At 42.6% G+C, this 44649-nt stretch carries 32 protein-coding genes, 1 tRNA gene and 1 pseudogene; 8 read left to right on the plus strand and 26 right to left on the minus strand.

The features are described 5' to 3' along the window. The first annotated feature begins 45 nt into the window (after nt 1-45). Together DWX33_RS20070 and DWX33_RS20075 are read left to right on the plus strand one after the other, a co-directional pair. On the plus strand, nt 46-792 hold the full coding sequence (locus tag DWX33_RS20070; RefSeq protein WP_122380964.1) for a HipA family kinase: 747 nt from the start codon (nt 46-48) through the stop codon (nt 790-792). After that, nucleotides 770-1153 carry a DUF3037 domain-containing protein gene (locus DWX33_RS20075; RefSeq protein ID WP_005867882.1) on the plus strand — a complete coding sequence of 128 codons (384 nt, stop codon included), beginning with the start codon at nt 770-772 and terminating at the stop codon, nt 1151-1153. Before DWX33_RS20070 ends, DWX33_RS20075 begins: the two co-directional genes overlap by 23 nt. A 93-nt stretch (nt 1154-1246) precedes the next feature. Here DWX33_RS20075 and gltA read toward each other — a convergent pair whose 3' ends face one another. From gltA to DWX33_RS20150, 15 genes and pseudogenes are all read right to left on the minus strand, one after another. Further along, complete coding sequence (gene gltA, locus DWX33_RS20080; protein WP_005867881.1) at nt 1247-2716, minus strand: NADPH-dependent glutamate synthase; 1470 nt, start codon at nt 2714-2716, stop codon at nt 1247-1249. A gap of 20 nt (nt 2717-2736) precedes the next feature. Then, nucleotides 2737-3534 (minus strand): sulfide/dihydroorotate dehydrogenase-like FAD/NAD-binding protein, encoded by a 798-nt coding sequence (locus DWX33_RS20085; protein ID WP_034531562.1) that lies wholly within the window; start codon nt 3532-3534, stop codon nt 2737-2739. Nucleotides 3535-3625: 91 nt separating this feature from the next. Then, nucleotides 3626-4012, minus strand: coding sequence for a co-chaperone GroES family protein (locus DWX33_RS20090; protein WP_005859009.1), 387 nt, complete (start codon nt 4010-4012; stop codon nt 3626-3628). Nucleotides 4013-4124: 112 nt separating this feature from the next. Then, entirely contained in the window at nt 4125-4718 is a 594-nt protein-coding gene (locus DWX33_RS20095; RefSeq protein WP_005859017.1) for a DUF4251 domain-containing protein, read from the minus strand. Between the two features lie 84 nt (nt 4719-4802). Further along, nucleotides 4803-6149: an MATE family efflux transporter gene (locus DWX33_RS20100; RefSeq protein WP_005867849.1), complete on the minus strand. Its 1347-nt coding sequence runs from the start codon at nt 6147-6149 to the stop codon at nt 4803-4805. Nucleotides 6150-6156: 7 nt separating this feature from the next. Beyond that, the gene (locus DWX33_RS20105; RefSeq protein ID WP_122380965.1) at nt 6157-7167 is read right to left on the minus strand and encodes an ABC transporter ATP-binding protein; all 1011 of its coding nucleotides are present in this window, start codon (nt 7165-7167) and stop codon (nt 6157-6159) included. Nucleotides 7168-7172: 5 nt separating this feature from the next. Then, the gene (locus DWX33_RS20110; protein ID WP_122380966.1) at nt 7173-8207 is read right to left on the minus strand and encodes an iron ABC transporter permease; all 1035 of its coding nucleotides are present in this window, start codon (nt 8205-8207) and stop codon (nt 7173-7175) included. 48 nt (nt 8208-8255) lie between these two features. Then, a pseudogene (locus DWX33_RS20115) lies at nt 8256-9503 on the minus strand (AAA family ATPase); the annotation flags it as partial. 1143 nt (nt 9504-10646) lie between these two features. Continuing rightward, on the minus strand, nt 10647-12212 hold the full coding sequence (locus DWX33_RS20120) for a RagB/SusD family nutrient uptake outer membrane protein (protein WP_057326570.1): 1566 nt from the start codon (nt 12210-12212) through the stop codon (nt 10647-10649). A 21-nt stretch (nt 12213-12233) separates the two neighbouring features. Then, on the minus strand, nt 12234-15212 hold the full coding sequence (locus DWX33_RS20125; RefSeq protein ID WP_122380968.1) for a TonB-dependent receptor: 2979 nt from the start codon (nt 15210-15212) through the stop codon (nt 12234-12236). A 410-nt stretch (nt 15213-15622) separates the two neighbouring features. Further along, a complete protein-coding gene (locus tag DWX33_RS20130) occupies nt 15623-17623 on the minus strand; it encodes a fructose-1,6-bisphosphatase (RefSeq protein WP_005859099.1) in 2001 nt (666 codons plus the stop codon). 38 nt (nt 17624-17661) lie between these two features. After that, nucleotides 17662-19170 (minus strand): PD40 domain-containing protein, encoded by a 1509-nt coding sequence (locus DWX33_RS20135; protein ID WP_034531564.1) that lies wholly within the window; start codon nt 19168-19170, stop codon nt 17662-17664. 3 nt (nt 19171-19173) lie between these two features. Continuing rightward, nucleotides 19174-20928: a DUF6057 family protein gene (locus tag DWX33_RS20140; RefSeq protein ID WP_122380969.1), complete on the minus strand. Its 1755-nt coding sequence runs from the start codon at nt 20926-20928 to the stop codon at nt 19174-19176. Between the two features lie 156 nt (nt 20929-21084). After that, complete coding sequence (locus tag DWX33_RS20145; RefSeq protein WP_122380970.1) at nt 21085-23559, minus strand: outer membrane beta-barrel family protein; 2475 nt, start codon at nt 23557-23559, stop codon at nt 21085-21087. 204 nt (nt 23560-23763) lie between these two features. After that, nucleotides 23764-26223, minus strand: a complete 2460-nt coding sequence (locus DWX33_RS20150; RefSeq protein WP_122380971.1) for an outer membrane beta-barrel family protein — start codon at nt 26221-26223, stop codon at nt 23764-23766. A 174-nt stretch (nt 26224-26397) separates the two neighbouring features. Here DWX33_RS20150 and DWX33_RS20155 point away from each other — a divergent pair, with 174 nt between their 5' ends. Then, nucleotides 26398-27039, plus strand: a complete 642-nt coding sequence (locus DWX33_RS20155) for a SagB/ThcOx family dehydrogenase (RefSeq protein WP_122380972.1) — start codon at nt 26398-26400, stop codon at nt 27037-27039. 205 nt (nt 27040-27244) lie between these two features. Here the strand turns inward: DWX33_RS20155 and DWX33_RS20160 are convergent, their stop codons facing one another. The 9 genes from DWX33_RS20160 to DWX33_RS22640 all read right to left on the minus strand — a co-directional run bounded on the left by DWX33_RS20160 (nt 27245) and on the right by DWX33_RS22640 (nt 36856). Continuing rightward, nucleotides 27245-27415, minus strand: a complete 171-nt coding sequence (locus DWX33_RS20160) for a hypothetical protein (RefSeq protein WP_233570214.1) — start codon at nt 27413-27415, stop codon at nt 27245-27247. A gap of 22 nt (nt 27416-27437) precedes the next feature. Then, the gene (locus DWX33_RS20165) at nt 27438-29645 is read right to left on the minus strand and encodes a peptidase domain-containing ABC transporter (protein ID WP_122144028.1); all 2208 of its coding nucleotides are present in this window, start codon (nt 29643-29645) and stop codon (nt 27438-27440) included. 35 nt (nt 29646-29680) lie between these two features. After that, nucleotides 29681-30349 (minus strand): glycosyltransferase family 32 protein, encoded by a 669-nt coding sequence (locus tag DWX33_RS20170; RefSeq protein ID WP_122144029.1) that lies wholly within the window; start codon nt 30347-30349, stop codon nt 29681-29683. Between the two features lie 10 nt (nt 30350-30359). Then, entirely contained in the window at nt 30360-30950 is a 591-nt protein-coding gene (locus tag DWX33_RS20175; protein ID WP_158593838.1) for a lanthionine synthetase LanC family protein, read from the minus strand. After that, a complete protein-coding gene (locus DWX33_RS20180) occupies nt 30928-31671 on the minus strand; it encodes a glycosyltransferase family 32 protein (protein ID WP_122144031.1) in 744 nt (247 codons plus the stop codon). Before DWX33_RS20180 ends, DWX33_RS20175 begins: the two co-directional genes overlap by 23 nt. Before the next feature lie 2 nt (nt 31672-31673). Next, complete coding sequence (locus DWX33_RS20185) at nt 31674-32618, minus strand: glycosyltransferase family 2 protein (RefSeq protein WP_122144032.1); 945 nt, start codon at nt 32616-32618, stop codon at nt 31674-31676. A gap of 45 nt (nt 32619-32663) precedes the next feature. Further along, nucleotides 32664-34973, minus strand: coding sequence for an outer membrane beta-barrel protein (locus DWX33_RS20190; protein WP_122144033.1), 2310 nt, complete (start codon nt 34971-34973; stop codon nt 32664-32666). A 31-nt stretch (nt 34974-35004) separates the two neighbouring features. Next, entirely contained in the window at nt 35005-36339 is a 1335-nt protein-coding gene (locus DWX33_RS20195; RefSeq protein ID WP_122144034.1) for a radical SAM/SPASM domain-containing protein, read from the minus strand. Nucleotides 36340-36718: 379 nt separating this feature from the next. Further along, entirely contained in the window at nt 36719-36856 is a 138-nt protein-coding gene (locus tag DWX33_RS22640) for a hypothetical protein (RefSeq protein WP_181987512.1), read from the minus strand. Nucleotides 36857-37015: 159 nt separating this feature from the next. On the opposite strand from DWX33_RS22640, the gene DWX33_RS20200 reads away from it, so the two are divergent. The 4 genes from DWX33_RS20200 (at nt 37016) to DWX33_RS20215 (ending at nt 41654) form a co-directional block, all read left to right on the plus strand. Continuing rightward, nucleotides 37016-38392 carry a sensor histidine kinase KdpD gene (locus DWX33_RS20200; RefSeq protein ID WP_122144064.1) on the plus strand — a complete coding sequence of 459 codons (1377 nt, stop codon included), beginning with the start codon at nt 37016-37018 and terminating at the stop codon, nt 38390-38392. 6 nt (nt 38393-38398) lie between these two features. Beyond that, nucleotides 38399-39091, plus strand: coding sequence for a response regulator transcription factor (locus tag DWX33_RS20205; RefSeq protein WP_122144036.1), 693 nt, complete (start codon nt 38399-38401; stop codon nt 39089-39091). 287 nt (nt 39092-39378) lie between these two features. Further along, nucleotides 39379-40473, plus strand: coding sequence for a metallophosphoesterase (locus DWX33_RS20210; RefSeq protein ID WP_122144037.1), 1095 nt, complete (start codon nt 39379-39381; stop codon nt 40471-40473). 2 nt (nt 40474-40475) lie between these two features. Further along, nucleotides 40476-41654, plus strand: a complete 1179-nt coding sequence (locus DWX33_RS20215; protein WP_122380973.1) for a metallophosphoesterase — start codon at nt 40476-40478, stop codon at nt 41652-41654. 70 nt (nt 41655-41724) lie between these two features. Here DWX33_RS20215 and DWX33_RS20220 read toward each other — a convergent pair whose 3' ends face one another. Next, nucleotides 41725-43431: a S41 family peptidase gene (locus DWX33_RS20220; RefSeq protein ID WP_044546013.1), complete on the minus strand. Its 1707-nt coding sequence runs from the start codon at nt 43429-43431 to the stop codon at nt 41725-41727. 48 nt (nt 43432-43479) lie between these two features. Then, entirely contained in the window at nt 43480-44457 is a 978-nt protein-coding gene (locus DWX33_RS20225; protein ID WP_122380974.1) for an adenosine kinase, read from the minus strand. A 110-nt stretch (nt 44458-44567) separates the two neighbouring features. On the opposite strand from DWX33_RS20225, the gene DWX33_RS20230 reads away from it, so the two are divergent. Next, nucleotides 44568-44641: transfer RNA gene (locus tag DWX33_RS20230), tRNA-Asn, on the plus strand. Nucleotides 44642-44649: the final 8 nt, after the last annotated feature.

Raw genomic sequence — 44649 nt, forward strand, 5'->3', positions numbered from 1 at the left:
AAGCTGTATGCTTAATCCCCCAGGTTTATCGGGTGAGCCTATATCATGCCTCTGCGGGAAGGCGGATCATTGCCTGCTTTAGCGGAGGCAGACGATGAGTTTAAATATGTCGTTAAGTTCCGGGGGGCCGGACATGGGACAAAAGCCTTGATAGCCGAGTTGATCGGAGGTGAGATCGCTCGTTGCTTGGGTTTCCATGTACCGGAATTGGTCTTCCTGAATCTTGACGAGGCTTTCGGGCGGTCGGAAGGTGACGAGGAGATACAAGACTTACTACAAGCAAGTCAAGGGCTCAATCTGGGATTACATTTTTTATCGGGAGCCTTGACTTTCGATCCGGTAGTCAATCGTGTAGATCCCAAACTCGCCTCACAAGTCGTATGGCTCGATGCTCTTTTGACAAATATAGACCGCACGGTCCGGAATACGAATATGTTGATATGGAATAAGGAACTTTGGCTCATCGATCATGGAGCTTCCTTATTTTTCCATTTCTCATGGGTAAATTGGCAAAAACATGCGATCGGCCCTTTCATCCATATCAAGGATCATGTATTATTGCCACAAGCGACGCTGCTGGAGGAAGTAAACAAAGATTTCAAACGTATCTTAACGGAAGAGAAAATTCGTGAGATCGTAGGTCTAGTACCCGACGATTGGTTGCATTGGAACGATAGTCCCGGTACGCCTCAAGAGATACGTGATGTATATATCCGGTTCTTAATTGACCGAATCGCCCATTCTGACACGTTTATAAATGAAGCTCGACATGCAAGACAAACACTTATATGAATATGCCGTAATCCGTATCGTACCGAAAATCGAACGGGAGGAGTTTATCAATGTAGGCCTTATCATGTTCTGTAAACGGCCTAAATTCATCAAGGCTCGCTATCATGTAAACGAGGAGAAACTTCGTCTGTTCACATCAGATATAGATAAGGAATCTTTGTGTACGAATCTCCACGTTTTCGATAAGATATGTTCCGGCGCAAAGGATGGAGGTCCTATAGCCAGCCTAGATATTCCGGAGCGCTTTCGTTGGCTTACCGCCATAAGAAGTGCCTCTATCCAAACCTCGCGTCCACATCCCGGTTTTTCCAACGATCTAGAACAGACATTTGAGAGATTATTTCAAGAATTAGTCTTATAGATAATAAACATAAATCTCCGTATCACGATAAAAGAAAAAAGACGGATCGTCCAAACAACCCGTCTTTCCTTATAGAACTAATAGATATTATACTTATCCTCTTAAGTCCGCATCCATAGCGGCGGCAGCCTTACGACCGTCTCCCATCGCCAGAATCACGGTAGCTCCACCACGAACGATGTCACCACCGGCATACACATCGCCTAAAGCAGAACGCATACTGTCTTCCTCCACTACGATCGTACCCTTCTTGCTCACCTCCAAGCCTCCAAAGGCACGGGGTATTAATGGATTCGGAGATACACCGACGCTGACGATCACCTCATCCACATCGATTGTTTCGATAGCTCCCTCGATAGGTACCGGACGACGGCGACCAGAGGCATCCGCCTCACCTAGCTCCATCTTCTGCAAGCGCATCTGCTTAACACGACCTCTTTCATCTCCTATATATTCAATCGGATTATGAAGCGTCAAGAACTCTACACCTTCTTCCTTCGCATGTTTCACCTCTTCCAAACGAGCGGGCATCTCCTCCTCGCTACGACGGTAGACAATCATAGCACGCTCAGCGCCCAGACGGCGAGCAGTACGGACAGAGTCCATAGCTGTATTGCCACCTCCGATCACGGCCACCTTCTTCCCTTGTAGCACCGGCGTATCACTTTCCGGATTCGCCGCATCCATTAAGTTTACACGGGTCAAATACTCGTTGGACGACATCACGCCCACAAAGTTCTCACCCGGAATGTTCATAAAGTTAGGCAGACCGGCGCCACTTGCCACGAACACGCCCTTAAAGCCATCCGCATGCAAATCATCATAACTGATCGTCTTACCCACGATACAATCTTTCTCAAACTGTACGCCCATCTTACGAAGGCCATCAATCTCCACGTCCACGATCTTATTCGGTAGGCGGAACTCCGGGATACCATATTTCAATACACCACCGATCTCATGCAATGCCTCGAACACAGTCACATCATATCCACGCTTCGCCATATCTCCGGCAAAAGACAATCCGGCAGGACCGGAACCTACCACGGCAATCTTGATACCGTTCTTCTCCGCAATCTCCGGAACCGAGATATTACCGCTCTCACGTTCGTAATCAGCGGCGAAACGTTCCAAGTAGCCAATGGCAACCGCTTCCTTACCCATTTTCAAATGGATACACTTGCTCTCACATTGTTTCTCCTGCGGACAGACACGACCGCAAACAGCGGGCAGGGCACTTGTCTCTTTCAAGGTCTTAGCGGCCTCCAAGAATTCCCCACGCTCGATATTCTTGATAAAAGTAGGTATATTGATATTTACCGGACATCCCTGCATACAAGTAGGATTCGGACAATCCAGACAGCGCTCGGCCTCTTGCATAGCCTGTTCTTTTGTCAAGCCTAAGTTAACTTCCTCCAAACGGGTACGACTCCGGTATTCCGGGTCCAACTCGTTCATCTTCACACGGGGGATATCCGCACGTTCTTTATTTTTCTTGCTTTTGCGAAGCGCCTCCCGCCAAGGTTCGGCACGACGAGCAGCGATTAATTCTTCTGTTGTCATGATTCAATTACGTGGTTTCGTTATTTCTTCTCTATATCCTTATAAGCGCCGAGGCGCATGATCATCTCATCAAAATCCACTTGATGAGCATCGAACTCCGGTCCGTCCACACAAACGAACTTGGTCTTCCCGCCTACCGTGATACGGCAAGCACCACACATACCCGTTCCGTCCACCATGATCGTATTCAAGGAAGCTACGGTAGGAATCTCGTATTTCTTTGTAAGAGCGGAAACGAATTTCATCATAATAGCCGGACCGATCGTAACGCATAAATCCACCCTCTCCCGGTTGATCACGCTCTCCACACCATTCGTCACCAAGCCTTTCGTACCCAGAGAGCCATCATCCGTCATGATAATTACCTCATCCGAGTTTTGGCGCATCTGCTCCTCAAGGATCACCAAGTCCTTGGTACGGGCCGCCAATACGACGATCACACGATTTCCTGCCTTATGGAAAGCCTCCACGATCGGCAACAACGGAGCGACACCTACGCCACCACCGGCACAAACAACCGTTCCAACCTTCTCGATATGGGTAGCCTGCCCTAACGGACCCACCACATCCGTGATATAGTCACCCTCGTTCAATTCACAGATTTTACGGGATGAGCCGCCTACCGCTTGGATCACCAAGGTGATGGTACCTTTCTCGGTATCCGCCCCGGCAATGGTAAGAGGTATACGTTCGCCTTTTTCGCCAACCTTCACGATCACGAAGTGACCGGCCTTGCGGGAGCGGGCAATCAAAGGAGCCTCGACTTCCAGCTTCACCACGTTGGCTGAGAAATGTTCTTTACTTACAATCTTATTCATTATAATCGCTACTGTTGATAGTTTGTCTTGTTTTGCTGGCAAAAATAAGATAAAAAAGTGAATATAGCCCTATTTTCCTTAACAAAAGGCTTTATTCAAACAAACCTTCATCACGCACTAACATCAAAATAGCGGAATGAGGAACAATCAAGAACTTCTCGTCATTAAAATTGATCTCGTAAGCGGCATTCTGCAAATAGACAGCCAAATCACCTTCACGGGCTTGAAGCGGCAAGTATTGCACCTCCTCCCCTTTCTTTTTCTCCCAGACCTCATGCTCCTCAGATTGAGAAGGCAACGGATATCCGGGCCCCGTCTTTATGATATAACCCGCTTGTATCTTCTCCCCTTGTTGAACCGAGGGAGGCAGATACAATCCGGTCTTCGTCTGGCTCTGTGGATTCTTAGGCTTAATCAATACTTTATCGCCTATCATCAGGAATTTATCGATGTCTTTTTGATCTATGGATAGTTGCATGATTATAAGATGTTAAATTTTTATTTCGCGAACTTACGGAAAGTTTACCGAAAATAAAAGCGAGCCTTCTTGATGAAAGCCCGCTCTTATTTATAATGAACATTTATCTACATTAAATAGAACGTCCCTTGAACACATTCGACTCGCTCGAAGGATAGAGATTTCCCGTAAAGGATATACGGTTGCTATTAAAGTTAGGTGATACCGTGGCAGTACATTTATTCGTACCTTTCGCCATACGGAACGTAACCCTAGCGGATACCGCTACACCCTGCACATTCATCTCGTACATAACGTTTCCTTTTTTGTCAGTCTTCATCTGTACACCAGAAGTTGTTCCATCAACCGTTATACCTCCTATTCCGTTAGGACCGGCCGCCGGAGTATTAAACGCTAACTGAATGGTAGCCTTCTCACCCTTCACCGAAACAAAGTTCGTGTTCGGAGTAACATAAACAAAACTACCGCGCTTAAACTCTATACGATCCGCTTCCAATACGAAATCCTTATTCTTCAAAGCTTGCACCGCTTGTTCAAACAATGCGTTAGCCTCGGCTTCCTCCGCAGCTTTCTTCGCTGCCTTCTCTGCTTTCTTTGCTTCTTTCTCGGCCTGCTTCGCAGCTTTCTCCGCTGACTTGTCCTGCTGTGCCATCATCGACCCTGCACCAAATAATAAAACGGCGAGCAATAATACAATCTTCTTCATATTAACTCATTTTTAAAGGTTTGTCTATAAAAGTACTTTTATACATACAATAAAAATACAATTAACATCGACATAAGTTCATCTTTAACCCTTATTTTTCACGTTTTTAACATGATACCATAAAAAGCCCCATGCGGTTACCGCTGCGATGAAATCGGAGAAAGGTTGCGCTAGCCAAACGCCATCCAATCCCCAGATCGGAGGAAATAGCAGGATAGCCGGTATCAGGAATAAAACCTGCCGACTTAGACTCAGAAACATCGCTTTCCATGCGACACCGATACTTTGAAAAAACTGGCTGATCGTAATCTGGGAACCGACAACGAAAAAGACCAGCATCGTCAGACGTAATCCATTGTCCGTAATCGACACCAATTCGGCATCCGTCGAGAATACGCTAACGATCAGTCTCGGGAATAATAAACTGACGATACATCCTACCCCTGTAATCAAGGTCGATACTATAATAGACAACCGCAAGGTAGCCAATACCCGGTCATGATGCCCAGCGCCATGATTAAACCCGACAATCGGTTGCATCCCTTGGGCGATACCGATAATCAACATAACCAGCAGCATGGCGATACTGGAAATAATACCGCTGGCACCAATCGCCAAATCGCCTCCATTCTCTTTCAACGCATGGTTCATGATCACCACAACCACACTGCCCGCCAGCTGCATGGAAAATGGAGACATGCCGATCGTAAATATATTCCAAATAATGGAACCTTTCAACCGGAAATATTTCGTATGGAAACGTACGATACTATCCTTGCTGATAAAATGACTCATCACGAAAGCGGCACCGGCGGCCATGGAGATCACCGTAGCGATAGCGGCACCCTGTATCCCCATATCCAGCCAGAAGATAAAGATCGGGTCTAGGATCACGTTCAATACGGCACCGATCATCATCGTGAACATCGCCTTTTTCGGATATCCGGAAGCACGCATCACGGCATTAAAGCTAAAGCTTAATGTAGCCAGCAAATTACCCGGGATAGCGATATATAAATAGTCTTTCGCATAAGGTATCGTCTGCTCGCTTCCTCCGAACCACGTTAACAAATCATCCAAGAAAATCATACTGGGGATAATCGTCAAGGCTCCGATAATGAATGTCAAAGTGAAAGCGTTTCCTAATACGTTATCTGCCAGATCATTCGCCTTACGGCCTAGATGAATGGAGACCCTTGTAGCGGCTCCCGCACCGATCAACATTCCAAATGCCTGCATAAAGAGTAGTATCGGGAAAGTCAAAGTCAATCCGGAGATAGCTAGCGCACCCACTCCTTGTCCGATAAATATACGATCTACGATATTATAAAGAGCATTAACCATGGTCCCGATAACGGCGGGAATCGCGTAATGTACCAACAAACGGCCTATATTCTCATTTTCCAGCCGCCATGTAATCTCATTTGACATATATAACTTATGATTTATGAATTATGATTGAGATCATCTCCGCCACACTTCCTACGATTCTCGTGCCCTCTTCCGCAGGGAACTGAATACGCAGGCTATCCGGAGCATTACAATAAACACTTATATAATCCTCGCTAACCGACGAGGGCTTAAAGCCATTCCGGATCAAGGCATTCCCAACCCAATAAGAAGTCATAAAATCCCCCTCAACCCCAATAAGCTTTGTTGGAGCTGCCGTATTCAATTTCCCGGTATTCGGATCAAACACGATTCCTTCCTTGCTAAAGAAAGTCTCGAAAGCTCCTCCCATAATCAAGTCCTCCGGCGTTCCACATGCCATTGGGCGACTTTTCTCCTGCAACCATAGACAGTCTCCCAGCTGGATCGCCAAATCAAGATCATGCGTCGATAGCAGAATCGCTTTTTGTTGCTCTACCGCTAAAGTATGTAACAAGACCATAGTCTCTATCCGACTTGTCACATCTAAAAAGGCCGTCGGCTCATCCAACAATATGATGGGGCATTGCTGTGCCAGCGCTTTGGCGATCATGGCTTTCTGACGCTCGCCATCACTAAGTTCCGACACATAATTATAAGCCTTATGAGCGATACCGGCGGCAGCAAGCGATTCCTCGATAATCCTACGATCTTCCTGCCTTAATTGTCCGAAAAAGCCGGTATAGGGATGTCTTCCTAAAGAGACCAACTCGTAAACCGTTATTCCACCGGCATTTGTCTTCTCTGTCAAGACAACTCCCACCAGCCGTGAGAAATTACCTTGTGAATAAGAATTCAGCGGCTTCCCCATTAGCTCGATTTCTCCTCCCAGAGGAGGTTGAAAACCACATAATGTCCTCAATAAGGTAGACTTTCCCGCTCCATTTAATCCGAGAAGACAGGTCACTTCACCCGGATATAGATTCAGATCCAACGCATCATGCACGCGCTTTTTCTGTCCGCCTTTCAATATATACCCAATACTTAAATCACTTGTCTTTATCACAGGGATCCGTTCCATAGCCACTAATTAAAATATTGAATATTTTTCCGGTTCACGATTACGTAAATAATAACAGGCGCCCCAAGCATAGGGGTAACGGCATTCAATGGCAGGATCGTATTACTGCCCGGTACCACCATCAGCATATTACATAGAAGAGCAACGCAGGAACCTGTCAGCATTGTAACTGGCACCAACATCTTATGATTGGAAGAGCCTAACATTAACCGGGCGATATGTGGAACTGCTAATCCGACAAAGGAAATGGGGCCGCAAAAAGCAGTAGTTGTAGCCGTTAATACTCCCGTACACAAAAGAATCACGATCCGTGTTCGTTTGATCCGGATACCTAAATTAGCGGCATACATTTCTCCCAATAATAAGGCATTCAAAGGCTTGATCAGCAAGATCGCTAATAACAGCCCGATTAACGCACAAGTTCCAAAGAATGGTAATTGTTCCAAGGATACACCGGAAAAATTACCAAGCCCCCACATCACGAACGCATGTACCCGGTCTGTAGATGAATAATAATTCAAGATAGAAATAACCGAAGAAGCTAGATAGCCAATCATGATTCCGATAATCAGAAGCATGACATTATTCTTCACTTTTGCCGAAAAATAGATAATCAGTCCCAGTATCACGCAAGCCCCCACAAAGGCCGCGAGGATTACCGCCATATATCCGCTGATCGGCCAATCTGTGAACTGCCCCAACGTACCACCGAAATAGAGCATGATAGCGGCTACTCCAAGATTAGCGCCATCACTAATGCCCAATATGGAAGGTCCCGCCAACGGATTCCGGAACAATGTCTGTAATAGCAACCCGCTGGTAGCCAAGGAAGCCCCCGCCAATAATGCGGTTATAGCCTGAGGCAAACGAGATTGCAACACGATATTCTGCCATGCGATCTTATCAGATCCCTTCCCCAGCAAAATATCCATCACGTGATCCAAAGGAATCGGTACGGCCCCATACGCCAGCCCTCCCACAAAGAGCACCAAAAGAACCACCCCCAACAACGGATAAAAAAGCAGTGCTTGTTTGTTCATGGCGCGAAGGTATACAAAAAAGCGGAGTTATGTTATACTTCTCCCTACCTCACGAAGAAAACCAAAATATTGCTCACGTACGCAATTATTAGGAATACACATTCTTAAACGATCGCCTCGAGTACCACACATCGTAAGCAAACCGTAATAATAAAGTAGACTACGGAAATTATCTATATCCGTTACCCGTTCGGCAGGAAAGGATGTATGTAAGTCCACCAAGATCTCTCCTTTTGCCGCGATTTCCTCGATGGTACCCATACGATTTTCCTCCTGTACAGAGTCACGATCAATACGTGCCAGCATCTTCAGCTTACTATAGTCCGTTCGGATATTCTTATCGGCCATTTCTCCCGGGGAACAATGAAAATCAACTTGCCAACGTAAATAATACAAAGTCATATCACAGTTAAAAATCCGATCGTCACCCAAGCTCTCTCTTGCGAAACAGTAATTATCATACCAAGGCTTCATTTCCGTAATCATAGCCTCAGCATCCCCTTTGAGCATATCGTTTTGCTGATAATAACGGAACATCTCACGAACATCCGTTTCATCAAAACCCATCATGGCATTAAAACGAGGATCTACCGAGATATTCCAGTCTATATTATATCCACTCGACAAATCATCCAGCGTCACAGGGCTTACCCCCATCATGAATATACGGTCAAACATTCCCTTGAATTGTTTGAAATACTCCCGGTAGAAACCACTGGCGTGAGTCAAGTCATGAAACATTCGCTGCCCATGCTCACTCAATATCACATTGGTAAAGTTGTCGTACTCATCTATAATGAGATACAGGGGATATCCCTTTTCCTTCGCTTTTACCTCTATGTAAGCCAGCTTAGACTTCGCGCTTTCTATATGCTCGACGGTCTCCTTAAAATCAGCGTCATAATAAGCTGCGTACACATGCGCGAACTGATTAATGATTAAGCCGCAATAATCATTGAAACTTGTCATCAGGTCCGCTCCCGGCATCGAACAGCCCGCTTTAGAGAAATCGAAATAAAGTACCTGATACTTATTCCTTTCACCGGTTGGATGCGTACCAATCCAGAGATCTCCAAAATATGCATCAAAATCATCCTGACGCAATATATCATAATACGTACGCATCATGCTTAGGAATACGCTCTTGCCAAACCGTCTCGGACGGATCAAGAAAAGATAGCTAGGCATCTTCTCGATAAGCGGAAGGTACATCGTTTTATCCACGAAATAGAAATTACCATTCCTTATTCGATTGAAATCTGATATTCCGTAAGGAATTCCTTTCACTTGACTCATATACTGGATAACTTTTATACTTGTTGTAGGCAAAGTTAGTCTATTCCTTGCAATAAGCACTAATATTTAGAAAAAAGAGCAACCACAATGTTTGCAAATGTATTTATTCAAGTTTAGTTCACAAACGAATGCGTCTGTCTGTTGTTTTGGTTCGATAAAACTCGATCAAGTCATTCATTTCAATATTTTGCTTACAGTTCCATTCTCTCAAAAGGAGATGCTTTGGTCGTTGAGAAGCACACTATTTTTGGCTGTTGAAGTGAATAACTAACGGCTTGTCGAGTGAATAACTAACGGCTATACCTAGCCGTTAGCTTACGGCTTGGGAAGTGAATAACTAATCACTTGGAAAGCCTTTTACGAGTGACTTAATCAACTGTATACCAGACATATTTCACAAACACATTTTACGACTCAACTAGCTCTTCTACTAAATTAAAGAAGAACCAGAAAATTTAGGTATAGTCAGTCAAAATAAAGCTAGCTTCTTTAAAAGAGCATAACAAATCGCAACACAGACACAAGAACTTGAAGAAATATATCAACTGGTATAAAAATGAGCCCGATAGAATACCGAGCCCATTAAAAATGTAGAATGTTTAATTTAACCCCCAATCTATCGGGTTCACTTTTATGAGACAACCTCTTATTTATGCATCTAATTTACTAATATCAAAAAGAGGGCAAAAAGGCTATATGAAAAGTCTCATTCTGCCCTGTTGCCGGACAACAGCCACTTACATCAATACTCGTTCCAATTATACTACTAAATCCTGTACCTGCGCAATTCAAGGTTACATGATTATTTGAAGAACCTATAATCAAGTCCTTAATAGTTGATGTATAATGTATAGGAGGTAAGTACTGGAGAAGTAATATAAACAGAAATCGCCGTTGTTCCTGCAGGAATATGCAAATTACTTCCAATTGAGAAAGTAGAAGATCCGGTAGACGCCTCATACCAACCTTCCACATTGTAAATCACACGAGCCTCATCTACTATATTAACAACAGGAAACTGGTTTTACTGCAAACGCAACTAACGTACAAGCGAAGGAAGCTAACGCAAAATAAATTACCTTTTTCATAATATTTAATTTTAAAGATCTTAGATGAAGCTTACGCCTCATCTAAGATTCCTGTTTAGAAACTTGCATAACCCGGATTCTGAACCAAGTTTGGATTGGTTTGCCATGCGTCTTGAGAAACAGGGAATATTTTTAAATAATCATCTGTTTTTCTTTCACAATTGGATTCAGTCCACATTCCTTTAGTAAAACAGCCAAAACGAATATCATCCTGACGAGAAAAACCTTCCCAAGCCAACTCTAAACGGCGCTCCAATTGGACCTCCTTCAACGTTATGGTTGAATAATTATGGGTGTTATTTCCATAAGCGCGTTCACGAATAGCATTGACTAAATTTGTCGCTTCAGCAACACTACCTCCACTACGAAGCAAAGCTTCTGCTTTCATTAAATAAATATCCGCTAAACGAAATAGATGGAAATCGTTCTCCATTGCCGTAGATAAAGATTTCTCATACGTCCATTTTTGACAACGAGCTCCTTGGTCTTGATAAACAGCTCCCCACTTAGTTCCATCCAATTCAGAACCCGGAATAATACTAATATCTACAGTATAATCCAGCGGGCGATTCTCGTCTGTAATAATTTTTTCCCCGGTTGAGATATCATACTGTTGGCCGATTAAATAAGTACCTTCATAACGAGGATCATCCTCATTGAATAATTTAACATAGTCTGGCTGAGCACAAATGCCATTCCAAACACTAATACTAGCTCCTAGAGCCAAACCTTGCTTATAATGCAACGTACGTCTATAAAGAACATTTTGATCCTCTGTATCTGTACTTGAATAAGACGCCGCAAAGATAGCTTCTTTAGAAGTATTATTATTGGGATCAAAGTTTGTTTTCCAATTAGGCTCCAATATGTATGGCATTGCCATTACCTTATCGCAGTATTCTATAACTTTACTGTTAGCATTCTCGGAGATATTAACACCCCAAGCCTCCGCATTTTGGTACATCTTAGCTAAAATCGTATAAGCTGTCCCTTTAGTAAAAGTTCCATATTTTTTTGTATCGTAATCAGGAGCTTCTGTAGCTAGAGCATTCAACTCTGTTATCAGCCAATCAAATACCTCTTGACGAGATTTGCAAGTTGGTAATTCCTTATCATTATAATCAACAACCAATGGAATATTTCCAAAGAAATCCATCATTGAATAAATCCAGAAAGCCCGGACCCCACGAATTTCCGCAACTTTAGATGTTTTCTCCGCATCACTCAATAAAGTTGAATTTTTCAAAACCTCGATTGTCGCATTACACGTACCAATACATTCCGAACCTATACTCCAACAACTTTTTACACAACTAGTATTCGCAGTCCATGTATGCATATAAACTTCACGGTACTGTCCCCCATCATACCAGTCACCTCCATTACGAGTTACGTTCACTGTTGACGAACCAGAATTTTCTGCGAGGATCATATAGTCTCCGGAATATTTTTTTAACGTATTATAAACCGTACCAACCAAGGCGTTAATTTCAGTAGTTGTATTGCCAAAATTTTCAGCAGGTAGTTTATCGTATACTTCCTCGTCCAAATTCATACAGGACGGCATAGAACATAGTAAAGCCGCACCAGTAAGAAATGATAATATAGTTTTTCGTTTCATAATATATTTTCCTTATTTTTATTAGAATGTTAAGTTAACACCAAATGTAAATGAGCGAGATTTCGGCATGTAATCACGAGGTTCAATACCCGGAGACAAGCCAGCATCATCATCACTTGCCTGACCACGGAACAGTTCTACCTCAGGATCCAATCCTTTGTAACCTGTAATCACGAATAAATTCTGGGCGGCAACATAAATACGTGCTTTGTCTAACCAGTCAATCTTTTTAGTATTAAATGTGTATCCGATAGACATATTATCCAAACGAGCGAATGAGCCATTTTCTACATAATAAGAACATACACGAGAGTTCTCACGCAATTTATAAGTAAGTTCATCATTCATCGCATTTGCACCGCTCAAATAAGTATTATTCGCATAGGCTGCACGTGGATTATCCAAAACCTTATTACCGATTGTTCCACGTATAAAGAAACTAGCATCCCAATTTTTCCATGAGAACGAGTTATTCCATCCGAATGTCAAATCAGGTTGAGCGTCACCTACATATGTACGGTCATCATCCGTTATCTGTCCATCACCATTGATATCTTCGATGATATACTTACCATTCTCATCAATACCATCACATTTCAGCATAAAGAACTGACCTACCGGGCGACCTTCTTCAATTACATGCGAAGTCACACCCGAAGCACCTCTGATCCAAGGATCTCCTGTATAAATACGGCTTGTTGAATACAAGTCATTAGACAGCTTCGTGATCTTGTTCTTGTTATGAGATAGATTAATAGAAGTATTCCAATTGAAAGTCTTATTACGAATAACATCCAAATTCAACATAACTTCAATACCCTTATTGCTCATGTCACCCACATTCGCTTGAATTGTACTATATACGTACGTTGGAGTAGGTACTTTATAACGATACAACATATCAGAAGTTTTCTTGTCATAGTATTCTATCGTACCACCAAGACGTCCATTAAATAATTGAAAATCGATACCAACATTAAACATCGCAGTAGACTCCCATTTCAAGTCAGGATTAGCGTTCTGTGAAACCCTAAATGCGGTCAATTGAGAGCCATCACTATAGTATGTACCTTTTGCCTCGTAAAGCTCAATTGATTTATAAGGTTGTAAGCCATCTTGATTTCCTGTTATACCATAACCTGCACGTAATTTCAAATCCGTAAGCCAATTAACATCTTGCATAAAAGCTTCCTCTGAAATACCCCAAGCTGCGGAAACTGAAGGGAATGTACCCCATTTGTTATTAGCTCCAAACTTAGAGGAGCCATCTCGGCGAACTGTCGCTGTAATCATATAACGCTCTTTATAACTATAATGGGCACGAGCAAACATAGAGATCAATTTATAATCATTTTTATCAGACTTTACATTACCTACATCCAATTTATTGCCTGTTTGCAAATTATTAGCACCCATTGAACTAACAGCGAAGTCTAAGACCTTTGCCTCATGACTAGAGTACTGATTATCCTCCCATGAATAACCTATAATCGCATCAATTTTATGTTGTTCTTCCGAACCAAAAGCTTTATTATAATTCAAAGTCCACTCCATTAATTCGCGGTTCCATGCTCTTGAACGCCGAATAGCCAAACCATTACCAGCATCAACACCAATACGGTTAGCAGGATCCTGCCATTCACTATAATCATTAGAGAAACGACTTTTATATAAATTAGCCTTAACATTCAATCCATCAATAATATCAAACTGAAGATCTCCCTGACCATAAAAATACACATTACTATTCTTTTTATAGTTCTGATCCTGGTTCTGTACAGGGTTACCTTGATCATAACCATCATTACGAATAAAGTAAGAACCATCTTCATTAAACGGAGCCAAAACTGGAGACATATTATATGCGTAAATAAAGTTTGTTTGGAACGGCATTTGCATGTCTGTCAATGTTGCAGCACCGGTTAAACCAATACGCAAACGGTCATTAATAGCGCGTTGTTGGAACTGGAAACGGAAACTATGGCGTTTCATCCAGTTATCACGAACAATACCAGTACGATCCAAATAAGTATAAGACGCACGATAATTATTCTTTGAACCTCCACCGGACATTGAAATAGAATGATTTTGCGAAACTCCTGTACGAAGAACTTCATCAAACCAATCAGTGTCATTATTATAGCCATCGAATACACTTATATCCTTACCTAGCTCTTTATTTAGCGCTTTCCATTCAGAAGCATTTAACATATCAGGTTTGTTAGCTACTATATCCATGGTCACATAACCATCATAGTTGATCTGAGTTTTAGATCCGGAGCCTCTCTTAGTCGTAATCAAAATAACACCACCGGCCGCACGAGAACCGTAGATTGCCGCAGAAGAGGCATCCTTCAATACGGAGATAGACTCGATATCCGTAGGAGATACAGTGGACATATCACCACCCGGAACACCATCGATCACGATCATTGGGCCTTGGTCATTCTGCAAGGTTGATGTACCACGTAAACGGATTTGGGAGCTACGGGTCACGTCGCCCGAGCCAGATGTAATCGTCAAACCGGCTACCTTACCTTGCAACAAATCGGACGCATCACGAGTAATACCTTTATTAAAATTCTCCTCCGAAACATTTGCTACAGATCCTGTAATTTCCTTACGAGTCTGCGTACCGTAACCGATAGCGACAACCTCGCCTAAGTTTACCACAGAAGGAGCCAATTTAACTTCAACAGTCTTACGTCCTTTAACCCCTTCCTCTAAAGTGTTATAACCAATAAATGAAAATTGAAGAACGGCTTTTTTCAAGTCGTTAAGCGTAAGCGTGTAATTACCGTCAATATCGGTAATCGTACCATTGGTAGTACCCTTTTCCACGATGTTCGCACCGATGATGGGTTCACCAAGTTCATCTAGAACTTTTCCTTTAACAGCGCCAGATTGGGCAAAGGCCGCTGTCATGCAAAGAGACATCAACACTGAAAGTATCGCTACCTTACAGCGTCTGAAAGAATCAAAAGTTTTCTTTCGTTGCATAATTACTTAATTTTTAGGTTAACAATCATTGAATTCACAAACACAATTGAGAATTTTCGAGGCAAATATAACTTATTTTTTTAAAATAAGCCATGTTTATATAAAAAACATTACCGCAATTCTGCATGTTTCATTAAATCAATTGATTTGTTTAGGTGTTCAACATGTGATACTCAGATGCAACCAAGCATACTTCAATGATACCATATCCTTATTTTCTACAAGAACAATAGCGAACTTATCATGAATCAACAAAATAGGAAAAATGTCGTTCTAGGCAATAGTTCTAGATGGACTATCGTTAAACTGAAACAACACGTCAAACTATGTCTAAATTCCTAAAAAGAAAAGAGGTCTGATAAGCTCAGGCCTCTTTCATCTTATATTTAGCAAGAAAAATCGTAAGGAATCTATCTCTCCATCCTCTCCTTCTCCTTTATCAACCCATTCCGATACGCATAAAGCAGTTTCTCCAAGTCCTTGATCTGGCTTTGAAGATCCGCACCCTTATCCGTATCTTTCACCATCTGGCGATGGGAGCTTAATTCTACCACGATCGTAGTGGATTTGATATCCAAGCCTTCCTCGATCGCTTTCGCCCGGGATTCGAAGGGTTCGTGTTGCACAAGCTGGAAACCACGGGAGTGATATACTAATGTATAGCCCGCGATACCGGTTTCCAAATGATACGGACGGGAGAAACCGCCATCGATTACCAGCATCTTGCCATTCGCCTTGATGGGATTCTCACCTTGATTGGAACGGACAGGGACATGTCCGTTGATGATATGCCGATGCATACCGGTCACCCCAAACTCATCCAATATCTTATCACAAATTTCCTCTTGCTCTCGTAACGTATAATAAGCGCCTTTTTCCTCCTTATGAGTCTCGGCCTCTTCGATAAAGGCACGCTCGAAAGTAGCCATCTTGCTTTTATCGAATAACGGAGAGTCCTTGCCGCCCCAAAGATACCAGATATAATCATGCGCATATTCCACTTCTTCCTGCTCCCCGGTCTTGAAATAAGCCGTACGGATCAGTTGGTCTACACGGTCCAACAAAGCACGGCCCTTATAATCCTGCCCCAAGATACGTACTGACTTAAACGTCCCATCCGGATTCATCGGGATAGAGGCATGAAACAGTAAATTGGAATTACAAACCTGATACATTCCCCCATGCCGGAAGAAACAACGCATATGCTTTTTCATCTTCTCGCTGCTCTCAAAAGAATGCAAGATCTTTCGGATCAAATCCTCCTCCTCAATAGAAAGACGATACGGATCTTTCGGGTCTAAAGTAGGCCAGTTAGTATCTTTAAGCGTATAATCCTTTCCATCGATATGAACCACTCCCCGCTTCAGATCGATATGGTGCAACAACATCCGGTCATCCATCTCAAACTCCGGACGACGGCGGATGATCTCACCCTCCAGCTTGAACTGGATGATGGTGATCGCCTTGTGCATCTGGGCGATCAAACGGGTGGTCTTCTCATCCATTGCATTATCGGCGAACTTTGTTTTCGGCATGAATAACGCACAAGGATCATCCCCGTACGCCTCCATCGCGAAAGTGGCCAACGGCAAAAGATTGATGCCATATCCATCTTCTAAGGTAGCCATATTACCAAAGCGTAAACACATACGAATCACGTTGGCGATACTTACCAAATTACCGGAAGCGGCTCCCATCCATAAGATATCATGATTACCCCATTGAACATCGAAATTATGGTAATCGCAAAGGATATCCATGATCAGATGAGCGCCCGGACCCCGATCGTAAATATCGCCGATGATATGTAACAGGTCGATTGTCAACCGTTGGATCAAGTTACACATAGCGATAATGAAATCGTCCGCACGTCCCGTGGAGATGATCGTACAAATAATCTGATCCACATAAGCGGATTTATTCGGCTCTACGGAAGACTCGTGCAATAACTCCTGAATAATATAGGAGAACTCCTTGGGTAAAGCCTTACGTACTTTCGAACGGGTGTATTTGGAGGACACGTTCCGGCAAACACGTACCAATTGATTCAAGGTCACTTGATACCAATCTTCCAGATCTTGCTCTTGGCTCTTGATCAGTTCCAGCTTATCCTCTGGATAATAAATCAAGGAACAAAGCTCCTTCTTCTCGGATTCCCGGAGCGTATTACTGAAAATCTCGTTCACCTTGCGCTTTACGGCACCGGAAGCGTTTCTCAGCACATGGCTAAAGGCTTGATCCTCGCCATGTAAATCACTCAAGAAGTGCTCCGTACCCTTCGGTAGGTTCAAGATCGCCTCCAGATTAATGATCTCCGTACTGGCATCTGCGATCGTCGGGAAACTCCGTGCCAACAATTGCAAATACCGTAAATCGTTTTGTACAGATTCGGCTATAATATCTTTTGTCATCTTATCTCTTATTTATACGCGAATATAAATAGATCCGGTCATTTAAACCGAACCTGCTCCGGTTTATTTTTCTCGGCTACTTGCTGGATCTCATAGGGGCTGACCTCTACGGCGCCTTTCGTCAATTCCGGAATATTGTAGGAATACAACTGATAGTCATACTTATCCGGATCTTCTTGAGGCAATAAGAACGGTTTCGAAGGCTTACCGTCTTTCCCTATATAACAAATATAAGGTAAAGTATATAAACCGTTATCCCGGCGGCTACTAAATACGACCCAATCACTATTACTACTCCAAGAATGATAGCTATCCGTATCCGGGCTATTCAACGCAGACATATCCATCGCTGTCCGATTCTCCAAATCCATCATCCGGATCTCCGCATCCGGGTGCCAAATAGGGAACTGCCCATAAGCGGTTTCCGTGTACATCAGGAAACGTCCATCGGGAGAGATACGGGGAAATGTATAGCTCAAGCTATCCGCATGTACCAACGTATCGATCGGGAAGCTGATCTCGCCACGATCCGGATCAAACGCAACACGACAGAGATTATAACGTACCTTATCATAATTCTCCGGCATCTTCTGGGCCGGGGCCGTACAGAAATAAAGCCATTTACCATCCGGAGAGAACGCAGGGAAAGTCTCGAATGCATCTTTTGTGATCAATGAGGCTTTCGAAAGGATTTCTTTGTTTTTCACGTCATACACCACCACATCGGACTCCAAGTCGAACACTTCCATCTTTTTCTCTTTCACGGAATGGAAAAACTGTTTGATATCATTTACCGATGTGGTGATATAGCGCCCGGAAGGATGCCAGAAAGGATACGTCATATTACTGATCGTCCCATTCGTTTTCGTATTCAATTTACTGATTTTCTTGTCTTGGACAATATAAGTTCCCCCATTCGCCGCACGCATATGGAACATCATCTGCCCCGGATCTCCCATACAGAACGAATGGCAGTTCATACAATTATAGCCGGTCATATCGTTACGGATAATCGGCTGTTCGTCAAACGACTCCAAATTCCGCTGATAAATACCCACAATATGCCATTTCTCGTATCCCGGCTCTATCAAACGGTATACTAAATGAGAGTCGATCGCTTGATCACTGATATAGACAGAGAATGGTGCCCATTTAGTCCACTCATCACCTATCTTCGTGGCGATCGTAACAAAAAAGGCTTTTCCACGGTTCGCACGTGTCAAGCGAATCCAATCCTTCATCTTAAAACGGATCGTATTTGTCCCATGATATTCAAATACTTCCGACTCACTACCTTCTATTTTCGCATAGCATTCATCCGCTGGTACATTTATCCGGAAATTCAACGGAGCTATATTATAAGGTATAGTCGTCCCTTTATAATCCGGAAAAATAGGAGGCGGGGACATACGTTCGTTCGTGACATTCGTAATGCCTTCCGGATGCAAGGACCAAAAGCCTAAATATACGACTATAGTGAGAACTTGTATTATTAGATATCCGATCACAAAATTTCGGACGATCTTTCTTTTCTTTGTATTATCCATGTATTATTGTCGTTTAGGAGTCGGGATAAATTGAGCGTAATAATAATAGGTATCACCAAACTGTTGCTTCAAGGCTGCCGGCGGCATAGAGCGTGCCACTTTCATGAATTGCAGGAAGCGATTCTGCACCTCCTGACTGATCGGGAAGCTCCGGAACGCCTCCGGATCTTTCTGTACAGCCGCGAAGAACAAGCAAATAGCTTCTTGATAAAGCACCGGGAATGCCTCACCCCGTTCTTTCATCAATTCCATATAATGCATAAAAGTCATCAAATCCTTATAAACCAAAAGATATCCCATCCCATATTCGAAAGCCGGACGGTTATCGGCATGATCATCGATCAGGAAAGCCAAAGCATTCGGAAAGATCAAGGTCAGGTCCAAAGGATTATCGGTAATCGGAAGCATCGCCCGTTTTGCCGCTATCCAATCTTCCGACGCACAAGCCACGGAGTCCAATAATAGACGTTGAGCGGTTGCCCAATCCCGGTAATGCGGGTTCGATTCCAGTATCTTGATATATTTCTCCGCCGCACGATATTCGCCGGTTACCAGATAAGTCTCCACCAAACGCTTCATCAAACGAGGTTGCACGCAACGTTGTGAACTTAATACCCCCACAAAGGCGAAACGTTGGGCGGCGTTCACTTGCCCGACTTGCCAAGCCACCTCACTCGCCTCGATCAATCCCATCCGGCTTTTCGGATCGTGCGGAATAAAACCACCCTCACCGATCTGGGGGAAACGCATCAAATCGGAAGTAAAACGTCCGGTTTTAGACAAAGCCAAGTTCAGATAAATTAAGGCATCCATATCCCGGACCGAATGCGCACGAGCATGTGAGACAATCTTCTGCCATTCTCCCAGCCGTGCATAGTAATCATACCGATAGGCCTGCTCCATCGGGTCTTTCTTATAGAGAATCCCGGCGACCATCGCTATCAAAAGAAAAACGTAAGAAACGATTCGTTTCCAAGATTCCTTACGGATAAAAACCCGGTTCCTTACATAATAAAGAATTAAAACGATCAAAGGATATAAAAGCCCGATATATCCTAAAGAATTAGGTATCGGATATTCGGGATGGCATAGATGTTTGCTGAAGAACGCTTCTCGCATCGGAAGAATATAAACCGTACGCATGGCGATCAACGGTAGCAAACCTCCCCAAGCGATAGCGATAATGGCTACTCCAAAACGAGCCTTATCCTCTTTAGCACAACACTCATAAACCGCGATCAATAAGGCCAACAATAAATTAGCGGGTGCCGCAAAAAAATAAGAGCCCCCCAAAAACAAGAAGCCAAAGAGATAACGAAGCCAATCAATCTTGATTGAAGTATACAAATACGCAAGAACCTGCACGAAAGCGAGCATCGTCAACAAGGCGATTGACTCCTGCGGATAGATCCAAATTAAAAAAGAGGGAAGAATAGCCGCCAACATAGAGGCACGCACCCCACAAGCTTTTAAGTAAAGGAAAAAACAACCGGAGATCAGTCCTAATAATAAAGCGATCACTACCGAAGCTCCATAAGGATGGATAAACGCAAGCGATAAGAACTCAGTCACATATTCATTCAATCCACCCGGTTCGACCAATCGGTCTTGGAAATAACTACCGGTAGTCTGAAACATCATATACTGCTCCAGAAAACGATACCAATACCGAAAATTCAACTCTATGAATAGGAAACTTCCTATAATAAAAAGGAATAGTATAATGGTATTATTGTTAACAAATAGTCTATTCTTCATTCTCCAACTGTTTTTCGGATCGTAAAGATAGAAAGTATATAGAAGACGGCAAAAGAAAAGGTTTAATTATTATATTGAACACGGAATACACGAAACACACGGACTGATACTATATACCTCAGTGTATCGCTGTGTGTTCCGTGTTCAATCCTGTACTTACATCTGCTGCTCGCCGCCGCCAGAGCCGCCGCTCTTCACATCATCGTTATTGATACCGCGTTTTACTTTCTTGATAGCATCTTTCAAGGTACCGAAACGATAGGATACGCTAACTTGTAACATGCGCATCGTTCGGTAATTGGTCTCACGGCGGAAGAACGTATCGTCTGAAGAAGTGTTTTCCATCTTCATTCGTTTCCAGAACGGGTTCTGGAAAGACAACTGAACCGAGAGCTTTTTCTTCAAGAAATCCTTATTTACGGAGATTCCCGTAAAATAGAATGGAGAACGTTTACCCTGCAACTGAATCCAAGGAGAGAAATATCCTCCATGCAAGTTCAAGCGAAAATCCATCGGGAAATTAAACTGCGTACCGGCGAATATACGTCCGCTGAAACCACTGTTCGCCATATCATTCATATCGCTCTTCAAATCCGTATAATCCACACCTCCATTCATATAAATACGGAACAAAGGAACCGGGTTCCAATTTGCGTATACGAACAAGCCCGTAGATTGTTTCTTTCCTATATTACCATAAGTAGTCTGGAAAATACCCGGGTTCTTCGGATCGATAAAGGTATATTGCTCGATCGAATTATTCACGAACGTATAAGTAGCGCTCGCGTTAATGCTGAATTTCTGGGCGAACATACTATAGTTCAAGTTAATATTATTACTTTTCTCAGAGTCCAGATTTGGGTTACCGAAGGATATATTCTGCGGATCCGCATTGTTTACATAAGGATTCAAATACCAGATACCCGGACGCTGGATACGCATATTATATCCCAAGCGAAGCTGTTGCGCCATGCTCAGTTGATAAGAGATCGTAGCGTTTGGCACCACGTCGAAATAATGGGTGTCAAAATTCATATCGGGAGCCATCTCGTATTTCACATCCAAAGAAGTTCCTTCCGCACGGACACCCGCTTTCACGCCAAACTTATCAAACTTCATCGAATAGCCCAGATAAGCGGAATAGATATGTTGGGTATGACGGAAATGGCTATCCTTGGAAGTAACATCTTCCCATATATTCAGCGAATCGTTGAAAGCGGTACGATCTGTATTACTCCGGCTCTGGCGAAATATGTATTTCGCGCCAACCTCCAAGGTCTGGTCCTTCCATGTAGGAGTCGTATAATCCACCTGTCCGGTGTGCTCATTCGTAGAAGCCTTATTGATATTATTTTGCGGATAGCCGAGCCAAGGATTGTAATTCACGACATTCTCTAATTCCGTATAATCCTTACTATCATTCGGAGAATGGCTGAAACGGTAAGAGATTGTCAGCAACTCATCTTTCTTATGGGTAGAGTGCTGGTAATCCACGTTCACGTCCGTAGAACCAAATGTCTCTGTCGTTTCCGAGTTACGGTTATAACTGTAGACCGGATTATGATTGATATCCTGCATATTCACGTTATACTCCGAGAAACTTTTCATCTCGCCACGGAATAAGTTCGCGCCAACGGTCAATAGATTCAAAGAGTCGATCTCATAACTTCCCTCCAAATAACCGAATTGGAACGGTCCACGGCTCTTTTTACGTCCATTTTGTGTCAAGAAGTGTTCCCCGTCATTTTGCAAATCTTCCCGTACGGAGTTAGCGTCATTCCATGGGTCCCGCTCCCGATTATAGTTATAGTTGGCGGTAAGTCCTAATTTTCCGGCTTTTAGAGATACATAACCACCACCGCCTACACGCCCCAACGAACTACCGTTCACACGAACCGTACCAGTATATCCTTGTAGAGCATTTTTCGTTGTAATGATATTAATAATACCACCGATACCCTCGGCGTCATATTTAGCGCCCGGGTCTGTGATCACCTCTATGTTTTTCACGGAATTGGCCGGCATACTCTTTAATACCTCAGCAGGATTATTACTCAACAGGTTAGAAGGTTTACCATTCATGTAGATCTTGAAGTTCGTGGAACCTTTCAATTGGATTTGGTCATCTCCATCCACGGTTACCATCGGCACTTTGCGCAACATATCCAACGTATTGTTGGTCTGTGCCTCGGGGTCATCTTCCAAGCTATAGGTAAGTTTATCGATCTCAGCCTTCACCAAAGGTTTCTGCGCCGTAACCGTCACTTCCCCCAGCCGCTGGTTATCCTCCTGCATATATAACTTACCCAAATCCAAGTTCCTCTGTTTATCCGAGATCGTAAATATTTTCTCGGCAGGAGCTTTTCCTATAGATTGCATAGAGATGATATATTTGCCGGCGCTACTCAATGGTGCCTGAAACTTACCATCCACATCACACGCTAAAAGCTTGACCGGTTTCTCGGGGGTCTTCGCAAAAGCAATTCTCAACGTCGCATAGGGTACGGACTCGTTACTCAGCGAGTCCAACACTTGTCCCTTGATAGAATAAGAACCTGTCTTGTCCGCTTGCGCATACAGAGGAAGCGCAAAGAACAGTACCCAAAATAAGGCAAACAATTTTTCTTTCATACGTTCATCATCTATTACATAATACTATACTTATCTCTCAACTTTTTGTACTAAATCACACTGTTTACGATTGATTCGTACAAATAAAGACATTAATATACGTTCGTAAGCATTTTTTCCTCACAAAAAGTCTGAAAAAACTTTATTTTCATACAAAGACGAGCTTTGATACCGATAAGTTGCATATTTCCTCATCTATATCCTTTATGAACCGCTCTCCAAAGCCTTTACATCATCGTTCCTTATACCACGTTTCACCTTCTTGATAGCGTCTTTCAAATTACCGAAACGATAGGAGATGCCGATACCTAATGTACGCGTCGGAGAATAGCTGATATCTTGCCTATAGAAAGTATCGTCGTAGGTCGTAGCCTCCATTTTCCTGCGTTTCCAAAACATATCGTAAAAATAGAGGGATACGGACAGTTTCTTCTTCAAAAAATCCCTGCTCACATAGACTGTAGCGAAATTCAACGGCGAACGCCTCCCTTGCAGCTGTATCGCCGAAGAGATAAAGCCTCCATTCAGATTCAACCGGATATCGAGGGGTAAGTTAAACTGAGCCCCGGCGAAGACACGCCCGCTAAAGCCTCTGTTCGCCATGTCATTCTTTTCGCTCCTCAAATCCGTATAGCTCAAGCTTCCATTCAAGTTAACGCGGAACAGGGGGATCGGATTCCAGCTACCGTAAACAAAAAGGCCGGTAGTCTGCCTCTTCCCGATATTCCCGTAAGTAGTCTGGAAAATTCCCGGATCCGCCGGATCGATAAACGTATACCGCTCGATTGAGTTATCTATAAATGTATAAGAGATACTTGTATTGAAACTGAACTTTTGGGCGAATATACTATAATTCAGGTTCACACCGTTACTCTTCTCCGAATCCAAGTTCGGGTTACCATAAGAGATGTTCTGCGGATCCGCATTGCTCACATACGGATTCAGGTACCAGATACCTGGTCGTTGGATACGCATATTATATCCCAGACGAAGCTGCTGGCTCATACTAAGCTGGTACGATACGACAGCGCTTGGCACCACGTCGAAGTAATCGTTCCTGAAATTCATATCCGGTGCCAGCTCATACCTCACTTTCAAGGAAGTCCCTTCTGCCCGCACACCAGCTTTCACCCCGAATTTTCCAAGTTTCATCGTATATCCCAGATAGGCGGAATAGATCTGTTGCGAATGATCGAAATGGCTGTCCGCAGGAGTCGCCTCCTCCCACATTTGTGATGTCTGGTTGAAGACCTTACGATCCGTATTACTCCGGCTCTGACGGTAGATATACTTTATGCCCGCTTCCAAGCTCTGATCTTTCCAAGTAGGTGTAGTATAGTCAAACTGCCCGGTATGCTCGTTCGTCGATGCCTTATTGATATTATTTTGCGGATAGCCCAACCACGGCTCGTAGTTACGAATATCCGTCAACTCCGTATAATCCTCGTTATCGTTCGGGGAACGACTGAAACGGTACGAAAGGGTGAGTAGTTCGTCTTTCTTGCGCGTGGAACGCTGATAATCCACATTCATGTCAGCTGAGCCGGACTTGCGGCTCGATTCCGAATTACGGTTATAACTATAAACGGGGTTTCGGTCGGCATCCAGCATCTTCACCGCATATTCCAAGACGCTCCTCGTGGTTCCGAGGTACAGACCAATCCCTACAGTCAATAAGTTCAACGAATCGATCTCATAACTACCTTCCAGATTCCCGAAATGATAAGGGGCTCTCGATTTACTACGTCCCACCTGATTCAGATAATGCTCTTCCTTATTATTCAGATCCTCACGCATGGAAGAAGCGTCGTTCCAAGGCGTATTGTCACGGTCACAGTTGTAATTGGCAGACAATCCGAACTTGCCGGCTTTCAGCGACAGATAGCCGCTCCCGAAGATACGCCCATTGGTGATGGTGTTCAGACTTACCGATCCCGTATAACCCTGCAAGGTGTTTTTCACCATGATGATATTGATAATCCCCCCAATTCCCTCGGCATCATACTTCACACCCGGCTCCGTGATAACCTCGATGTTCTTCACCGAGCTTGCCGGCATGCTTTTCAATACTACCGACGGATTATTGCTTAACAAATTCGATGGCTTACCGTTCATGTAAACCTTAAAATTTGAAGACCCCTTCAACTCAATCTTATCCTCACCGTCCACGGTAACCATCGGGACCTTACGAAGCATTTCAAGCGTATTATTGGTCTGTGCCTCAGGATCATCCTCCAGACAGTAAATGATCCTGTCGATCTCTGCTTTCACCAAAGGTTTCTGCGCCGTGACCGTAACCTCTTCCAAACGCAGGTTATTATCCTGCATAAACAGCACGCCGAGATCCATGACTTTCCGTTCATCCGAAAGGGTGAATACCTTCTCTGCCGGAGCCTTCCCGATAGATTGCATAACGATAATATACGTTCCGATGTTATTCAGCGGAGTCTGGAACTTTCCATCTATATCACACGCCAACAGCTTGATTGGCTTCTCCGGTGTACTCGCCAAAGCGATTCTCAATGTGGCATACGATACAGATTCATTTGTCAGAGAGTCTAGCACCTGACCTTTAACCGTAAAAGAACCGGCTTTTTCCATTTGCGCATACAACGGAAACGCAAGAAACAGTACCATAAATAAGGTTAACAACATTTCTCTCATACATGCATCACTTATTACAAAACACAATATATTCCACTCATAACACTGCGTTTACGATTTATTCGTACAAATAAAAACATTATAAACATTCGTTGGCTATTATTTCTCACAAAAAGTCTAAAAAAAGAAATATATCATTATTTTTGTACATCTAATTTTCTAAATAACAACATTATGAGAACTATTTTTTGTGTATTAGCCACTTTGATGTTGGGCTTGACCGGTATGCAGGCCCAGAGTTTAAAAGCCATTAAGTTGAATGCTCCCGACAAGACCCGAGGCGCTTCGGTGATGAAAGCCTTGGCCAATCGTCACTCTGAACGTGAGTTCGCCAACAAGAAGCTCAGCCAGCAAGACCTTTCTGATTTGATGTGGGCCGCTATCGGTATCAACCGGGAGGATGGAAAACGTACCGCCGCTTCCGCCTTGAACAAGCAAGACATAGATGTCTATGTACTTATGGAAGAGGGCGCTTATTTGTATGATCCAAAGGCCCACCAACTAAACCCGGTAGCGGAAGGTGATCATCGTCCGTTAATCGGTGGCAAGCAAACCTCCGTGAACTCTGCCCCTGTTTGCCTGTTGATGGTTTCTGATATTTCTAAGTTCGGCAACGTGGGCACACCGCAAATGCGCGAGCGCTTTGGAGCGTTAGACGCAGGATTGGTCTCTCAAAACATCGCCTTGTTCTGCTCCGGATGTGGCTTGGTAACGGTTCCCCGCGGCAGCATGGAGGCAGATGCGTTGAAGAAGGTATTAAAGCTATCCGACTCCCAAATCCCGATGATCAATCATCCGGTAGGTTATGCGAAATAATAGGATTATACTCGTAGGCTCACGAGAATAATCTTGTGGGCTTACGAGGATTCCTCACCGTGTTGCTGGGTGAAAAAGTGAGCATCATTGAATTACTCGAGAGCGAAGGTAATCAACTCACCGCCGACGATAAGTTCAACAGGGTAGACATCAAGGCCAGAAACCATATATTTACGTCCTTAAGAATACGGTCTTACAGCACAACTTAGGGGCGTAAATATACAAGCCAAGCGATCAAGGCCAGCAGAACGAATATGATCACCAAGATCGTATTCCCCCACCGGATCAAAAAAGAAGGCATCTCGCCAATCATGTTGCGGACTTTCTCGCTACGCAACTCGATACGGTCTTGATCCGATTCCGCTTTTTTCTTCATCTCATTGTATGTTGACATATCCTTAACTCCCCAACTCTAATTGATTCTTCACTAAATTATAATAAGCACCCTTGCGATCGATCAGCACGTCGTGGGTGCCTACCTCCACGATACGGCCCTTGTCAAGAACGACTATTTGATCGGCGTTGCGTACGGTACTTAATCGATGGGCGACGATTATGACTGTCTTACCCCGGTAAAAGTCCGTCAAATTCTCTACTATAGCACGTTCATTATTCGCATCCAACGAATTCGTCGCCTCATCGAAAAAGAGATAAGAAGGGTTCTTATAAACCGCACGGGCTATTAAGATCCGTTGACGCTGGCCTTGGCTTACGCCTTGACCATCCGAACCGATAACCGTATTATATTTCAAGGGGAGACGATCGATAAACTCCTCTATATTCGCGATACGGGCCGCCAACAACAAACGGACCTTGTCTATCTCACCGTCATCAACCGCTATATTGCGGGCGATGGACTCGGAGAACAGATAACCGTCCTGCATCACAGCACCGCACTGGTCGCGCCACCACGACAAGCTAAAGGAACGCAGGTCATTGCCTCCCACACGGATATCCCCCACGACCGGGTTATAATAGCCCAGCAATAATTTGATCAACGTAGTCTTACCACTGCCACTCGTACCCACGATCGCCGTGATCTTCCCGCTTGGGATACGGAGGCTCACTTGGTCCAGCACCTTCGGGGAATGGATGCCCTCATACTGGAACGTCACGTTACGGATCTCCACATCCCGGTTATTCCCGTTAAAGCCCGTTATCATGCGCTCTTCCGTCTCCTCCTCCTCCCGGTCGCGGATCTCGCTCATCCGTTCCAGACTAATCTTCACGTCTTGCCAACTATAAAGAAACTGCACGAACTGTTCCACCGGAGCGTTCAACTGCCCGATAATATACTGTATAGCCAACATCATACCCAACGACAGGCTCCCCCCGATCACAGCCGTAGCGGCAATCACCGTAATCACGATATTCTTTACCTCATTAATCAAGATACTGCCGGCCTCCTGACTCTGTTGCAGCCGCATCGATTCGATGTTCGTCCGGAACAAGTCCGCTTGTATATCCTCCCATTCCCAACGGCGGCGGCGCTCACAATGCTGGAGCTTGATCTCCTGCATGCCGTTCAGCATCTGCATCGTCTTCGACTGGTTTCGGGCCCGCTGCTCAAAATAGGTATAATCCAGCAACCGGCGTTTCTTCAAGAAAAGCGTCACCCATATCGCATATAAGGCGCTACCTAGCACGAATATGCCAAATATCAATCGGTTATAATAAAGCAATACCCCCCCAAACACGATGAAACTGAAAGCGGAGAAGAGCACCGTCAATGTCTGCGCCGTGAGAAAACGTTCCACCCGTTCATGGTCGTGGATACGCTGCAACAAGTCTCCCGTCATTTTCGTATCGAAAAACGACATGGGCAAACGCATCAACTTAATCAAGAAATCGGAGAGCAAGGAGATATTCACCCGAGCGCTAATATGCAATAAGATCCAACGGCGGATAAAGTCCACGGAGGCACGGCTCAGCACCAGCATCAATTGTCCCACCAAGATCAGATAGATCAAATTCAAATTCTTTCCGGCTATCCCTTTATCCACAATCGCTTGCGTAAGAAACGGGAAGATCAATTGCAAGACGCTGCCTAGCGCCAGTCCGAGCAACAATTGGATAAAGAAACGTTTATAGGGTTTCATGTATCCCCACAAGAAACGGAAAGGATCTTTCCCCGTATGCCGTTCATCTTTCCGTTCGTAAAATGCGGGAGTCGGCTGCAAGGCCATCAATATCCCTTTTTCCTCCCCTCTCGAACGGGTACTGATCCACGCATTACGAAACTCATCCTCATTGATCCGTAATAGATTCTTGCCGGGATCGGCAATATAGAAAACATATTCACCATCCCGTTTCTTTTTAGCGTCATAGAGTACGACGAAGTGATCCTGGTTCCAATGGAGGATACAGGGGAAAGGGCGTTGATCCACCATCTTCCCCAGGGTCATTCGTCCACATATCGTACGGAATCCTATATACTCGGCGGCATCAACCATACCCAACAAGGAAACTCCTTCTCGAGAGACAACGCAAAGCTTTTGCATCGTCTCGGCGGAATACTCCTTGCCGTGGAACTTGGCGATCATACGAAGGCAAGTGGCACCGCATTCCATGGAGTCTGGTTGTTTGATATGAGGGAATTTGTTCATTTTTTTATTCACATCTTATTACTTCATTTCACAATTCACAAGAAAAAATAATGCACACAGAAAGCTTCTTTTATTTTTTTGTAAAAAATATCAGTGTTCAAACCTAATGAATACTGTTTGAATTCTTCTTGTGAGACAGGCATTACCTTCTTCGATGGAAAAACAGATACAGTAAAATGATTTTTCATATAATCTAGGTATCTTGTAATCTTTAAAGCACCTAGGTTGTTTTCACCGTAGAAGAAAGTCTTGTTATGAATAGACTCTTCGATTTGAGACAGCAGAAATATCCAAAAAACATTTTTAGCGGTAGAGCCTATAAATGAGTTACCCAGCAAAGGATGTATCTTTAGCAAATCACAATGTCCTTTTGGTTGGTTAGTGAAAAATAATTGAGAGTCGTTGAATAATGGCGATATTGATTGGAAACATTCGGTGTCTAAATTAACATAGAGTCCTCCATGAAGATACAATATCATGTATTTAGCTAGGTTTAAACGTTGCCGTTGGGTAAATACAGATTTATACAGCAGATAGAAATCAGAGAAATCAGAGAATAGTAAGCTCTCAACCTCAGCTGAACACCAAAGATGATAGTCCCAATCAGGATTATACTTTTTCCATGTATTGGAAAGTATCCTTAGATTACAGGGCATCATGTCCTCACTGTCTGCAATCCATATCTGATGTATGATCTTATTCATTAAAAACTAATTATTTTATGATACTACGTACAATGTTAAAACAGATGATCTTGTTTCCTGACAGGATTTGATCCAATAGTAGATTAGATTCAATAGGTAAACAATCTACCATAGTAGTTAGGTCACTAACAAATAACTCATCAAACCACGGGATGTTTTTATCGTTTAATACAGTCTTTCCATAATTGTAGTAATGAATTAGACCTTGCAATCCTGTATCAAATGAGAGATCCTCTAGTCTACGCAAGTCTTGCCGTAGGATATATCTATTAATACGTAAAATTGTTTCGGTTATATCTTTGTGTAGAAAACCATTTTCCAACAAATACACCAATCCCCAAGCTACACCAGCCAAACCTGTAGCTAAATCAACAGATTCTTTATACGAGAGATTCTCTAATAAATCCATAAGCAACCCTTCCGCTAATTCATTATACTCCGATTCTCCACTATAGTTACTATAATGGAAGAACAATATAATCATTCCCATTTTCCCATTGTATAATCCGACATTTGAGATTAAGTCCACCCTAAACAATGCTTGATGTGTTGCTTTAATAACCGTGTCTCGATCCAAATCAAATAAAAGATTCCGTACCATCCGTATTGTCATTTTTCTTATAAACACTCAGCTTCTTATCCCAAGCCCCGAAAAAATAATGCGCACAAAAGGCATTCTTTATCTTTCCATAGAATAAATCAGAACCAACACCTTTCCTATAGTTTTGAAAATCCTCCTTACAGACGGGAGAAACCAAATAAGAAGAAAGCGTAGATGCACCATATTCATCCCTTAACTGATTAATAAGCCTAGATAACATATATGGACCAGTAGTATTCAATACGATATCATCTCTATAGATCCTGTTTTTAACAGTAAAATCTATATCAGACAAGATGCGTAACCAGCCCTTATGATTATTAGATGAACCCATAAAGGCGTTTCCTACCACTCTCTGCTTTGATCCATTAAAACAGACCCAATGCTCAGGAGGTTCCATTCCCAAAAAGAATGACTTGTTTTCTACAAGAGGGTCTATAGATTTAAAACATTCAATATCTAAATCCACATAAACTCCACCATGGCAATATAAAATCATGTATCGAATCATATCCAATCTCTGTATATTAAAAGGTAAAGAATGATAAAGATTAGCCCACTCTGGGAAATAAGAATCCACCAATTCTACCATCTCCTTTTTATTCCAAAGGTGATATTCCCAATTTGGGTTAAATCTTTTCCATGTACATGAAAGGATCCTCAACTGGAAAGGTACATTATCACCATCCCATATTTGATGTATTACTTTTTCAATAGCCATAATCAAAACCTATCCTCATTAGCTAAAGATTCATACTTTTTGTTTATCTCAAGAAATGAGTCGAAACCCGATTTTAAAATCGTAGAGTACTCCTTTATGAGATTTTCCAACATTTTTCGATGCTCTAGCATGATCTCCGTAGCATTCCTAAGATAGATGCCACAGGTCTCTCTTAGCATATTGTATATATCATTCTTTAGATCTGAAGGAAATAAAGTCTCTAGTATAAGTAACTTATTATAGACAAAATAGTTTAGATCCATTTCGTATGGGAAACCAGTTCTGAATATATGGCCAATCTCCGTATCCTTGATAAGATAACATCCTCCTCCTTCCATCCAAGCTTTGATACTGATGTAGGGTTCCTCAAATCCATATTGTTTCAATCCTTCATAGCCTCTTATATACTGCCAATATCGTTTTGAGGAACAATAGGTTGCACCATATACACTGGGTATTTCAACAATCTCACGTTCGGGATGCAAATCTTTTCTCATCCACGTAGGATTTAAGATGTTATTCTTGTCTTGGAAATTGATATATGCGCCAAAATGCGGTTTTCCTTCGACAAAGTTTCCATTCAAGTCTAACGTCTTGCAATTAGCGCAATACACCGCTCGTTGATTGTCACTTGTCACCTCTACGATTCTTTTCCACCAGTCATTATCATAGAATCGCATATGTCCATCTACAGTCAAAAAATAATCGGTCTCTATCATTCCGATACCTAAATCTCGAGAAAAAGCAGGTCCTAAACGTTTTTTATTCACCATGTACTTAACCTTATATACCCTTCCGATCTCCTCATAATCAAAAGAGTCGGTCGAGGCATCATTGATCAGCAGGATGTCCACATTATCTCTTGCTGTTTCCCTAATGCTTTTAACGGTCTCGCATATTTCAGCACCTTCATTCAAAAAGGGTATGATTACTGTTAAATTCCTCATGGTTTTTGATCTTAATAAAAATATTCATCTATCTGTATATCCTAATCATTTTACGATTCCTGCATCTTCATCCACATAATTATAGATTTGTTTCTGCGATCCCTTGTACTTACGCCCTAGGTCAAAGTTCCAAGCAATACTGAGCCTTACCTGGTTTCCCTCGTTTCTTACGTAAGAAGCCGTACTCTTTTGAACGTACGCTGAGTTCAGTAACTCTTTTTGGGGTGTCCCATCTGGCAAGAACAGATTTTGCACGCTCAACTCATATTGTATGGATTTATGTCGATAGCGGAGCGAGATGTTTGCTCGAGCAGGAAAAATCAGAACTGTCTCACCTGACTGCATCTTTGACTTGATCGTATAAGAGGCAGATAAAGACCAGTCCTTATAATTTCCTTCCAATTGGAAGCCACCAAATGTATTGGTCAAAGATTGCTCAAAATTGTTTCCTTTGTCTATATATCGGTTCAGTACGCCAAAAGCAGACAGATTCAATCGATCTCTCACAACCTCCCAATTTGCATACAAATACCCTTGGATATGCTGATGGAACTTTTGATTCTCCGGATGATACTCTAAATAATGATGGCCTTGGTCTTCCCGCAGGTAAATAGAATTATTTATGAGGTTACGAGTGTACTGGTAGAACAACCGAGGGGCGAAGGAGAAAGCACCCTTACGAAAATTGAACGTAAAATTGTTGGCATAGGTCTCAGCAGGAACCACATTTGGATTTCCGACAAACAATTCATAAGGGTTTTGCCATTGCTTGAAATCACTCATATAATTCAGAGTAGGCAAAAATTGCAACATAAAAAAGTTATACCTAAATGAGATATTCTCCTTGAAAGAATAGGCTAGTGTTAGTATCGGTCGAAACTGCCACTTCGAAAAATGGGTATCCTCTTCCTTGAAATATATCCTAGAAAAGCCTGCCCCTACTTGATAGCTGAACTTGCTTAATGCACCTTGCAACTGGGCATACCCATACACGTCCGAATTATTCATCGTATTGGTAACATCCGCTCCCTCCATGGTATAAATATTCTCTGTGTGAGATTGCGTAAAGCGTAATCCGACGGAGAAATCAATAGCTTGACTGAACCGGTTCTCATAGATGGCTTCTGCTTGCAGAGTTTGTTTCTTTCCATCTGTATTGTATGAATAGTTATACAGGGATTCATTCTGATTATTTTCTTGATAGTTTCGAAAATAATCAGAGGAAATATACGTCGCTACCACATTAGTTAAAAAAGTTTGATTCTTACCGAGTTCTTGTTGAAAATAAAGATCAATTGATGGCGTATAATTTCTGTTTTTCGTATGAAGTAAAGAGGTGTAATTCATTTTGTTTAATTCATCTATTACATTTTGTTTTGATACTTGATCAGGTACGCTAAATTGATTCCGAAAAACCACGTTAAAGACAGTCTTTTCCTCATTGTGCCAATTGTAAGAAAGAGATAGGTCATGTCTCTCCGATTTTATGGGTTCTTTCACTCCCTCTTTGGATAATACAAGTTTTTGATTCGGCAAAAACAGCTTCAAGTACTCATCCTTAAAACTGTCTTTATACTTCGAATAGGAGATACGGTAATTCAAGCCCAACTCCGACTTTCGGTTGTTGTATTTTAGAAAAACTTGGTCGTTCGTATAAGGTGAAGTAAGAGCTATCTGAGCATTTCCTCCAAGGGATAATCCATACTCTATTCGTTTCAGAACGAAATTTATCACGGTGCCGACATTGCCATAGCGCATGCCTGGCAAATCGATATATTCCACTTTTTTAATCTTTTGTGGATCGAGGGCAGTAATCTCATCTATTGTCACCTCAATATCATTAATGCGTAATTGTACGGGCCGATCGTTAATGGACGAAATTGAACGATCGCCCACATTTACGATTAATCCCGGCAGCATGAGTTGGTGAATCATCTCCAAGGCAGAGAACGACCTTTCTACGATTCCTATAGGGGGGAATATCACCTGTCGGTCCATTTTCGTATAATTGTCTGCCGAAACCACAATCTCATCCAATTGTTGAGTGACCGGAATAAGCTCGATAGTTCCAAAGTCTAGATTCTCCTGCGCATTCCTTACGTCTATCAAGGTTGAACGAAATCCTATATTGGAAAAACGCAATACATAATCGCCTACTTTGGGAATATTAATACGAAACTTTCCATCCGCTTGCGTTGCATCCTGGGAGACAACAACCGAGTCGGAATTTAGCGTAAGAATACTTACGCCCTCGATACATTCACCTGTTTCCTTATTAACGACTATTCCTGTTACAAGAATTGCATGAATATGAAAACTCACTAGCAAGGAGAAGAAAAGCAATAATTGTTTCATAGCACATTATCTATTTAAGGTGTAATCTTTGTTAGATTTTAGATTTCTTGCTTTGCAGAAACATTTGCTCCGCCCAAAGAAGTAGATATTTGTCGATAGACATACCCATATGTTGCATGGAGCATACTTTATGCAAATCTTTCCAATTTAACTCCATACACTTTTGGCTGCAAGGTCCCATACAAACAGGAAGCATCTTACAAGCCAAGCACATAGGATTCTCAAATGTAGTTCTACCAAGCCTTTTTGACAGAGTAACTTGATTCCACACGATATCTCCCGCATGGGTTAATATGCCTTCTGCATTTTCTTTCTTTAAGGTTCGCCCATTACAACGGTATACATTGCCATCATAATTTATGATGGCAAAATCATAATCTTCCGCAGGACAGGAATAATCTCGAATTTTCATATTCCCAGACTGAACCGTAAAGCCTTCTTTTTGGAATTTACGAATTGTTTCTAGCAATAAGGATCGTTGCTCTTTATCACCGGCAGATTCCATTGTTTGCCAGACACGTTCCATGTGGACTAAAAATTTACTACGATCCAAGCCTTGTAAATCCTTGATCAAAGGATCTATATTTCCCAAAGTCGCATCATCATAATTTATTCGAAGGGTTACCACAAAATCTTCTTCCAAAGCAGGAATGTTATCAGAGATAAGGTATAATGAATCCAGTATTTTATCGTATGTTTCCGCATTATTGATTTTCCCTATACGCACTTTGTCATGTTTCTCCTTGTTCCCATCCAATGTTATTTGAAACACAGGATTCGTTGATCGCAATTTGTCTATATTTTCCTTATTGATAAGGGTTCCATTGGTTATGAAAAACGAAGTGTAGTTTACACCAGCTCTTTTACAGATCTCACGAGCCTTATCTGCTAAAGGATATGCTATCTCATCGAAATAGAGTAAAGGTTCTCCTCCAAAGAAACTCAAAACGAAAGAGTCCACTTGTCTTAACTGAACTTTTTTCTCTATGTATTTCAATATGTTTTGCTTTACTTCATCGCCCATCTTCGAGTTTGCCACATGGCTCTCATAGCAATACCAACATTTTAAGTTACAGTCTTGAGTAGGATAAACCATCAATCGTAATCTTCGGCTAGGACTAAATGTCGCAATTTTATGCTTCAGTCTTATTTCTGCCAACTCATCCCGTTCGTCAGAGATCAAGAAACCACTACTTACTAAAGTATCATAATGCGATTTAAATGTTCTCTTGAAATCAGACTCTGCCATAGACATGAATGAGTCATATACATGATTACTTACACAGATGAGAGTATGTGTAAATGAGTTATAACAAATAACAAAACCTTTTTGCTTAACAAAGATATTATAATTACTTTTTTTCATAAACGTTTTCTTTTATGGCTACACAAAACTCGAACGCAGCGGTTCTAATATTAAAAATATCCGAACCGCCGTTCCTTTGATTAAGCCCCAGAGCAACCCGTTCCACATGTGTTACCACAATTATTACCACAATTGGTTCCACAGACACTACCACAATTAGATCCACAGCTACGTGTAGCCCCACCTCTTACAAGAAAAAGCTCATCATCAGAAAGGACAAGATCATCAAATAGTAGTCGTTCTTCTTTCTCTATTTGTCTCATAACATTATAGTTATAAAGTCTAAAATTCTCTCTCTAACACTTTTCCAAAATGGCAGAGAGTTTAACCAAAATGGAAATGTATACAACAGAATAAAATCGTCTTCCAAGAATGATATTTAAGGTTCTTTGAGGAAATATGGCACACCTCGTCCATTCTCAACCCAATACCATTCGTCTGTCTCTTCATCATAAATCCATTCACCACCCTTAATGGCGGAAAGTTCTTCCTTCGACAACAAATCACCAGTTTCCATATCTATATGCTTTTTAGTCTGTTACAAAAATATAAGTAAAATTTCGTACTATATCTAACAAACACCTAATTTTTGTCTAACAAAAAGCTAACAAAACGAGAAAAACGTATCTTTTTTAAGATTATTCATTATCTTCACATCCAAAATAACGAATATATCATGAAACACTCCTTATATATTACGACCATTATGTTGCTAGCCTTAACACTCTCCCAAGGATATTGGTTATACAATATATATAACGCTGAAAAATATAAAACGCAAGAAATCCTTGAAGAGCTATTCGAAGAGGCTATCAAGCAAGAAATGTCCAAGCGAATGGTTCGCAACAAACCGAAAGACCTCAGCAACCCCAAAAGAATCATAAGAAGAGCTAGTGATATGACACCAGAGGAACGAGCCAAGCTAAAAGGAGATACCATAACCTTATCACAAATAAAAAATCGGAATCTAAAAGATAACTATGCCGACCTTTTAACGCAACGTATGCAAGACGGTCTACGTAATGCGAATAAACCCTTAAAACCAAATGTATTAGACAGCCTATTCAATAAAACATTAACTGATCACAATTTACAAGCAATATCTTATATAGAAATATCAGACTCTACCCGGCAAACCGTAAATACGGTAGGAAAAAAATTCAACCTTTCATTTTATAAGTTCCAAACAGAAAAGCTTCCGATAGGAACGCAAGGATTACAATATGTACAGGCTTTCGTTAAATTACCTCTTTCTGACATTGTCCAACGAATGCTCTTGGCTTTTACCGTATCTTGTCTAATCATCCTTACCTCGGCGAGCTGCCTATATTATTTATTAAGAACAATACGTAAAGCCCACGCCCAACTCCGAGACCGTGAAATAGCCGTTCACAGCGCCATCCACGACTTGAAATCCCCGCTGAACACAACATATGCCTCTATAGATTTTATCGCTAGCCAAGAGAAAGAGCCGATGAAAGCTAACATATTAAATATCGGAAAAACACAAATCCGACAATTGATAGAGATCATCGAATCCATGCTATCCCTACTGAAAACAGCGGATGGAAAAGAGAGCGCACGAAGGTCGTCTATAGAAATCAAGTCATTTATCGAGCAAACGTATCAAGCGATAGTTAGGCTCTATCCTAACAAGAACCCCTTGTTCAAGCTTGAGAAAAGCGAGGATTTCCCCGACATGATCGAAGCTGATACCGTTCGTCTGGAACGTTGCCTACGGAATTTGCTAGAGAACGCATTGAAATATTCGGATGACGATGTACGAATCACCGTAACGTTGACTATGAAAAACAACCATTACCGAATAGCCATAAAAGACACCGGTTGGGGAATCCCCAAGAAAGCCCAGAAGAAACTCGGACAACAATTCTTCCGGGTGAAACAAGCCGACAAGCCAGCGCAACCGGGATATGGATTAGGGTTGAGTAGCGTAATGCTAATGGCTAAAGAAATGGGCGGCTCCCTAACTTTTCAGAGCGAGAAAAATGTAGGTTCAACATTTTTCATTAACTTGCCGGCCGAAAACACATAACACGATATGGAAGATAAGCTGAAAGTGATCTTTATTGAAGATGACCCAAACCTTGGATTAATCATCGTATTGGCCTTGCAAAGTAAAGGATACGAGGTTTACTACGCCAACACGTTAAGCGGTATTCAAGACATGATAGAAAAAGACTACCCTAATATCCTGCTTCTCGATCTGGAAGTTGGCAATCAAAACGCATTGGATTATTTGCCTTTTATTCGTTCAAAGCATCCTTCATTGCCTGTACTGATAGCCTCTTCCCACAACGAAGGGGAGGAAATAACACGCTGCTATGAAGCCGGAGCTAATCATTACACCAAAAAACCGTATGATATACAAGAAATAGATTTCCTAATCCAAAGGTTTTGTAAAAAGGCCAGTCCGATATCAAATAGTATATCTATTGGAGATTACCAACTGGAACTCTCCACTCATAAATTATTCTATAAACAAGAACAGTCAAAAACATTAAGTCCTAAAGATTTCAAGTTATTCTATCTGTTATCCGAGCAATTAAATCAGCCAGTAAGCAGAGAAAAGCTTTTTCATGAAATATGGGATGGGCAAGAAGTTCATGATAGCCTAAACAACAGCATCTCGCGTTTGCGCAAATTATTGGAAAAAGATACCACACTTTCAATAGATGCCGTAAAAGGAGTTGGATATATATTATCAAAAAAAGACCAACTCTCCTCATCGTAATTAAGGGGGCTTATTGTAGATTTCTAGATACGCCCTTGTTCCCTATCACATGATTCGGGAAAAACACGTACGACTTTTTTGAAAAACACGTACGACTTTTCCCAAAAACACGTACATGTTTTGAGTAAAAGATCATCCTGTTTTTAGCATACTAACAATCAGTATATTATATAATTCTTTTCATTACCAAACTTATTGTTTGGAATTTATATCGATCCTATAGGGACGTAGCGTGCAGCGTTTGCTACCTAAAGAGTTTTCATTATCTTCGCGGAAAATTAATTGAGATGTGGACGTTCTTTATCATACTTCCAATCCTGTATCTTGCAGGGAATATTTACATTTATCTAAAGGGAAAACAGGCTTTGAAAAGCCAGTCTACCGGAGTTAAAGTGTTGTTATCCATTGTTTTTTGGGGAGGAGCTTTATCGTTCTTCAGTAGTTTTCTATTCCGGAATCTGGATATGCCGGCTTCTTTCGCTCAAACGGTTTCTCAAGTAGGAACAGGATGGCTCGTGTTCACTTTATACATGGTATTGGCCTTGTTAGTATTTGATATCTTACGGCTTTTCCACCTACATTTCAAATACTCATTCTATTTATCCTTATTCTTAACACTCAGCTTATTAGGATATGGAAACTATAATTACCAACATCCTGATACACGAGTTATCAACATGGTTATCAACAAACCGGCCGATACCGATGGACAGCCGCTGAAAGTCGTAGCCATTAGCGACATACACTTAGGATACGCTACCAACAAGACGATGCTTGCCGGATATGTAGATATGATAAACGCTCAACGCCCGGACATCGTTCTTATCGGTGGAGACTTGATAGACAACAGTGTCGCACCTCTGCGATACGAGCATATGGAAGAGGAACTGTCCAAGATCTACGCCCCATTAGGCGTTTATATGGTACCGGGTAACCATGAGTATATCAGTGGTATAGAGGAGAGCGAGAAATTTATAGCGCAGACGCCCATCGTACTTTTAAGGGATTCCGTGGCTATCTTGCCCAATCAGATCCAACTCGTAGGACGGGACGACCGGCATAACAAAGGACGGAAAACTTTAGGTCAGCTTACCGCGAACCTTGATAAAAGCAAACCTGTTATCTTACTAGACCATCAACCCTACGATTTAGAGAAAACGGAAGAGGCTGGCGTAGACTTACAGTTTAGCGGACATACACATCGAGGACAAGTATGGCCGATGAACTGGATCGTGGATCATCTGTTCGAATTAAGTTACGGGATTAAAAAAATCGGAAATAGTACGATTTATGTCTCATCCGGCTTATCTTTGTGGGGACCGCCTTTCCGTATCGGGACGGATAGCGAGATGGTGGTATTCAATATTACATTCAAAGAGTAAAGATGAAAGTATTTATTCAATCAATCGTAGCGCAGCTATTACTAAATCCGTATATTTTCTGGAGAGGATATCAAGCTCTTCCTCCCAAGAAAAGTTGCCGGATTCCTTTTATCTTGTTTTTCGTACTCGAACTATCGCTTTATTTTTTCGGATTTATTTTTAGGAATGAACTACCTGATAACGTGATAATCACGATCCAATACATCTGTAACACTTGGTATATAGCGTCCATTTATATCACTTTATCTCTCTTGGTACTTGAGTTGATCAGGCTCTCCCAACGTATCAAGCCATGGTTCCCCAAATGGATGAAAGAGCATTGGCAGCAAACCAAGCTAACCCTGTTTTTTCTTATCGTATTCGGTGTTACCGGTTTAATGATTCACGCATACCATACGGTAATGAATCCGATTGTTAAGAACGTATATATCACGTTGCCCAAAGCCGCGGGGGATCGGGATAGCCTGACTATTGTCATGATGAGCGACTTACATATCGGAGAGGTTATCGGGAAGGACTTGGTACAAAAATATGTGGCGCTCAGCAACGCACAGCATCCGGATATGGTGGTATTAGCGGGGGATATCATGGATTATGAATCCCGGTTCGCAGAAAACGCCCACATCGAGGATGATTTAAAACAATTAAAAGCTCCGTTGGGCGTATATATCGTTTACGGGAATCATGAATACCGGGCAAACCGGAACGCGAAATATCGTTGGTTGCAAAAGACCGGAGGTACGCTACTAATAGACTCGGTGGTCCAACCGGACTCAACTTTTTATTTGATAGGGAGGGATGATTTCATCCATAAGAAACGAAAATCGCTTCATTCGTTAATGGAAGGGGTGGATACCGGCAAACCGATTATCGTTTTGGATCATCAACCTTGGTCGTTCGCCGAGATGAATATGAATGGGGTGGATTTGGGACTGCACGGACATACGCATAACGGGCAGTTATGGCCTTATCCCCTACTGATGAAACTTGTGTATGAATGCCCGTACGGATATTATAAGAAAGGACCTACGCAATTCTATGTATCTTCCGGCATTGGTATAGCAGGACCTCCTTATCGGGTGGGAACCGTCTCGGAATTGGTCGTATTGCATATCCGCTTCAAAGCCCCCAAACAGACTGGCGAAAGAGGGAAAAGCACGATGCCCATTCAAGGGAGCTGACAATGGGCATCGTAAGCTCGCTTGAATGGGCATTGTAAGGCCCTTTGAATGGGCATCGGCAGAAACCCGCCTATTCGGTACCCTTGGTGGCCGCTTCCAACTCAACCGGCACGCTCAATGTACGCCTGTATAAATCCGGATCGCCCAATACCTCCAACGCTTTCTCCAATACAAGATCATCTTTCAAGCTTTCTTGCAACTCTCCTCGTTGGTAATAATAACGTTTTACGATCTCGGCGGCCATTACTCGTTTCACCTCATCCTTGAAACGATCGAAATCTCTTTCCAGATTCGGAGTCAGCTTAGCCTCTAATTCCTTGAACGCAGTAGAATCCTCCTCCAGATACCCCTCAAACTCAGCCACTTCTTTCAAGTTCTTCAATACTTTCTCGCTTTGGCGGTCATAGGTGAAATTCTTGGACTTGGCGTATTGCTTCAAAGCTTCGAAATCCTCATCGGAAACCGTAAATTCCTCGATGGGAGCGATTGTCTTATGCTTTTGTGCCCAATCCGTAACGAAGTCGAACAAGACCGTATCCGCCGCCAAATAATACATCATGGTAGGCACTTTCGGCTCCTTCACCTCAAACTCCGGACGTACGCCACCCCCATCACGAACCGGACGCTTCTTGGACGTATAGAATACGGAAGTCAAGCTATCCGGAATAGCCGCCACGCTACCATCCTCTTTCCGGTGCGAATAATCGATTTGCTGGATGCAACGACCACTCGGGATATAGTATTTACTCATCGTGATTTTCACTTTCCCATTATAAGGCAGGTCACGAGGAGCTTGCACCAACCCCTTACCAAACGAACGTTGTCCCACCAACACGGCACGATCCATATCCTGCAAAGATCCCGATACGATCTCAGCGGCGGAAGCCGTACCTCCATTGATCAATATAGCCAACGGCATTACCGTATCCAAAGGCTCCGTAGAGGTTCGGTACGTACGATCCCATTGCTTGATCTTTCCTTTCGTTGAAAGCACCTCGCTGCCTTTCGGTACGAACATACCTACGATTTGTACGGCACCTTCCAGCACGCCGCCGCCGTTACCGCGCAAATCCAGTACCAAAGACTTAATATTATGATTTTTCTTTAAATCCAAGAATGCCTCTTTCACCTCTTGAGCACTCTTGATAGTAAATGCCTTTAGATAAATATAACCGATACTGTCATTCTTAACCCCGTAGTAAGTAACTTGAGGTGTCGTGATCTGCTTACGGGTAATCTCGAACTTCCGGGGTTTCTTCTCGCCCGGACGTTGGATCGTCAAAACCATCTTCGTATTCGGAACACCTTTCAACAACTCGCTGACCCGGGAGTTTGTCGCCTTGGAAACATCGATCGTATCGATTGCCAAGATCAGATCGCCCGGCTTCAGACCCGCTAAATCGGCCGGCATTCCCTCGGTAGGCTCGGCAATCATCACGCCTCCCTCGTTGTTACGCTGACGGATCAAGGAACCGATACCTCCGTATTCGCCGGTCGTCATCAGACTCAATTCCTCCGTTTTTTGCTCAGGATAGTATTCCGTATAAGGATCTAAACCAGCCAACATTGCCTCGATTCCCCGCTGAACGGTTTTATCCACATCCACTGAATCCACGTAGAACATCTCTACTTCTTTCAATAAAGAATTGAAAATGTCTAGGTTCTTACTCACCTCAAAGCGGTTATCTTTTTGCGCCCATCCCGGCACTACGCTACTTGCGACGAACAGCAAGCAAAATAAACCTATAATTCCTCTTCGTTGAACCAATCTGTACATACAATATTTAGTTAATTAACGGCATAAATGTAAGGAATAATACGCCGCCTAAGCCAATATCCCTTTTACTTTTAACTTTATTTGTTCCCATTTATTATACGGAATCTCCGGGCCAACCACGTCGATCACATAGCCCGCCAACATCGATCCGATGCGTGCGGATTGTACCAAAGACGCTCCTATGGATTGACCGTACAAGAATCCGGCGGCGAAGTTATCACCGGCGCCTGTCGTATCAACAGGTTTGCCCCCCTCAGCCGGGACAGAATAAAATTGACCATGACTACCGATCAAGGCACCTTCCTTTCCCAAAGTGACCAATGAGACCTCTACCAACTCAGACAAGGTATGTACGGCCTCAGCAGCCTTCTGCCCGGTAAAAGCCTCAGCCTCACTCTCATTAGAGAACAAAATATCCACATATTTAGGAATGATATCCTCCAGCATTCCTTTAAAAGCATTCACGATATTGAAGTTCGACAAATCCAGCGCTACTTTCAAGCCCAACTTTTTAGCCTTCTCCATCGTAGAACGAACCAACGGTTCGTTTACGAGCAAGTAACCTTCTATATAAATACATTGATATTTACTTAGCATCTCCTCGGTGATCTCATCCGGGGTTATTGTCGGGGCCGGGCCAAGGAAAGTCCCCATCGTACGTTCCCCATCCGGAGAAATCATCACCGTACAGCTACCTGTAAGTCCGTCCATCTTGATAAAATAGGAAGTGACACCCGCTTTTTCCAACGCATCCTCATAAAATCTGCCGATCGAATCATCCCCGATCTTACCGATAAAACCGGAATTCGCCCCTAAAGAAGACATCGAACGCATCGTGTTGCAGACAGATCCTCCCGGGGTTTGCGTACGTGGCAAGCCGGCTAAAGTTGTACGGATAGCGATCATTTGTTCCCTGTTAATCATATCCATAGCTCCTTTCTGTATCCCGATTTCCGATAGGACATCATCATTTTCAAGCCTCAATAAAACGTCAACCAAAGCATTTCCTAAACCTATTGTATTCATTTTTTCGTAATTTTTTTCGCAAAGATATTGCATATTTCGAAAATACCCCGTACTTTTGCAGTGCAATTTCAGAAAGGGGTTACGGAATAACCTTTGAAAGAGCGAAAAATTCTTCCTTAGCTCAGTTGGTTAGAGCATCTGACTGTTAATCAGAGGGTCCTTGGTTCAAGTCCAAGAGGAAGAGCGAAAAGA

It is taken from the genome of Parabacteroides sp. AF19-14 (genome assembly GCF_003635485.1).
Taxonomy (GTDB): domain Bacteria; phylum Bacteroidota; class Bacteroidia; order Bacteroidales; family Tannerellaceae; genus Parabacteroides; species Parabacteroides distasonis.

Coding starts and splice junctions, on each gene's coding strand:
- DWX33_RS20070 (WP_122380964.1), top strand. CDS start 46: ATGCCTCTGCGGGAAGGCGGATCATTGCCTGCTTTAGCGGAGGCAGAC.
- DWX33_RS20075 (WP_005867882.1), top strand. CDS start 770: ATGCAAGACAAACACTTATATGAATATGCCGTAATCCGTATCGTACCG.
- gltA (WP_005867881.1), bottom strand. CDS start 2,716: ATGACAACAGAAGAATTAATCGCTGCTCGTCGTGCCGAACCTTGGCGG.
- DWX33_RS20085 (WP_034531562.1), bottom strand. CDS start 3,534: ATGAATAAGATTGTAAGTAAAGAACATTTCTCAGCCAACGTGGTGAAG.
- DWX33_RS20090 (WP_005859009.1), bottom strand. CDS start 4,012: ATGCAACTATCCATAGATCAAAAAGACATCGATAAATTCCTGATGATA.
- DWX33_RS20095 (WP_005859017.1), bottom strand. CDS start 4,718: ATGAAGAAGATTGTATTATTGCTCGCCGTTTTATTATTTGGTGCAGGG.
- DWX33_RS20100 (WP_005867849.1), bottom strand. CDS start 6,149: ATGTCAAATGAGATTACATGGCGGCTGGAAAATGAGAATATAGGCCGT.
- DWX33_RS20105 (WP_122380965.1), bottom strand. CDS start 7,167: ATGGAACGGATCCCTGTGATAAAGACAAGTGATTTAAGTATTGGGTAT.
- DWX33_RS20110 (WP_122380966.1), bottom strand. CDS start 8,207: ATGAACAAACAAGCACTGCTTTTTTATCCGTTGTTGGGGGTGGTTCTT.
- DWX33_RS20120 (WP_057326570.1), bottom strand. CDS start 12,212: ATGAAACGAAAAACTATATTATCATTTCTTACTGGTGCGGCTTTACTA.
- DWX33_RS20125 (WP_122380968.1), bottom strand. CDS start 15,212: ATGCAACGAAAGAAAACTTTTGATTCTTTCAGACGCTGTAAGGTAGCG.
- DWX33_RS20130 (WP_005859099.1), bottom strand. CDS start 17,623: ATGACAAAAGATATTATAGCCGAATCTGTACAAAACGATTTACGGTAT.
- DWX33_RS20135 (WP_034531564.1), bottom strand. CDS start 19,170: ATGGATAATACAAAGAAAAGAAAGATCGTCCGAAATTTTGTGATCGGA.
- DWX33_RS20140 (WP_122380969.1), bottom strand. CDS start 20,928: ATGAAGAATAGACTATTTGTTAACAATAATACCATTATACTATTCCTT.
- DWX33_RS20145 (WP_122380970.1), bottom strand. CDS start 23,559: ATGAAAGAAAAATTGTTTGCCTTATTTTGGGTACTGTTCTTTGCGCTT.
- DWX33_RS20150 (WP_122380971.1), bottom strand. CDS start 26,223: ATGAGAGAAATGTTGTTAACCTTATTTATGGTACTGTTTCTTGCGTTT.
- DWX33_RS20155 (WP_122380972.1), top strand. CDS start 26,398: ATGAGAACTATTTTTTGTGTATTAGCCACTTTGATGTTGGGCTTGACC.
- DWX33_RS20160 (WP_233570214.1), bottom strand. CDS start 27,415: ATGAAGAAAAAAGCGGAATCGGATCAAGACCGTATCGAGTTGCGTAGC.
- DWX33_RS20165 (WP_122144028.1), bottom strand. CDS start 29,645: ATGAACAAATTCCCTCATATCAAACAACCAGACTCCATGGAATGCGGT.
- DWX33_RS20170 (WP_122144029.1), bottom strand. CDS start 30,349: ATGAATAAGATCATACATCAGATATGGATTGCAGACAGTGAGGACATG.
- DWX33_RS20175 (WP_158593838.1), bottom strand. CDS start 30,950: ATGGTACGGAATCTTTTATTTGATTTGGATCGAGACACGGTTATTAAA.
- DWX33_RS20180 (WP_122144031.1), bottom strand. CDS start 31,671: ATGGCTATTGAAAAAGTAATACATCAAATATGGGATGGTGATAATGTA.
- DWX33_RS20185 (WP_122144032.1), bottom strand. CDS start 32,618: ATGAGGAATTTAACAGTAATCATACCCTTTTTGAATGAAGGTGCTGAA.
- DWX33_RS20190 (WP_122144033.1), bottom strand. CDS start 34,973: ATGAAACAATTATTGCTTTTCTTCTCCTTGCTAGTGAGTTTTCATATT.
- DWX33_RS20195 (WP_122144034.1), bottom strand. CDS start 36,339: ATGAAAAAAAGTAATTATAATATCTTTGTTAAGCAAAAAGGTTTTGTT.
- DWX33_RS22640 (WP_181987512.1), bottom strand. CDS start 36,856: ATGGAAACTGGTGATTTGTTGTCGAAGGAAGAACTTTCCGCCATTAAG.
- DWX33_RS20200 (WP_122144064.1), top strand. CDS start 37,016: ATGAAACACTCCTTATATATTACGACCATTATGTTGCTAGCCTTAACA.
- DWX33_RS20205 (WP_122144036.1), top strand. CDS start 38,399: ATGGAAGATAAGCTGAAAGTGATCTTTATTGAAGATGACCCAAACCTT.
- DWX33_RS20210 (WP_122144037.1), top strand. CDS start 39,379: ATGTGGACGTTCTTTATCATACTTCCAATCCTGTATCTTGCAGGGAAT.
- DWX33_RS20215 (WP_122380973.1), top strand. CDS start 40,476: ATGAAAGTATTTATTCAATCAATCGTAGCGCAGCTATTACTAAATCCG.
- DWX33_RS20220 (WP_044546013.1), bottom strand. CDS start 43,431: ATGTACAGATTGGTTCAACGAAGAGGAATTATAGGTTTATTTTGCTTG.
- DWX33_RS20225 (WP_122380974.1), bottom strand. CDS start 44,457: ATGAATACAATAGGTTTAGGAAATGCTTTGGTTGACGTTTTATTGAGG.